Raw genomic sequence first — 57,671 nt, 5'->3', positions numbered from 1 at the left:
GACAATCCTTAAAGATGCCGGACTGGTACTTGACCGAAAAGTCGGCAGAGAAACGCGGTTTAGGCTAAACGCCTCTCCACTCAGAGAAATTCAAGATTGGGTGGCTTTCTACAGCAAGTTCTGGAGTACGAATATGTTGCACTTGAAGCAACTATTAGAGGAGGAAGAAGAATGAGTTTAACATTAACCTTGGATTTTCAGTACAAGACATCGATTGAGAAGCTTTGGTTCGCCTTAACTGATTCAAGCAAGCTTGCCAAGTGGGTGGTCAATATCCACACCGGTCAGGCGATGGAAAATGATTTTAAGCCTGTTGTAGGACATCGTTTTCAGTTTCGTACTCAGCCGACCGAATGGTGGGATGGCATTGTTGACGGCGAAGTGCTTATCGTGGACGCACCAAACCGGTTGTCCTATACTTGGGCCAGTGGAGGAGAGAAGCACACGGTCACCTGGACGCTGCAGGATTTAGGGGACGCAAAGGTTAACCTTCATCTCGAACAAACCGGAATCTCAAATGCTCAAGCACTGGGTGGAGCTAAGTATGGCTGGGGTAAATGGTGCGGCGAGCTTGAAAAGGTGTTGGAACAATAACCGCATTCGGTGCTAAAACATCTCCTTCCCCAATGCTAAATTAATGGGTACGATAGTGAGATGTCCCAACACCATAAAGCAGATCACTTAATGGTATCTGTTGCCCATCAAGTAATCTGTTGTTACACGTATGTCGGATGTACTGTCAGCTGAACGAAAAATTGATGAGGGGTTTTCCTTGATGACAATTAGTAGAATGAATCCTAAGGTTGATGGATTTTTAAGAAAAGCTAAAAACTGGAAGGAAGAATTTGAGAAGTTGAGAAATATCGTTCTTGACTGTGAGCTGACCGAAGACTTTAAGTGGATGCATCCTTGTTACACGTTTGAGGAAAAAAACATAGTTTTAATACATGGATTTAAGGAATATTGTGCGCTTCTGTTTCACAAAGGTGCCTTGTTAAAGGATGCCCATGGGATTCTAATCCAACAAACGGAGAATGTACAGGCGGCGCGCCAGATTCGGTTCACCAATCTTCAAGAAATAGTTGAAATGGAAACCATCTTGAAAGCCTATATTTATGAAGCCATTGAAGTTGAAAAAGCCGGTTTGGAAGTGAACTTTAAGAAGACGACAGAATACATAATCCCTGAAGAATTTCAAAATAAACTCGATGAAATCCCTGCCTTGAAAACTGCTTTTGAAGCATTGACGCCGGGACGGCAAAGAGCATACATTCATTATTTTTCAGAACCCAAACAATCCAAAACTCGAGAGTCAAGGGTTGAAAAATGTATGCAGCCAATTTTCGATGGAAAGGGATTAAATGATTAGTATATTCGATGGGAAAATCAAGCTTTCAAATAATTTAAAATGGAAAATCCACGGTGTCTCCAGCCTCTATGTGGCCGACAACAGTGCTTTACCTTACATCGGGGCCGAAAATCAAATATTGACCACGATTGCACTCGCTTAGTTGAATAATAGAAAAAAGCAGACCAAGACTGTATTATTCAGTTTTGGGCTGTTTTTTGTTGATGCCCCCACCAAGAATACATTAAATACATGTAAACAATGTGCAGACCTTTATATTTCAAAGGGGTTTTCACACGCTCGTTTAGATAATATCAGCTTTACTGATACTACCCTATCTATGAAGACTTCGCATGATTGATAGCGGTCTCGATGTAGGCTCTCAAAGTCTTGATGAACGTGCGCATGGCGTATCCGACATATCTGTCGCTGCGGTAGATCAGATAAATGTCCTGAGAAGGCGTAGGATTCCTCAGGTGCACGACTTTGATGTCTGTATTGTGAAGATTATCCAGTAGCAATCGCGGCAGAACACAGGTGCCAACTCCGCTCTGTACCATCTGGAGGAGGGAGGATAACGTTGTCGTCACCATATGTGGCTGCAGAGTAAACCCGTTGTCCATGCAAAAGCGGTCGATCAGCTTACGGCATTGATGGTCGGGTGGGAACATGACCATCTTCAACGCATGCAGCCTGTTCAAGGGGATGAAGCTCTCCGTGGCAAGGGGATCATTCATACTTACCGCTAATGAGAATTCCTCGTGGAACAGGGGAATTGATGTGAGACGTTCATCGATAATAGGTCCAATGGTTACGCCAACGTCGATGCTTCGGTCCAGAACTTGTTCTGTTACTTTCATGGTTTCCAGAAGGGACAGCGAGATGGTGGGATAGGTCTGATGGAAGTTCAGTAGCAAGGCATTAAACATGAGATCCGCGTCACCGGGCAAGACGCCGATGGATAGCGATCCGCCTTGCATCTGCTTCAGATCAGCAATGGCGTCGCTCGCTTGCTGCAGACGCTCGAACACGGCAGCACCATGTTCATGAAGAATCGCTCCGGCTTCTGTAAGGACAATTGTTTTTCCCACACGATCGAACAACAGAACCCCTATTTCTTCTTCCAATCTCCTTATCTGTTGGCTGATGTTGGGTGCGCTGACTCCCATTTTTTCGGCCGCTCTCGTGAAGTGAAGCTCTTCACAAATCGCCATAAAATACTGTAGTTGTTTTAACTCCATAGCTCACACCTGCTTTCAATTGCATCGCTGAATGCATGTTCAATGATTATTGTTACTCCATCTTCTTTTACTGTCAATGAATAATCGTTAACTTATACTTAACGTTCCGGTAATGCCCACTGTATTGATGGAAAGTTCCATGAGACCTATACTACGAATATATCAAGCGCTTCTCATTACAAAAGGAGGAAATTAGTTATGACACAATCGATTATTAACACCGGTAAAGTACTGCATCAGGTTGTGATTGGTAAGCTTCAGGGAGTTACGGAGGGATATTTCGACAAGCAGCCGGAAGGCTTCAACAATACCATCCGTTGGAATGTCGGCCATATGATTTATTGGATGGATAAGTATTCTACCCTAAGCTTCGGCTCCCCGTCGGCCATACCGGACTCGTATGATACGCTGTTTAACTCTGGAACAAAGCCTTTGGACTGGACGTTTGCTCCTCCATCGAAGGAAGAGTTGTTCGAGATGTTAACGGCGCAGCTTTCCCGCCTATCTGAGCTGACACCTGAAATGCTGGGTGAGAAGCTTTCAACTCCGTATCCCTTGGGACCGTTCCAATTCAACACCGCCGGCGAGTTGTTCAACTTCGCTCTGATTCACGAAGCCATTCACCTTGGAACGATATCGAGCCAACTAAAGGTCCTGTCGCGCTAACCAATGAAAAGCAATACACCAAAGTTAGAAAAGTATAGACAAACGACTTATTGACAACTCAATATTTGGAGCGACCAATAAACCATAATGAGGAGAATTCTTTTATGGAGAAATCCGTTGGCTCAGTCCCATCCCGAACTTGCGAAGTGTTTGATGCTTTTAGGCGGGCTTTCGAAACAGGGCATACAGTCGATTTTCTTAAGAAGGTTACAGAAGGTTTTCATTTCTTCGTTCCGCTCCCGCTAGAGGGGTGGAATCACGAGCAGCATGGCAAAGAGCGGTTCGAGGAATTGATCAGGTTCGAGCGCTCAGTATTGCAGGTGCAGCTGACTCCGCTCATCTTGCTTGAGAATGAGGACAACGGGATGGTGGTTTTTCGCGCGGAAGGTTCGTTGAATGGGGGGCCTTATCACAATGAGCTTGCGGTCGTCTTCGAGTTCGAGGCAGAGCGGATCCGCTCCTTCCGCGAATATGTAGGTATGCCGTTAAAAAACTACGAAACCCCATAAATGATCGGTTAAAAAAGAGAGGCAACTTGTCTACCTCTCTTTTTTCGTCTATTCAAAAGATTATTTAGAAAACCAATTTTGAAGCAATTCTGCTTCCTTTGTAGTGTGAAGTCCAGCTTTACGTGTTTCGTGAGTAGGGCGAGTTCTATCCCACTTCCAGGTATCAATAACTGTTTCTGCCAATGGTCGCGTTGTAAAGCCGGCTGTGAAAATTTTTGAGTTGTTGACATCAAACATGCCATGCAAGGACTTAAGCCATAGCGGGAGTTCCTTCCATTCACCGACTTCGTTGCTGTTCAGAAAATCATTATCCACCCACACAAAATTCGCGTCAGAATGGGACACAGATTTGCATGTCTCCAGGAGTTCGCCCATCGTATACGTAGCACCGCTAACGTTGAAGATACCTGTTACGCTATCCTCAACCGCACGGATGTTCCAGTCGGCCAGATCGCGTACGTCAACCGTTTGTATTTGGCGATTCACTCCTTCTGGAACCAACACGTCGCCTCCTTTTGCGACTCTCGTTGGCCAATAGGTGAAGCGGTCGCTGTAATCGTAAGGTCCCACGATCAGCCCAGGTCGAATGTGGAGCACACGACCAGGCAGGAGTGTTTCGAGTTCCTGTTCGCATAACGCTTTTAATGCCCCATACTCCGAACCATAGTAAGGTCCAGCGCCTTCAGTTGTAACTTCCTCCAACCTTTCTGAAGAAATGGTACTGACAGGAGAGTTTTCATCAACTCTCTGAGTTAGATCGTTGTAAACAGAAACGCTAGAGATGAACGTATAATGTTTTACTGCATTTTTCAAAAATTCTGCTGATTGGCGCACAATATTCGGGAAGAAACCACAAGTGTCAATCACTGCATCCCAATGTCGACCTCTGAGTGCCTCCAAGTTGTCTTTCCGATCACCGATTAATCGTTCTACGTTCGGGAACATATCGATGGAGCTGTTTCCGCGATTGAACAACGTTACTTCATGTCCACGTGCCAATGCAGCTTCAGTCAAAAAACGGCCAACAAAGCGAGTTCCCCCAAGAATCAACAGTTCCATTCGAAAGCCTCCTTATGTACGAAATGAATCGTTTAATCATTTTTTTTCATTCTGGTTCATTAATCGTTCGGTACAAACATCCTCTTTTCCTTCCTAAACATCCAAGTTTTTTAAATGCAAGAGATATAAAACCTTTCCTCCGTCATAGACATGCCAACGCGTGCGAGATATAGTCACGACTTTCCTGCAGGGATAATGCAGACGACAGAGCCTATACTAGACGATCTATTGAACTAGCGGATAACTATAGTTGAGAAGGAGTGCATCTTCTAAAGCAGCTCCTCTTTGATTTTTTTTGGTGGTTTGATTAAACTATATTGTAAAAAGGGATTTCATTGAAAGGGCAGGAATACAATGAAGAAAAAAGCAACAGTGAAATTAGATGATCTAATTAATGAGATTGATATTCAAATGGACGAGACCTTTACATATATAAACACTCATACGGGAGAAGTTATTACATTAACAAGAGAAGAGATAAGAGCCGCAGAAGATGAAGAACCACTTGAAAAGTTTCCGGATTGGCAAAGAGAGAACATTGAAACAGCCATAAAAATTATTGAAGATGAAAACGATGTTTACTTGGATTTCACACTAAGAAACGAGTACCATGAGTATGAAATAATAGAAGAATTTATCGGAACATTAAGCGAAGATGAGGTTAGAGAAGAATTGTTTGGAGCTATTCAAGGAAGAGGGGCATTTAGAAGATTTAAGGACGGGATCATAGAACATGGCGTTGAAAAACAATGGTATGAATTCAAAGAAAAAAAGTTAAAGGAATTAGTTATCGATTGGTGTGAAGCGAAGGATCTTGTAATAGAGGAATGAAGTAAAACTGGTACTATCAAGAAACAAGAGCAGTTGTAGATGAACATTGCAAAAAGCTGACTGAGTGAACAGTCAGCCTTTTTTCTTGGCTGAAAACCTTATTGAATGTCTTTCTATATTTATCCGATAAAAAACCTTCAAAATTTTCAAAACCGGCAGCAGCTTTAGGGCTACTGGTCATTTATAGTATGAAAGATGTCAGTTTGTTAGCTGGTAACCACGGTGTCCCTGAACTAATCTCTGTCACGATAGTTGCTTTACTCCATATTTGGCGAAGAAACATGCTCTTATCAATTGCAAGCGGTACGATCGTCTACATGTTAATTGAAATGTTAAATCATATTGATACTAAGAACCATTTTTCCTCGCCATTCCCCGGTACTTGCCTCAGATATGTTCAAGCCGGCATGTTGTAGTAGGGCATTTGAATAATAGGTATTATGCCTAAAACCATTGGCATGGCTCCTTCATAGAATACAAAGTTAAAACCTTATGAAGGGAAGAGATATATGGACATTCCAATAACCGGATTTGTCATGCATTCCAATGATGAAAACGCAAAACACTCACATAAGTTGTTTATTACTTCTTGGAATGGTCGTCCTGTTCATGTTCATCCGTTTTCAGGAATTACCTCATTTGATGATGGACATAATCACCAATACGCAGGTATGACAGAACCAGCACCAAGCGGAGTCCAACATGTTCATAATTATTACGCAGAAACTTCATTTAATGGGGGTCATACTCATATTATTCAAGGAACCACAGGACCATCTATTCCCTTGCCAAACGGAGGGCATATTCATTATTTCCAAGGTTATACAACAATAAATGGAATGCATCCTCATTCGCACATGTATAGCGGCAACACAGGCAACGAACTGTAATTATAGCTTTATAAGTAGATTAAAAGTAACCTAGAATAGAGTTTCAAGCCTTCTCAAAGATTCGGGTTCTAAATTTCTGGAGACTAAAATAGCTCAATAACACCTTAGACGAGCTGCCGGCATGATCGGCAGCCTCGTTAAGCTATTTGGCGGATTTCAATTGTATAAGGCCGCAACAGCATGCAATTGAATACGTATAAAATATATGGAAATTTAGTGAGTTATGGAGGTATTATGTTCGAGTTACAAACTTATCTGGCAAAACCACCAAAGTTACTTGAAATTGAATTCGGATCTGATTTAGCAGAAGTTTATAAATATCAACGCGAGAAACTTTATATTGCTATGAATGATGCAGAGAACTAAGAAATCTTATTGAAAATAAGAAATTCGATCCTCGAACTGAAACGTATTTTAAGCTGTATGGTTAACCTAGGGGTATTTCACAGATCGGCAGATATGTCTGAACCTGAGAGAATACTCAGACGAATTGAACGATGTGAATCACTATTGGACTAAGTTATACCGTTAAAAGCGATTATGGACCGAGCTGAAGGCCGGGAAAAAGTACCAGCGGAAACTTAGGTGTTAGACCTGCGGAGCAGAAAGGGGAGGTACATGAAAATGAAAATAATCACCGCCACCCCCTCCAGGGATAACAAGTACCACGGCCAAGGCCCCAGATAATTAAGCAACGTATCACCGGACGGTTTTTCTGTGACGAATAGGTAGTTTCCTCCTGTTATCCAATTTACGGGGATGATTACTGCCAAAAGACCGTTCATAATCAGAAGTACTCTCCAAATCGAACGCCACGTTGGCCGATAGCCATGCACCCAGGTCATATACAAGGCAACCCATACAATGGCGCCATGACCGATAAAAAAGTAAAAATAAGTGAAATGGGGAAATCCGGACAGGATGGCCGCCGGTGTCAGCAATGCCTGTATGGCACCGCCGGCACCTGCAAAATATAAAAATTCATAAATCCGATAAAATGGAAAAAGCAGTATGACGATGGTCAAGATGTAGCTGATGCTGCATAGCTGGAGGGGAAGGGACTGCTCTAAGGAAAACTGCTCGAAATAAAAATACCATCCGTACAATAAGACTTCAAACACGATGAGGAGCGTGAAAAGTCCAAACCTGATTCTGTTCTTCCAGTCTTCGTGGCGAAGCGAGTTTTTAAACCGATACAGCAGCAGAACCAGTAAAGCTATTCCGACAAGCGGAAGAATATGTTGTGGAGTAAACATGGCAAAAGGATACTCCGTTTCCGAAAACCAGTCCATAAAAATCCACTTCCCTTTTATTGGAAATTTATATAGCTATTCTGCGAACTATTTTATCCATACTTGAAATGGTACAAACCTGAAAGACGTACAGAAACATTTGGTTTATTTTCATCAACAAAAACCATTAAGAATCACAACAGTAAATTTCAGCTTTTTCTTAGCGTATAGAAACTTATAGAGTTCTAATTTGTAGATCAGTTGGAGATAAAAGGTTCCACTTTTGGTAATCCTATACCAAAAGGTGGTGTTTTATATTGTGGATTATGAAAACAGAACATAAAAGAGATGAAGATGGTGGGACGGTAGCTCTAGAATTGGAAACCGATGATAAGCGTCTTGATGTTAATGTTAGATGGGATGGTTGTACAGAAATTCACGTATATTCAGTTACAGAAGAAAATCGTGAACTTAAAGATACTTTTCATACGTGTGATTTAAAAGGATTTATTGATACGTTGAAGACCCTTGATAACGTTTGTCAGGATTACTTTGGTGAGGGAAGTTATTGGGAACGAAAAAAAGATGAAGAGGAATAGCGTACGCGAAGCAATTACAATAGAATATTCCGATAATGACCCGCATAATGCTGGTTTTCGTTTTTTATTCGGATAAGTAAGGTGTTCTAGTAGCCTGTTCGGAGTAATTGTTTTGTTAGCAACGCTAGTTCAAAAAAGTGGAGGAGCTTCAGCGTTGCAGCTCCTTTTTTCATTGAGGTACGGAAAACGATAGTATAATCACTCAAGTGCCGGGTTAAAGTTCATCTATCATAACCACGACTTTGAGTTCGCGAAATATGAAGGAAAAACAGGCATGGAGATTTTATTTGAGGAGTCGGATCCAGATAGTGTGAATTTCGAGCTGGACGTTTATTGGGTGCAAGCTGGTGGGGCCGATCCGATCGAGTGGATTCGAAAGATGGAAGGAAGAATGAAGGTTGTTCATTTCAAGGACATGATTGTGACACCGGATCGGAAACAGCGTTTTTCGGAAGTCGGCGAAGGTAATATGAATTTCAAAGGGATTATTCAAGCATGCGAGGAGATCGGCGAGGAGTGGGCCGCGGTCGAGCAGGACGACTGTTATGACCGCAATCCTTTCGAAAGTTTGGAGATCAGCTTTACCAATCTTGCGAAATTAGGGTTAAAGCATAGATGAACTTACGCTTAAGATTGTAATGAGACATTACTTGACATCTTCAAAGTGGTATATTATAGTCGGACAAGCTAATAAGAAAAGGCATTTACATCAAGGTCTTGAGGAAAAAGGCAGTAACGGTACAATCAAAGCCTTGAACACAGGGAAATCCTAGGCTCAATTGAACTTAGGTTATAAGTGACAACTTTATCATGACCATTCTTACATAGAGAGGAGAAGTACTGTTGGATTCACTTTGGTTGGAGTATGCATGGGCATTATTGATTCTTATTGGATTGGAAGGTTTGCTATCGGCGGATAATGCCCTTGTTTTGGCGGTTATCGCGAAGCATTTACCGGAGGACCAGAAGAAGAAAGCCATTAATTATGGGATCATTATGGCTTTTGTTTTTCGCTTCGCCGCTCTGTTTGCGATATCGTTTATTGCGAACGTCTGGCAAATACAGGCGATCGGAGCAGCTTATCTTCTATACCTTGGGTTAAAGCACATAATCAAAGCGCGTTTCGGCAAGGAAAACGAGAACATCCGCGAGGACATAAAAAAAGATGCTGCAGGAAAAGGCTTCTGGCCAACCGTAGGAAAAATTGCTCTTGCGGATCTCGCCTTTGCGATTGATTCCATTCTTGCTGCAGTAGCTCTAGCACTTGGTCTCCCGGACTCACCGCTTCGTGATTTCGGGGGTATGGACGGAGGACAATTCATTGTTGTCGTGCTTGGTGGAGTCGCTGGGCTCGTCCTAATCAAATTCGCGGCTACTTGGTTTGTAAAGCTGCTTGGTCAGAGGCCGGCACTGGAGACCACGGCTTACGCGATCGTGGCATGGGTCGGCGTGAAGCTCGCTGTGATTACCCTGGCCCATCAAGATATTGGTGTGTTAGATCATCATTTCCCGCATAGCACAGGCTGGTCCCTTATCTTCTATGGTGTATTAGTTGCGATCGCCCTTCTCGGTTGGTTTGCGCCTGCGAAAAAAAGTTCACAGGCTGATCAGCCCTAGGTTCAACATCCAGACTGCCCTTCATTGCTGACAGGTGGCCATCCCCTAAAGGATGGCCATTTTGCATTTTGACTTTACCTGCAGGTTAGTTGATCAAGTCATAAATTGAATAGTTTTAGTTATGAGCATTTCTTTGTAATGAGAAATGCTTTTTATCTTTGTTTAAAAATAAAAGGGAATGTAGAAAACAATCATAATACATTGTGTAACAACTAAAATATATTGTAAAACGATAAATTATGTGTTAAAGTCAAATTAACAATAAATAGGTGAGGTGCTTTTTATGAAACAAGGAACAACACTCTTTTTAAAGATAGCTGTTATTCTTATTGGAATCCCAGTTCTTGCTTTGTGCATATTTCTGGTGCCTGAGATAGGGAATTTTGCAGCAGAATTGTATCCAGATATTCCTTATCTGAAATATCTCGTTTTCATTGATTTGTATGCAACAGCGATACCTTTTTACTTTGCTCTGTATCAAGCTTTTAAACTTTTAAGCTATATTGACAAGAACGAGGCTTTCTCTGAATTATCTGTTCGAGCTTTAAAGAATATAAAATACTGTGCAATCACATTCAGCAGCTTGTATGTAGTAGGCATGCCACTCTTCTATCTCGTGGCGGAGAAAGACGATGCCCCAGGTATCATAGTAATCGGACTGGTCATGATTTTTGCCTCCATGGTGATTGCCGTTTTTGCTGCTGTTCTCCAAAGACTTTTAAAAGAGGCTATTGATATAAAATCAGAAAATGACTTAATAGTCTGAGGTGAATAACATGGCAATTATAATCAATATTGATGTGATGTTGGCTAAAAGGAAAATGAGTGTTACAGAACTTTCGGAGAGGGTTGGAATAACGATGGCTAATCTTTCTATATTGAAAAATGGAAAGGCAAAAGCGATTAGATTATCAACTTTAGAGGCGATTTGTAAGGCTTTAGAATGTCAGCCTGGAGATATTTTAGAATACAGAAGTGACGAAGACACGCAAGCATAATAAAGTTTGGTTAATAAACATTGTGGAGGAAAGTAGGACTTAATAGGACAATTATTAGGGGAGGTATAACCATGGATATTAACAATCTGATTATTGAAAATATGGCTAATCCCCATGAGCTGGAGAGAATGTTTAGAAAAGAACCCGAAGCTTTTAAAAAGTCATTCTCATACGCCTGGGAACAGAACCCTGATTCGCAGGTTCTTGCCATTTGGTATGAAAGATTGCATTTTAAAGAGACGGCACATACAGAAAAAACTTCCTTGCTTCAGAAAGATTTCTTATCCATGGGGATTTTAGCAATTCTGGCCGGGATTAGCACAAGGATCATTTTTTATTTTGTCGAACAGCAAGATATAGCCCCTATTAACCTTGTATTTGGTATACTTCCCTTAATTTCCATCTATTTTGTGTACAATAATACCCCGAAAAAAATTGTTCTTTACACCCTAGTATCGTCATTCCTAATCTCCGGGTTTTATCTGAATATGCTGCCACTAGAGCAAAAAGACAGTATTATTCTGGCTAATATACACCTACCCATATTCTTGTGGGTATTATTAGGGCTTGCATTTACAGGAAATGAATATGGCAGAGGCAGCACAAAATTAGCCTATCTTAAATTCAATGGGGAATTTTGCATACTCTACGCCAGCATGGCGATTAGTGGAATGCTGCTAACAGCATTAACCATGCAGTTATTTAGATTTGTAGGCATGGATATATCTGAATTCTATTTTAAAAATGTCGTTTTATTTGGTGCTGCTGCGCTCACTCTTGTGGCTACATACCTCGTATCTAGGAACCTTAAACTTGCTAAAAATATAGCACCCTATATAGCCAAAATTTTTAGTCCTCTTGTACTGGTAACATTGTTGGTCTATCTTATAACGGTTATTTGGGTCGGGAAAAATCCATTCTTGGACCGCAATTTCCTCTTATCTTTCAACGGAATACTCCTTAGTGTATTGGCCGTCACCATATTCTCCATTACCGAAAGCGGCACAGACGAGAAAAAGAACATTTCTGATTATATAAATTTTGCCCTAATTGTTCTTGCTCTTCTCATTGACAGTGTGGCTTTATCAGCCATAGTGTTCAGGCTTTCTTCTTATGGGATTACGCCCAACAGACTTGCTGTTTTAGGCGTAAACATACTTATCTGGGCCAATCTAATTTGGATTATGCTCTCCTATATGCGTTTTCTACAAAACAAAACCGGACCGTTGGCCATCCAAGATGCCGTTACTAAGTATTTGCCGGTCTACGGACTTTGGGCAGCTTTCGTTACATTTACTTTTCCTTTAATTTTTTATTAGAAAAACTATAATTCCAGTCCACATAAAATATGTTCGTTCCACTAACGAAGAACGATAGTGAAGGAGCTTGCCTCGTGGCAACTCCTTTTTTTTCATTAAAGTAACGGACATTAATCCTAAACAAATGGGGCTGGACATTTCAAAATACTGGAGCTTTACTTAGCTTTATCCGTAAGTATCGTTCATCGTTACTTCACAATTTTGTCACACGAAAGATGGTACATAGCTACTTAGAGTCTTGATATGTACTTTAAATCGAACTACAATAGTAATTATTACTATTAACATACATAGATGGTGTGGAGGAGCAACAATAATGAAACTATGGGGAACAAGAATACTCGCGGTGGGGGTTGTATGTACGACGATGCTGGCCGGCTGTGCCAAGCCTGCGGAAATCGATTCGACTGCACAGACAGAGGCAGCAAAACCGAAAGCAATTACGCTGTCTTGGGCTAAGGATATTGGCAGCTTAAATCCGCATCTTTATGCTCCGAATGAACTATTCGCGCAGGCGATGGTGTATGAGCCGCTTGTGCAGTACGGAGTAAAGGGCGATATTCAGCCTGCGTTGGCAGAAAAATGGGATATTACACCAGATGGTAAAACGTATACGTTTCATTTGCGCAAAGGTGTGAAATATTCAGACGGTTCGGAACTTGATGCAGCGAATGTGAAGAGAAACTTCGATGCCCTGCTGGCGAATGGGAAGCGCCACAGTTGGTTAGGATCGATCAATGAAATCAAAAATACGGAAATCGTCGATCCACAAACCTTTAAGATCGAATTGAAAAATTCATACTATCCGTTTTTGCAGGAGCTTTCGCTTATTCGTCCGCTGCGTATGCTCGGTAATGCTGGCTTCCCTGATGACGGAAGAACGGCCCAGACGATCAAAAAGCCAATAGGAACGGGCCCTTGGGTACTGACTGACTATAGAATAGATGAACAAGCGGTATTTACGCGCAACGAACATTACTGGGGAGAGAAGCCGAAGCTGGATAAAGTGACGATCAAGATCATTCCCGATCCGCAAGCCCGTGCGATGGCGTTGGAGAAGAAGGAAATCGATATGATTTTCGGCAGTGGTCAGCTGACCCCGAATGCATTCAAATCGCTGAAGGATACGGGCAAGTACCAGACTCTTGTCTCCGAGCCGCTCTCCACGCGAGTGCTGGCGGTGAACTCCAACAAAGGTCCTACGCGGGAGTTAAATGTCCGTCAAGCCCTAGAATATGCGTTTGACAAAAAGACCGTTATCGAGCATGTGCTCAACGGTGTCGAGAAGCCGGCGGACACGCTGTTTTCACCTGCGTTACCTTACAGCAACGTGAATTTGAAGCCTTACGAGTATAATTTGGAAAAAGCGAAGTCGCTGCTGGATGCATCGGGCTGGAAGCTGGCAAACGGTAAACCATTCCGTGAAAAAGACGGGAAAGTACTGGAGCTTGATCTCGTCTATGATAGCAACGACCAAGTACAAAAGACGATCTTTGAGTATATGCAAGGGGAATGGCGTAAAATTGGGATCAAAGGAAATATGATAGGCGAAGAGAGGCAAGCGTTCACGAACCGGCAGAAAGAGGGCGCATTTAACTTGGCCTTCAACGAAACCTGGGGCATTCCCTATGATCCGCATACGGTTGTAGCCTCGATGCGCGAATTGAGTCATGCCGACTATCAAGCTCAAGCAGGCTTACCGATGAAAAAAGAGATTGACGATAAAATTTCTCAAGTTATCATTAGCACCGATGAGAAAACAAGGCAAGAACTGTACACGTACATTCTGACGACATTGCATGAGCAGGCGGTGTACTTGCCGATCTCCTATACGGTAAATGTGGCTGTCGCGAATAACAATGTGAGCGGTGTTTCGTTTTATCCGATGCAGTTTGAAATTCCGTTTAAAGCATTTGATATCAAGTAGGTGCTGTTCATGATTACCTTTTTAGCAAGAAGAATTGGCAGTATGCTGCTTGTGATTATGGGAATAACGGTTGTGGCCTTTCTGTTAATCCGCCTTATCCCTGTTGATCCGGCGGAAGCTTACTTGAATTTGTCTAAGGTTCCCATTACGCAAGCTGCGCTTGATGCGGCGCGCAAGGAACTTGGACTTGATCGCCCTTTGTTCGAGCAATATGCCCAGTGGATAAGTCATGCGGTGCGTCTTGATTTTGGCACATCTTTTATATCGAAAAAGCCCGTATGGACCGAATTGGAAGAACGGTTTAGGGTGACGGCTCAGCTTGGTCTTGTGTCTCTCGTGTTGATCTTTCTGATCAGCGTACCCGCAGGTATCTGGTCTGCGGTGCGCAATAACGGTTGGTTTGACCGGATTACCCGGATCAGCATATTTGCAGTTGCCTCTATGCCGAGTTTTTGGTTAGCTTTTATTTTGATGTATTGGTTGGCATTCAAATGGGATTTACTACCGCTTATGGGACGGGGTACTTTGGCGCATATGGTACTGCCGTCGTTGACGCTGGCGCTCATTTACAGCACGTATTATATACGGCTGATACGAACGAGTATGCTCGAACATATGGAGCAGCCGCACGTCTGGTATGCTCGGTCTCGCGGGGTGCGGGAACCGCTTATCATCGTCCGGCATGTAGGGAAGAGCACACTGCTGCCTATCGTAACGTCGCTCGGGATTACGCTTGGTCATTTGCTGGGCGGAACGGTCATCGTTGAAAATGTTTTTGCAATACCGGGCATCGGTCGCTACTTGATCGAGTCGATGATGAATCGGGATTATGCGGTCGTCCAATGTTTTGTTTTGGTGATCGGCGTCTTTTTTGTCGTCATTAATTTACTCGCCGACATGGTCTGCGCAATCGTCGATCCGCGCATTCGAGAGAAAGGAGAGTGACGACATGGGCGAACGTATAGGACTAAAGCTGCATCTGCCTAAGGCGCTAATGATTAGCGGGGGCTGCTTGCTAATACTGGTGATGATTGCCGTGCTAGCACCGCACCTTATGCCGCACGATCCGTATGAGGTCGATATTATACACAAATTACAGCCGCCTTCATGGGATTATCCGCTCGGCACAGATCATCTGGGTCGCTGTGTTTTGTCGCGAATCATTGCCGGTGCGCGCGTATCGCTCACTGCGGCTTTCGTCGTTATAGCCATTACACTTGTACTGAGCCTGATTATCGGAATCGCTGCGGGTTATATGGGAGGTTGGCTCGATCAGCTTTTAATGCGCATTTGCGATTTGTTTTTAGCTTTCCCAAGCTTGATCTTCGCATTGGCCATAGTTGGCTTGTTGGGCGGTGGCGTGGTTAATCTGGTCGTGGCGATGGTCGCCGTCCATTGGGTCGGCTACGCGAGGATGATTCGGATGATGGTCGTTAGCTTAAAGGAACGAAATTACGTGCTATCAGCGAAAATAACCGGGGCTTCCGGCATCCGTATTATGTTTCAACACATTTTGCCGTTCGTGCTGCCGCAAATCATTGTGCTTCAGTTTTTGCAGATGGGCTCGATTATTTTACAAATTTCGGAATTATCATTTCTTGGGTTAGGTGTGCAGGCTCCGATGGCTGAATGGGGCATGATGATCAACGACAGCAAGTCATTGATGGGCAGCCATCCGCTGCTGATGATCGCCCCGGGGATGATGATCTTCGTTACGGTTGTGGCGTTCAATTGGTTCGGCGATACGCTGCGTGATACGCTTGATCCGAAATTAAGTTAATAGAATGGAGCTTCGTATGGAACAATCTGTCGTTCTGGACATTCGTAATTTACAAGTCGATCTACCCATTCATGGCGGGCGGCCGAAGCGTGTTGTAAGCAATATCAGTTTGACGCTAAGGCAGAGACATGTGTTAGGCATTGTCGGTGAGAGCGGCAGCGGCAAAACGATGGTATGTTCGGCGGTTCTCCGCCTATCTAGTGCCAAACAGCAGGTTAAGGGCAGCATTCGTTTTTGCGGCAAGGAACTGCTTGAGTTGCCTGAGGCGAGAATGCGTAAACTGCGCGGTAAAGATATGGCCTTAATCATGCAAAATCCAATGGCTGCTTTTAATCCGATTGTGACTATCGGCAATCACTTTATCGAGACGATTCGTTCTCATATGCCGATGAGAAAAGCGGAAGCGCATAGGCTTGCTTTCACCCAAATTCAGCGATTTCGACTGCCGCATGGGGAGCGGCTGATGAGTATGTACCCCTTTGAGCTAAGTGGGGGGATGCTGCAGCGTGTCATGATCGCGATTGCCGCTTGTATGAATCCGAAGCTGCTCATCGCCGATGAACCGACGACCGCTCTTGACACGACGACGCAGCTGGCGATATTGGAAGAGCTGCAAATGCTGCGCGAACAAAGCGGCACGAGTATGCTGCTCGTGTCGCATGACCTTGGTGTCATAGCAAAGCTTGCGGATGAAGTGGCCGTGATGAGGCGGGGCATTCTGGTGGAAAAAGGACCTGCTGAGCTCCTATTTAACCGTCCGTGTCATCCGTATACGCAGGCGCTGTTGGCGGCGCGGGAGGGCAGTGGCGAACTTGCGGCTTCGGTGAATGATTGGAACGGGACGGCGCCCGCTAGCGCAGAAGAGGATGACACCGCGGACGGTTCCTTGGTCGAAGTGGCACCGGGGCATTGGGTGCGAATCACAAAATCGAGTAGCAGGTGAAATAATGAGTGTATTGGAATTAAATGATGTTTCGAAAACGTATCGTTCAAGACAGTTCGCTTGGAGTCGCCGCACCGTGATTGAAGCGGTGGAAGAACGTCTCCCTTCGCCTCGATGAAGGAACGTGTCTTGCACTCGTTGGTGAAAGCGGTTCAGGCAAAAGTACGTTGGGCAAAATTGTGCTTGGCTTGGAGCAGCCGGACCGCGGTGAAGTAACGTTCCTTGGCCGCAGCTTGCATCAGGTCTCGGCCAAAGAGCGTAAGCAGCTGCGTCGCGACATGCAGTTGGTGTTTCAGGATTCCCATAGCGCGGTTAATCCGCGCATGACCGCACTTCGAATTATTGCCGAGCCGCTGCGCGTACATGAGCGTATGACGGCATCCGAGCAATTACAGCGTGTGCGCGAACTGCTCGAAGTGGTCGGTTTGCGTGGCGACGATGCCGGGAAATACCCGCATCAGTTCAGTGGCGGGCAATTGCAGCGGATTTGCATTGCCCGTGCGATTGCTCTCAAACCGAAGCTGATTGTGCTGGACGAAGCGGTTAATAGTCTGGATGTACTCGTGCAATCGAGCATTTTGCGGCTGCTTGGACAGTTAAAGGAACGATACGGGCTGTCGTACTTGTTCATCTCGCATGACTTGGCAGCCGTTCGATTGCTCGCTGATCGTGTGGCCGTCATGGAACACGGCGAGATCGTCGAAACGCTGGACGACGCATCACGACTTGACGAACTGCGACACCCTGCCGGCAAGCGACTGCTGCAGGCGGTGCTGCCCATTCGTCCATATGGGCTAGTCCTTCGATAAGCCAAGATTTCTACTTCATACAATCATTTTTTTCCAAGGAAAGGAACGCCTATACCAGGCGACATTGGTTTATTGGATGAAAACGCATAGCCTGACATTAAATCATAAAACTTACTTGCAGTTGGCGCTGCCCCTCACCTTATCAACAATGACGACGCCTATCTTGGGAGCGGTGGATACGGCTGTAGTTGGACAGCTTTCGAACCCCGCTTATTTGGGCGGGATTGCAGTGGGTACGCTTATATTCAATACTTTATATTGGCTATTCGGGTTTCTGCGCGTCAGCACCTCCGGATTTGCAGCTCAGGCCTTGGGTCAAGGGGATAGGGACATGCAAAGTGAAGAGCTGATGCGGCCGCTTATGCTTGCTTTGCTACTTGGCATTTTGTTTATTGCGCTTCAATGGCCGATTTTACAAGTCAGTTTGAATGTAATTAATCCTGAAAATGATGTCAAAGCATTTATATCTCAATATTTTTACATACGTATCTGGGGTGCGCCCATTACTTTGATTAACTATGTTATTCTGGGTTGGCTGATGGGGATGGCGCAGATCAGATTTTCGATGTTTTTGCAGATCACGATGAATTTGATCAACATCTTACTTTGTATTTTATTTGTTTATGGTTTTCAATTAGGAGTCGGCGGCGTTGCAACAGCTACGGTTATTGCAGAAGGAGCCGCGCTCTTACTGGGGATAGGCTGCATTATTCGTCTGGCCCCCTTGAATTTGAACTGGAGCAGGTTCAGAAGGACGGTTTCTTTCTCCAAGATGAAAAAGAGTATGATGGTCAATAGTGACCTGCTTATTCGAACGGCTTGTCTATTGGCTGTTTTCAACATGTTCACGTCAGCAGGAGCCTCCTTCGGTACGGACTTATTGGCGGCCAATGCGATCCTTCTTCAAATTCATTTTATCATGGCTTATTTCTTTGATGGTTTAGCGAATGCAAGCAGTATTTTGGCAGGGAGAGCCGTAGGGGCGAAAGAACGGGAGACTTTCCGGAAGACGGTGATTTTATCATGGCAATGGTCCTTATTCGCGTCCATATTTGTCGCAATGCTATTTTATTTACTTAAGGAAGAAGCTATTTCTCTTTTCACTGGCTTAGACACTGTAGCCGAACTGGCAAATCGTTATAGCGTGTGGCTTATCTGGTTCCCGTTTATATCCAGTTTGGGTCTTGTTTTTTATGGCGTATTTACGGGCTCTTCTGTCACCCGTCCCATTCGAAATTCGATGATCGGAGCGTTTATTGCATTTCTGGCAGCTCGGTTTTTGTTAGTAGATAACTATCATAACGACGGACTCTGGATTGCTTTTCTTGTTTTCTCTTTAACCCGATCGCTGCTTCTGGTCGCATTTGTTCCGAAACTCGAAAACATACTGTTTTACAACCATGATTCCTTAAAACAAGAAGTAACGATACCAACTAAATGAGTAGATGTCAGAGGTCTCCGGAAAACGGAGGTCTCTTTGCTGTCCATTTCAAAAACCACAGTTTGAAGAATAAACTATTGTACCCCATTTGCGGTCAACGCACCTTAAACAGGAATCTCCGCTATCAAAATATGCTGCGGCTCTGCTTACACCCATCAGATATAACCTATCTCCATATCTCAATAAAACCTTTACAAAAACAAAGAGGAAACGTGGCATTGATAGCGAATGATATTTATCAGTAATTAATAAATCTAATAGATTTATTAATTAACTACACGAATGGAGCTATTTCCTGTACTTCGAAATCATTGAGAAAATTGAAAACAAGGAGATGACTAACAAGTGAAAAAGAAACTGTTAACCCGCTGCTTCACCTACCTGATGGCCACACAGCTTGCCGCCGGCTCTCTGCTGCCGCTTAGCAACCCTGCAGCTGCAGAAAGCGCAGCCGCCATCGAAGCGGCAGCTGGAATCCCCCGCATGCTCATTACTGAAATGGTCCCTGACTCCGGTGGAGACGATGCACTGGGAGAGGATCCCTACGAGTACCTAGAGGTTTATAACAACAGCGACCAGCCGATCGACTTCAAGGACTATTCTATTTTATACAGGTACCCGGGGGAGCCCGGCCATGATTTATTCTGGCGGCCTTACACCGATAAACAGATTATCATCCAGCCTAAGCAGGCCATGGTTTTCTGGGCGGTTACGGCGTCAGGGGAGCTCAAGACGGTGGCTGACTTTAATCAGCATTTTCAAACCTCGCTCGTTGAAAATAAAGACATTGTCCGGATTCCCGGCGGTCTTAACAACCTGAGGGAAAGAACCCTCGTGGTGGCTACTAATACAGGAACCGACATTGTACGCGCGAGCTTTAACCCAGGCGTGATCGATACGGCGGCTGATCTGAGTATCGAGTACGGCGTTCCGGACGCCGGCAGTCTCGATATGAAGAAGCTCAGCTCCAAGACGTTGCCGGCCTCCCCGGGAACCTTCAACCCGGAAAACGTATCGGCAGAGCCAGTCCTTACTGTGAATGACCCTGTCCCGCCGTCGGTAAAAGATCTTACGGATCACTCCGGCATTGATCTGATCAAGCCGATTGAGCTGATGGCCGAAGCGGCAGATGATCGTCTACTTGCGTCCGTTAATCTATACTATAAATCCAACAAGACGACGAATTATAAAATGGTAACCTTGCCTCGAGGCGCCGACGGACGCTTCCGCTACTCACTAGAGATGATGGAATGGTTCGGGAGCCCGACGCTCGACTACTATTTCCAAGCATCCGATACCTTCAACGCAACGTCAACGGCTCCGAGAACGATCAGCCTGGCCGGGAATGAGAAAAGCCCTGCGCTGAACGTTCTTGATGGCAATGTTCTATCCGGTGAGCGGGTTCTGATCGGTTCGTCTACCACCGCAGGGTCCATGTCGCTATCGATCGACGGCCAGCCTGTCAGTCCAACGGAACGAGCCCTGGAGAAAACGGCTTATTTCGTATTTGAAGCGGACGACATAAATGTAGGGCAGAACGTGACCACCATGGGCAGCGAGACGCTGCACTTGATTCCGTTCCAAACCAATGATTACAAAACCATGGTAGTGCCGGTACGGCCCGATTTGTTCAAGTACGGTCAGGCGAATCCGATTGCACTGCGAGCGGGTTCATCAATCCGACCTTATTATGAGAACCAGCCGGAGCCCGGCCTGGATGATTTCAATATCCGCAATGTCCGGCTTGTTTTGGCGGACGGTACGGTCATCCGCGACCCGAAATATGGGAACCCGGCAACCATACTGGACATGGGAGATAACGGACGCTTCCTTCCGGTAGTGTACTTCAACTTCACGATTCCCGAGCGCTATTGGGACGGGATCTCTTACCGATGGAATACCGCAGCAGCCGTTGACGGATCTCATCGGGTCGAGGTGACTCTGCCTGACGGCGGCAAGGACACAGCGAGCGTGATTGTAGACAATCAAGGTCCGGTTGTAACTGCGAATATTACGGAAGGCAGTACTTACAAAGGGGCTTTTGAGATACAAGCTTCCGCATCGGATGTGGCTTCCTCCGTCAAATCCTTCGAGGTGAATCTGGATGGCAAGCTCATTGAGGTTCCGTATTCCACCTCCTCTGCGGCTCTCACACCGGGGGAGCATAATCTTGTGCTTAAGGCTGTAGACGCCGGAGGCAAATCGACGGAGAAAACGATCAAGTTCACAACGCCTGCAGAGCTTCCGGGTAAGCCGCTCCTTGCGGCGCCGTCGGACGGTGAACAGGATACGGAAACGAACGTGAGCCTGCAGGTATCGGTTTCCGATCCGACCGGCGACCCGCTGAACGTGAAGTTCTTTAAAGGGCAAAAGATCACCGCCGCGGACGCGGGAGTGACCGCTTACAAGCATGCGGCTGATGTAGAGCCTCCTCTGACCTTGACGAGTGCTGGAGAAACTCAGCTGACCGCTGAAGAACAAACAGCCGCGGGAGCCTCCGATGACCGTTACGTCACTACGGACTCTACTGAACAGTTTCCTTATCAGCGCTTTGAAGTGGAAGCGGGGGCGGAAACCGGCGCCGGCGATCTTCTCGAGCTAAGTTGGGAAGGGCATTCGCTCAAGGGGCGTAAAGTAGGTTTGTACGCATGGAATTATACTGCGGCAAAGTGGGATTCCCTAGCGTCCACAGTGGCCGTTTCCGAGGAAGACTTTACCCTCTCTGCGGCGGTGGACGGCGGCAATTATGCAAGAAATGGCAAAGTCCAAGTCCTGATTCAGGATGAGATTCCGCGCCGTGAGCAGTACGATTTTACCATTGCCTCTATACCGGACACACAGATCTACGCGGAAATTCAGCCGGAATATTTTGAGTCCCAAGTCAATTTCCTGCGCGATGCCAAAGAATCGATGAATATTCAATATGTGATGCAAGTGGGGGACATTGTAAACTCTGCAGGCATCAAAGGACAGTGGGAACGTGCGGATAAGTTTATGAAGGTGGTAGAAGACGCCCAAATTCCTTGGGGTTTAGTCGCGGGCAACCATGACGTGTTCGACGGAGGAGCGACGTCAGTGCCGGATTACTCGGAATTCTCTAAGTATTTCGGAGAGAACCGCTTTAAGGATAAGCCTTACTACGGAGAGTCGTACAAAGATAACAAAGGTCACTATGACCTGATATCGGCAGGCGGCAACGATTTTATTTTCGTCTATATGGGCTGGGGCATGAATGATGAGGATATGGATTGGATGAGCAGCGTTCTGAAGCAGTATCCGGATCGTAAAGCGGTTATTGTGGTTCATAATTATTTGCAAAATAACGCAACAAGATCCGCAACTGGCAACGAGATTTACCAGAAAGTAGTAGTTCCGAATCCTAACGTATGGATGGTCATGAGCGGTCATTTCACCGGAAGTGCGCTGCGTACCGACCAGCTTGACGATAACAAGGACGGACAGCCGGATCGCAAAGTGTACCAGATTCTTAACGATTATCAGGGCATTCCGAACGGCGGAAATGGATATTTGAAGCTTCTGCATTTTGATACGGAGACGGATACCGTCTATGTTAATACGTATTCGCCGTATTTGGACGATTACAATTATTACGATCCGAGCAAGGATGAGTTTAAGCTTTCGGTGGATCTGAAGCCGATGGTGAAAAGAGTGGCGACCGACGCGATGACGGTAAAAGTGTACGCTAACGATGCGATTGGATCGGCGCAGGCGGCCAGCGGTTCCACAGCCATGGTCAACTGGAACAGCCTGAAAGGCAGTACGAATTATGAATGGTACGCACTGGCGGAGGACAGCTTCGGCGGACGGACGTACTCGGATATTTGGTCCTTCCGCACCCGCCTAACCGTTGAAGCGCCGCAAGGCGTGAAGGTGGCAAACGTGACCGCGGCTTCGGCGCAACTGAGCTGGTCCCCAACAACGGCATCTGACGGAAGCAGCGTGACCTACCAGGTGTACGGCAGTCAAGGGGCCATCACCTCGGTGACCAGCACGGTGTACAATTTAACGGGACTGGAGCCGGATACGGCCTATACGTTCCAGGTCAAGGCCGTACACTCGTCGGGAGCGGTATCTGATCTCAGCGAGCCGGTAAGTTTTAAAACATTGATCGACCTGCCTGCTCTGCAGAACGGCCTGCAGCGCTTGATTACCTCCGGCAAGGTCACCCATCCGCTGGCCAAACAGCTGCAGAATGTGCTGAGCCAGGCGGAGAGCCATGTGCAGAAGGGACAGCAGGATGAGGCAGCCAAGAAGATCGAGGACTTTATTAAGCACCTCAATAATAAAGCGCTTCAGGAATTGGCGTCAGCGGACGCCCGGCAGTGGCTGAATGATAAAGCTGAGGCCCTGCTTCGCATCTGGGGCGGATAACCTGCTTGTAAGGAACAAATTAACGAAAATCCCCTGGAAGATTTGTTCATCTCTTCCAGGGGATTTTGTTGCGAAAATATCGTCCCTAACCCTATATTTCCAGTTTACTGAAGTACAACCGAACGGTGACTGCGAGTCACAGCGACAAGCTGTCAAGCGGGATCTTGAACACGCTCTGCAGGACAAGCCCGACGGCCAGTGCAGTCTCGTCCTCTACATCGGTGAGATGTAGGAACTCTACGTTCCGGCACGTTTCCGGCACTTGGGCCATCACTCGCGCTTTGAGTTCATCAACGAACGAGTCCCCCCATACCGGCAGCATGAACCCGGTGAGCAGAACCCGGTCCGGGTTGAGCAGGGTGACGATATTGGCAACGGCGTAAACGATCGCTGACCTCACCATTTCGTAAAGCTGAACAGTTTCGGGGTCTCCGGCGCGGACAGCTTCGCTAAACTGCTCCACACTCCTGCCAAGCGTTCGCAGCAAGCCCCTTGAGGATGCCAAAGTGGTTAGGCATCCTCTGCCGCCGCAGTAGCACTCATAATCGTAGGGCGGCATAAACGCCTTATAGTGGCCTACCTCGCCTGCTACGAAGGAGGAGCCGGTGACCAGCAGCTTCTCTACGACGATGGCGCCCCCGATGCCGTTGCCTAATTTAAGCGTCACATTGTTTTTGGAGGGGATCAGACTTCCGCCCATATTCTCGTTGAGCGCAAGCAGATTGGTGTCATTCTCCAGAAAGACGGGCAGCCCGTACTCATCCTCCAGCAGCTTCGCCAGCGGTATCCGCTTCCAGCCGAGCCCCGGCGAGCGAAGCAGAATGCCTTCGGAGGAGTCAACGAGTCCATGGACGCTGAAGCCGATTCCCTTCAGGCAGGTAGGGTCAGGGGTCTGGCCTATGAGTTTGTCAATCACACTGCGGATCACCCGGAGCAAGTCCTCTTCGGTCTCGTAACGGTCTGCCTTCATTTTAGCTTCCGCCAAGCGGACGTGCTGAAAATTATATACCGCTCCCCGTGCCGATGTGCCTGACAATTCAATGCCGATCGCACTGAATCGGGAACCGTTAAGCAGCAGGGGAACGCGCTTACGACCGCTGCCGCTCTCAAGGGATTGCGGTTCGCCTTCGATGATCACTTGATCCTCGAGAAGGCGGTTGACGATGTTGGTGACGGTTTGCTGACTAAGTCCGGTTTTTCCAGCTAGCTCTACACGGGAGATCGGACATTCCGAATAGATCAGATGCAGCACCTTCTGCTGATTTATGGATTTAAGCAGCGTGTGGCTTGCATGTTTCAATGTGGACATAAGTCGACCTCTTCCTTGAACTGAACACGTTTATTCTCTTAGTAAAAATTAGTTTACCACGCAGGTCATTACTGGGTAAAGGCAGGGATTTTTGTCGAAAGATTTCTATTGTATCAAAAAGAAAAAACAGGTAGGATAATAATAAATAAAATTGATTTATTAATTGGGTGTAAATTGTAAACGTGTTCATACCACGTGAATCAGCGATTTTTAACAGATCCCTTACAAAACGATAATCATCGCCAAACAATTACCCTGTATTCTAATATTTAATAAATCAATTTTTTTTATTAATTAAAGGGGGGTTTCAGTATGAGAAACAAATTTGAAAAGCTTACGGCTTTTAGCCTGGCTGTTGCCATGTCGGGTTCGCTGCTTGCAGGGTGTACAGGAAAAACGGAACAACCTTCCGCAAGTCAGCCTCAGAATCAGACTAAAGAGGAAGTCTACGAAAACGGGCTGCCGAAGACAGAGAAAGTGACGCTGAAGGTCGGTTTCTTCATGGGAGGCTATGGAAGGGAATGGTTCGATTATGCCGTAAAGTCCTTCCAGGCCAAATACCCGAACGTTTCCTTCGACGTTACCGCATCGGCGGACATGAAGAATATGATTCAAACGAAAATTTCAGCAAGCAACGACAACGACATGTTCGACATTTTCAACACGACGCCGCCGTCCGGAGCACAAGGTATCATTTCCCTGGCTGAAGCCGGTAAGCTCGAGCCTTTCGATGATTTGTTCGACAGAAAGCTTCCGGACGTACCGGGCAAAGCAGTGAAGGAACTCATGATGCCGGGCCTCGCCGAATCGTTCACTAAGGTGAAGGGAAAGGTATACGAGTTTGCCACCTCGAGCTCTTACGGCGGATTGTTTTTCAATAAGACGCTGTTCGAACAGAAGGGTTGGAACCAGAATCCGAAGACATGGGCGGAGTTTAACGACCTGCTTGCCAAAATTAAGGCGGACGGCGTGGCGCCGATTACTTTCCCGGGAGTTTACCCTAATTACTATGACTGGGCCTTTGGACCTGCGAAGCTGTTTGAGCTGGCCGATATCAAAGGAAACGCAGATAAGGTGATCGAAAACTATAAAACGTACAACACACCTCAATTTACGAGTGAGGAAAACTTGGAACACTGGAACCGCCTGTATGAGCTTGGCAAGAAAGGATACTTCCCGGAAGGATTGCCAGCGTTAAACCATACCCAGTCCCAGATGCAGGTGATTCAAGGCCAGGCCGCGATGGTTTCCACAGGAAGCCATGTGGAGAACGAAATGAAGAAGACCACGCCGGAAGACTTCAAATGGGGCTTTATGGCGGTGCCGTTCAGAGATAAGGTGGAGCAAAAGCTTTGGATTCGAAGCGGAATTACTAACTTCCAATACATGTGGGCCGGCAAGCCGGATCTGAACAAGAAGTGGTCTAAGGAGTTCATTCTATGGTTGATGACGCTGGATAACCAGCAGTTCGCCGCAGAAAAAGCGGGCGCCCTCCCGATGAGAAAAGATTTGATTGACGATGCGACTAAAGTCGTGAAGCTTTCCACCTCTGCGCAGGCGATTCTAAAGTATATTAAGGATAACGATGCCCGGTCGTACAAGCCGCATAGAACTATTAGCATTTCCGATCCGAACCTGGCCAAAGCCAATAAGATGATGGAAGAAGCCACGGTAAAGATCGTATTAGGCAAGCAGGATCCGAAGCCGATTCTCGAAGAAGCAGACGCTTTGCTCAAGAAAGCCGTAGAAGCTCAGAAGAAATAAGTTTATAGGCGGGGAGGGGGTCCTCTCCGCTTTTCCATTTCCCTTGATAGGAGTTGACTTCCCTTGTCCGAACCTACTGTAGTGAAAGATAAACCCTCTTATTCCGGCCGCATGGGACTGGATAAAGCGCGGACTCAGAAGTGGATTTTTCTCATTATGGCTGTCGTGCCGCCGTTCGGGGGCTATCTGCTATTCACGCTGTTTCCGAATGTTTTATCCGTTTACTATGCGTTATTGGATTGGGACGGGCTCACGGATTCCAAGTTTGTAGGGCTCAGCAACTTTGTTACCGCGATTCAGGACGAGTATGTTTGGCGGGCGCTTAAGCACAACCTTATTTTTATGGCGACGGTACCGGCGCTGGTCGTGCTCATTTCCTTACTGCTTGCTTATCTGGTCACATACAAGAGTTATGTGGAAAATGAGTTCCTGAAAATCCTGTTTTTTTTTCCGAACGTTTTATCGATTGTCGTCGTTGCTCTATTATGGGCGTTCATATATGACGGCACATACGGCCTGCTTAACAGCGGCCTGAAGCTGCTCGGGATCGACATGAACCATTTTTATTGGCTGGGCAACGATAGTACGGCACTGTGGGCGCTGATTCCTCCATGGGTTTGGGGAGGCGTCGGTCTTTATGTCATCATTTTCGTAAATGCTATGTCGGGCATTCCCAAGTCGCTGTATGAATCGGCTATTCTCGAAGGCGCAGGACATATGACGCGGCTATTCAAGATTACGCTGCCGCTCATTCTGCCCGTCGTCCGGGTCAGCGCGCTGTTCCTCGTGATCAGCACGCTCAAGACTTTCGAGCTTATTCTGATTATGACTAATGGCGGCCCGTCGGGTTCTACGGATGTAATCGGTCTCTATATGTTCAACCTTGCTTTCGGTACGGAGTACATCAACTACGGTTACGCATCCGCTGTCGGTATGATTCTGTTCGTCATCTTGATCACGGCCAAACTGCTGTTGGATAAGTTTCTGCCGAACCGGGGTGTAGAGTATTAGGAACATACTTTTTAAAGAAGGGAGAAGATGAGATTGAAGGAAAAAAAGTCGTTTATGGACGTCGTGTGGCGTCTAGTACTATATGTGTGGGCTTTGTCAATCCTGTTTCCGCTAGTGTGGGTGTTCTATGAGTCTCTGAAGTCCAATCCGGAATTTTTCAAGGACATCTGGAGCCTTCCCAAAAAGCTGCAGTGGTCCAATTACACAACAGCCTGGACGGAATATGGCTTCGGTCGTTCGCTGCTAAATACGCTTTATTATGTAGGCGGAAGCCTTGTAGTCAGCTTGTTCTTTACTACACTTAACGCTTATGCCTTGACCCGGATGGAGTTTAAGGGACGGCAGCTGATCTGGGGCCTTATTATGCTTTCCTTGTTCCTGCCAGGGATTAACGCCCTGGTGCCTCAGTACGTGATTATGAGGGAGCTGCATTTGACGAACAGCTTAACGGGGTTAATCTTATTGTCCTCCCTGGGGGAGAGCGTGTTCTATCTAATGTTGCTCGGGGGCTTTATGAAGTCGCTGCCCAAGGACATGGAGGAAAGTGCTCATATCGACGGTGCTTCGATCTTCCAGGTGTTCTGGCGGGTGATCGTTCCCTTGTCCACTCCGGGGATTGTTACGGTTGCGATTTTTAAATTCCTTGGCTACTATAACAACTTCATGGGGCCGTTCATCTATTTGAGCGATCCCGAGAAATACACGATTGCGGTGCAGATGTACCAAGCCAATAAAATGATGGAGTTTACAGCGGATTGGGTTACGTTGTTTGCAGGGGTGACGATTGCGATGGTACCTTCCGTCATTGTGTTCATGCTGTTCCAACGGATGATAATGCAGGGCGCCACTTTAGGTGCGGTTAAGGGTTAAATGTAGAGTATGAAGGAGAATAATGCATGAAGATTGCTATAATCGGCTGCGGTACAATGGGCCGTACTCATGGGGCCGAATGGATTAGTATGCCCGGTATTGAGCTTGTCGGTGTGTGTGATCTGCAGGAAGAAGCCGCCCGGGCGCTTGCCGGGAACTTGGAGACAAAGGCTTATTTCGATTTCGATCAAATGGTGTTGGAGGCGGGTCCGGAGGTTATAGACGTCTGCCTGCCTACTCATATGCATAAGGAATTTGTTCTCAGGGCCGCCAGTCACGGGAAGCATATCATTTGCGAGAAGCCCATCGCCTTGTCGCCCGAGGAAGCGGATGAAATGGCCGCTGTCAGCGAGCAGCACGGAGTACGGCTGTTTATCGGGCATGTGGTACGCTTCTTCCCAAGCTATACCGATATTCGCCGCAAGGCTGCGGAAGGAGTAGTCGGGAAGCCCGGAGTGCTGCATACAAGACGGATGGGCGGCAATCCGGGTATTGCCAAGACTTGGTACGCCAATAGTGACATCAGCGGCGGTGTGATCCTCGACCTGATGATTCACGATATTGATTTTGCCCAAAGCATCTTCGGGAAGGCTGTATCCGTGTATGCAATGAACCGCAGGCACGAGGGTCTCGACTATGCTCTGACTACCCTGCGTTTCGAAAATGGCGGGATTGCGCATCTCGAGGGCTATTGGGGATTTCCAGGACCTTTCACGACTAGCGTGGACCTGGCGGGAAGCGGAGGAGTCATCCGCTTTAATAGTGAGGATGCCGTTTCGCTCAAAATGTTCAAGGCAAATAACGATTTACCGGAGACCCCGGCTATTCGGCTTCCCAAAAGCCCTTCTATGCATAATCCGTATTACCTGGAGCTGGCTCATTTCGTGGAATGCCTGCGGACCGGCGCAGAGCCGGACATAACGTTCGCTGACGCCCGAAGTGCGCTGCAGACGGGCCTTGCCGCGATTGAATCCGCCGCCGCAGGTCGTCCGGTACGTATACAGTGATGAAGAGGGACAGGAAGGGGAGGGACGTAGTGCCTGAGTTAACGAACGTTGTAAAGATAGGTATGATCAGCTTCGCTCATGGCCATGCTGCCGGCTTCTATCGCCAGCTCCAGAGGCTGCCGGGAGTGAAGGTTACGGGCATAGCGGATGACAACCATGCCCGGGTGGAGCCGTATTTGCAGGAGGATGCCGAAATCCGTTATTTCGCGGATTACCGTGAGCTGCTGAGCAGCGACTGTGATGCGGTGGTCATCTGCTCGGAGAACGTTTATCATGCCGAGCACACGATTTCCGCAGCGGAGGCTGGAAAGCATGTGCTGTGTGAGAAGCCGCTCGGCTTGAACGTGGAGGAAATGGAACAGATGGTAGCTGCCTGCGAGAAGAACGGAGTCCGGCTGATGACGGCGTTTCCCTGCCGCTTCCTCCCTGCAGTTGTGCAGGCCAAGGCAGCGATTGACAGGGGCGACATCGGCGAGGTCGTTGCAGTGAAAGGCTCGAACCGAGGCACCATGCCGGGAGGCTGGTTCATTGATCCTGCGCTGTCGGGTGGAGGCGCCCTACTGGACCATTCCGTTCATGTCATGGATCTGCTCAACTGGATGTTGGATAGTCCTGTAACGGAGGTGTACGCCGAAGCTGCGACCCTGTTTCATGAGATTCCAGTGGATGACGCCGGAATACTGCACGTGAAGTTTGCAAACGGAGTTATTGCTTCGATCGATACCAGCTGGTCGCGCACGAAGTCCTTCCCTTACTGGGGCGATGTTACGATGGAGATTGTAGGAACGAACGGTCTGCTTTCCGTCGATGCCTTTGGCCAGAAGAGCGAGGTATACAGCGATGAGAAAGTGAAAGCCCAATGGAGCCACTGGGGAGACGATATGAACCGCAGTCTGGTGCAGGCTTTCATCGATGCAATAAGAAGCAACAGGGAAGTGCCGATTACCGGCAAGGACGGCCTTCGGTCGGCTGCTGTCGCTGCAGCGGCTTACGAGTCGGTTCGCCGGGGTGAGCCGGTTACATTGGATGAAAGCGGACGAGTGAAGGCTTAGCAGGAAATAAGCTGTCGCAGGAATCATTTTATCATAATGCCAAAAGGAGTGGTGAAAGAAGCGAATGACTAGAGTAACCAGCCAGCAACTGCTCAAATCAATCAATCAGCAAAAGGTGCTGCATCTAATTTTTAACGAAGAACCGATATCACGGGTGGAATTGGCCGAATTAACGGGATTGACCCAGCAAACTGTGACCAACATCGTCAACCGGTTGCTACAGGAGGATCTCGTGGTCGAGGGTACGCCCATCGGAAGCAGCGGAGGCCGCAAGCCGGTTCCGCTGACGGTCAATGTTATGAATATGTTCGCAATCGGCATTGAGCTCGCTGGCAAATATGTCAGGGGGGCTTTGCACAATTTCCGCTACGATCTTGTAGGCGAAGCCAGGCGACCTGTCGAGCGCTACTTGAACGAAGATCACATTCTTGCGACTGTGTGCGAGGTGATCGAGGAGCTTTTGGAGCTAACGCCGGAACGAAGCAGGATCAAGGGGATCGGCTTGAGCATACAAGGGCTGGTGGATTCCAAACAGGGGATCGCCCTGCGGCTGCCCGGATTAGGATGGGGCCGGTTTCCTTTGCAGGAGCGATTGGAGAATAAGTACGATATGTCCTTCTACCTGGAGAACGACGTTAATTTATTGGCGATCAACGAAAATATGCATGGCAGCCTTAAGGGCTCGTCGAACAATTTAACGCTGAAATTCGATTACGGCATAGGCGGCGCCATTGTAGCCGATAATCAGTTGGTAACCGGGTCCACGTTCGGAGCAGGGGAGTTCGGGCATTACAAGGCATTCACTGGCGCGAACGCTTACCGCTGCCACTGCGGGGGAACCGGCTGCTTGACTACGCTTGCCTCTACAAGCGGACTGGCAGTGAATGTCGGTTTGACGCTGGATGAGTTCACTGAAGGCGTTCGCGCCGGAGAGCCACTGATGGCGGCGCTGTACGAAACCGTTGTGACCGCACTCTGTTTGGCCGTAAGCAATGTGATCACGTTTCTTAACCCCGACCATGTGTTGATGACGGGGAAGCTGCTGGAAGTTTTGGGCGATCGGCTGATCCCGGCCATGGACGAGCGGATTCTAGCGAACGTGCCGGAAACATGCCGTGGCGTGCGACTAAGTTACATGCGGCAGAAACCGGACGAATCAGCTCTGGCCGCAGGCTTGGTGATGAAGCGCGTATTTGAAGTGCCTGTCAACAGCCTGTCGCTGTAATCGGAAAGAGAGCGCGGAGGAGATCAAGGGAATGTCTGAATATAAATTGTTGGCTTTGGATATGGACGGTACGCTGCTTACCGACGATAAGCAGGTGACGGAAGAAACGAAGAAGTGGATCTGGAAAGCTGTGGACCATGGGGTAACCGTGATGTTCGCTACAGGCCGGGGGATGCAGACCGTAAGCTCTTTTTGGCAGGAGCTGGAGCTCGATTCGCCTATGGTTCTGTTGAACGGAGCGGAGATTTGGGAAGGGCCGAACCAGTTAATGGCTCGCACCCATTTGCCCCGCGAAACAGTTCGCCGGCTGCATGAGCTGGCTCTCCGGGAAGATGCGCATTACTGGGGATATTCCGTGGAGAGCCTGTCTGGCCAGGGCAATTGGAGCGAAGAGCTGTTCGAAATGGATTGGATGAAATTCGGCATGAAGCATGACGATTTGGGGGTAGTGGCGCGTATCCGCGAGGAGCTGCTCAGCTGGGGCGAGCTGGAGATTACCTCTTCCGCTCCGGTCAATGTGGAGATCTCCGTCAAGGGGATCACGAAGGAAAGCGGCGTACGGGAGGTTTGCCGGCTGCTCGGCATCGAAATGGCACAGGTCTTGGCGGTCGGCGACAGCGAGAATGATATTTCGATGCTACGATCGGCTGGGCTTGGTGTGGCGATGGGCAACGCCGAGGAGCAGGTCAAGGCGATCGCTGATGCCGTCACGATGTCCAACAACGAGGACGGCGTCGCCAAGGCGGTGCAAAAATTTATTTTTGGTCTGGACATAGCCGAGTTCCGTTCAATTGTATAAGGGTCGGCCCCGCGAGCTGGGGGTTGGTGCCGTTCACAACCGGTTTCCCGGTTATGCGGAGCAGGCTTACTGACAAGTCAATACGGGATACTTCCCGATTACTAAAAAAGCCTATGACGAAGACCATAGCCGGAAAGGAAATAAGAATGCTTATAAACAAACCGATGATTATTGCACACCGTGGGGCCAAAGGAATGGCCCCAGAGAATACACGCGTTGCTTTCCAGCTTGGGTTAAGCCAGGGATGCGAAGGGATTGAGCTTGACGTTCATTTGACCGCCGACGATGAAATTGTCGTTTGTCATGATATGACGTTGGACCGGACTACAGACGGGAAAGGCCTGATAGCGGAGAAAAGCTTATCGGAAATCAAAACCTATGATGCTGGTTTCTGGTTTGGCGATGAGTTCAAAGGGGAGACTGTGCCGACTTTGGACGAAGTCTTTGATCTAGTACCTGATTCCATCATGATTAACGTGGAAATCAAATACTCCTATGATGGCAGAATGGAGCATAAGATAGTTGAAATTCTGCGTAGACGTAACCGTTTGAATAATGTCATCGTTTCATCTTTCGACCATAAGTGTGTCAGAAGGATCAAACAAATGGAATCGGAAGCCAAGATCGGTCTTTTGTATCAATCGAAATTACTTGATCCTACCGCATACGCACGCAGTTTTGATGTGGAAGTGTACTCGCTTCATCCTTACTTTGAAATGCTGGATGCCGAGGATGTGCTGAACGCGACAGAGAGCGGGCTTTATGTCTACCCTTATACGGCTAATGAAGTAAATGATCTGCTGCATCTAACTGGGCTTGGGGTTTCGGGTATTATTACGAACTTCCCTGGAAGATTAAAAGATTTGTTGCAAACGCAGGATTCCAAGTGAAAAATTTTCCCGACTCCTTTCTTAAGTAAACAATAAACCGCTGCACCATTCATAGGGTGCAGCGGTTTATTGTTTTATGGTTTCATAAATTACGATTCGTTTAACTTACCCGTAGATTCACGAAATATCGGCTTCGTTTGAACGTGAGTAATTTGAGGAGGCTTGAGAGGGTTCTCGACCCTGGACAACAATATTTCAGCGGCCAGGATTCCAATTTCTTCTCGGAATATATGGACGGTTGTTAAATGAGGTTCTACAATCTGCGACTCAGGAGAGTTATCAAAACCGCTGATAACAATATCTTCTGGTATTTGTACATTTTTATTTTTTAATATCCTCATCACGTTAATGGCAATAAAATCATTCGCACAAACAAATGCGGACGGAAGGTTTTTCATATTCTCCAACCGATTCTCCAACCATTTAGGATCCGCAACATATCGATCTTCTTCAACTATGCAAAACAAAGGGTCAAGCTGCAAATGAGAGTCTAGTAATGCCCGATTAAATCCAACCCATCTTTCATTAAAACTTTTACAATGATTGTAATCGCCAATAAAACCAATGCTTGTATAACCATTATCAATTAATTTCTTTGTCAGATAATAAGTGCTTTGTTCGTTTTCCATTAAAATAATATCTGCTTGAAGTTCGGAATAAAAGATATCCACTGTGGAATCTATAAAAATGGCGGGGATTCCCAAAGAACTGATTAATTGGGTGTACTTCTTGTCAAATAGCTCAATACAAACGATACCATCCACTTTTTTAGTATCGAAATTATTAGGCAGTACTAACGAATCAATATCCGATTCCCGAACAATGTGAATGGATAAATTAAAGCCATCGGAACTGATTTTTTTCTCAAGCCCGCTTAGCGATGAAGCGCCAAAATGACTATTGCTCGGCATATTTGATGTTAAAAGTGCAATGTTACCCGTATTTTTGGTGGTTAACGTATCCGTATCTATAAGAGCAAACTGTTTATAATTTAACTCAATCGCACGTTTTAATACCTTATTTCTTGTTTCTGCAGGAATACTTTCACTCCCGTTAAGAGCTTTAGAAACGGTATTCCTGGATAACCCCAAGGAGTCCGCGATATATTGTATGGTGATTTTTTCTTTACTCATGTGCTTACTCCTTTGCGAACAACATCAGTCCTCAGATTAATGAATGATTAATTTAAACTAAATGTATAATATTATAAATAAAATGTCAATTCACAAGGTTACAAATGAACAAATATAGATCGAATAATTAGTGCATTTGCAAAGTGGTAATAATGCTACATTTACGTTAATTTATATAAACAAATGCACATTTGTATTTGTGCAAATGAATTGAAGTTCATTCGAAAGTTACATTACTAACTCTGTTTTATCTTTGGCAATAAGAAAAGATGCATGAAAATAGGCGGGTTTATCGATTGTTAGTGTGGAAATGCACTTTATTTAGTTTGCATATGAACAAAAATACATTAAAATTTTGTTGACTAAATTCAATGTTGAGTGTAAATTGAAATTGTGGCCGAAAGGATAAAGTGAAAAATGTAAGCCCTTCCTTACAAGGGTTCGCATGTGGGAAGTCACGGTTGCATGCAAAATATTGTGCAAATGAATAATTCTATGGATATTGAGTTAGGGGGTACTGTCTTGCAAGAATTAGCGGAAGTTGAAATGAGAGCAGTTAAACAGAAAAGTCATGCATTTATAAGTAAAATCGATTATATGAGGAAAAATCCTTTCCTGTACTTACTGATGGCACCAGCCTTCATCCTGACGATCATATTTAAGTACGTGCCCATGTACGGGGCGGTCATTGCTTTTAAAGACTTTAGTCCGAGCAAAGGGATTTTCGGCAGTGAATGGGTTGGATTAAAGCATTTTACGAAGTTTTTAACCTCACCAAATTTTGAAGTTATTTTCATGAACACGCTGAAACTTAGTGCTTACGGACTCATACTTGGTTTCCCGGTTCCCATTTTATTAGCGCTTATGCTGAACCAATTGCGCAAAGCTGGTGTTAAAAAAAGGATTCAATTGGTCTTATATGCGCCAAACTTTATATCCGTTGTCGTAGTTGTCGGGATGCTATTCGTCTTCTTATCGCCGGTAGGGCCGATTAATAAGATTCTAACCCTGATTACAGGTCATCCTATTAGTTTTATGTCAGACCCGGATTATTTTCGTACACTTTATATCTTATCTGGCATTTGGCAGGGAGCGGGCTGGTCATCGATTATTTATGTAGCTGCATTAGCCGGCGTTGATCCCGAACTCCATAATGCTGCAACCATTGATGGAGCTAACCTGCTGCAAAGAATTAAACACATCGACTTGCCTACGATTAAACCGGTTATGGCAATCGTATTCATCTTAGCTGCCGGCGGCATTATGGCAATTGGATTTGAGAAAGCCTATTTGATGCAAACGGCAATGAATGTTCCGACTTCAGAGATCATTCCAACCTATGTGTATAAAATTGGTTTGCAAGCAGGAAATTACGCCTATTCTTCTGCCGTTGGTCTATTTAACTCCGTTATTAATGTCGGTTTACTTATCCTCGTTAATATTGTCGTGAAGAAATTAAATGAAGGTGAAGGCCTCTATTAAAAGAAAAGGAGATGCCGTATGAATTTTAAGCCTACTAGATTGGACCGTTTTATTCTGACCATCAATTACATTCTATTGTTCTTTGCTGTATTGATCGTTGTAGTTCCCTTAATTTATGTAGTCGTGGCATCGTTTATGGAGCCGACTGCACTGTTAAATAAAGGGATCTCTTTCCATCTTGCGGATTATAGTGTTCAAGGGTATAAAGTCATCTTATCGAATCATGCGATGATCCGGGGATTTGTAAATGCTCTTTTTTACTCTGTCGCATTTTCTTTTGTTACCGTCGTTGTCTCCATTTTTGCCGGCTACCCTTTATCGGTTGCTGGTTTCGTAGGTAAAAAGTTTTTTGCGATCTTATTTGTCGTCACCATGTTTTTCGGTGGGGGATTAATTCCAACCTATCTGGTGATAAAAAACTTGGGAATGTTAGATACGGTATGGGCGATCATCCTACCAACGGCTGTAAATGTTTGGAATATTGTTTTGGCAAGGACCTTCTTTAGTGGTATTCCGAACGAATTGAACGAGGCAGCCAAGGTCGATGGTGCATCTGAGGTGCGTATCTTCTTCAAGATTGTTCTCCCTCTATCTAAACCAATTATTTTCGTATTAGCTCTATATGCATTCGTAGGTCAATGGAATTCTTATTTCGACGCGTTAATTTATTTGAAGAGTGCAAATTTACTGCCTCTACAGTTGGTTTTAAGATCTATCTTAATTCAGAATCAAGTAAATCCTGGCATGATTGCGGACCAATTGGCTATGGCAGAACTGAAACGGCTATCTGAGATCATTAAGTATTCGTCCATTGTCATTTCCAGTCTACCGTTACTTGTTATGTATCCTTTTTTCCAAAAATATTTTGAAAAGGGTGTTTTGGTCGGTTCATTAAAATAATGGATCGACAAGCATATAGGTTTTCCAAAAAAGAGGAGGGTTATTTTTATGAAACATTCCCAAAAGGCATTATTCATTTCAATGGCGGCATTATTAGCAGTAACGGGGTGCAGCAAAGAATCAGGCGAGACGACTGCATCAAGTGCAGCCACAGGTACAACAGCGAAACCCGCTTTGAAGTTTATGACACAAAGCTCACCGCTAGCTCCCGAAGATCCTAATAAAAAGGCGATATTCCAGCGTCTAGAAGAAAAGACGGGAATACACATTGATTGGGAGAATTATCCGTGGGATTCGTTTGCGGAGAAGAGAAATTTAGCGATTGCCAGCGGTGACCTTCCTGATGCGATTTTCGATGCAGCCTTAGGTGACTACGATTTGCTTAAATTGGCAAAGGACGGAACCATTATTCCGCTCGATGACATTATTGAAAAACAAATGCCAAATTTCAAGAAGGTATTGGAGAAAGCACCGCAATATAAATCGATGATTACAGCCCCTGATGGCCATATTTATTCATTCCCATGGATTGAGGAGCTGGGCGCGGGTAAGGAAAGTATCCATTCTGTCGATGATTTTCCTTGGATTAACATGGAATGGCTAAATAAGTTAGGCTTGAAAATGCCTAAAACGACCGAAGAATTAAAACAAGTTCTGATTGCTTTTAAAACAAAAGACCCGAACGGTAATGGAAAAGCGGATGAAATACCTATGTCCTTTATTAATAAAACCGGCGGAGAAGACTTGGCTTTCTTATTCGGCTCCTTTGGTCTGGGTGAAAACTGGGACCATACGGTTGTCAGTGATGATGGAAAGGTTATTTTCACATCTGCTGACAATAGCTTCAAGGAAGGCGTCAAGTTTCTAAATGAATTATACAAAGAAGGTTTAATGGATGTTGAAGCGCCTACGCAGGATTGGAATACCTATCTAGCTAAAGGAAAAGAAAATCGTTATGGTCTATATTTTACATGGGATAAGGGAAATATCACTGGCATGAACGATAAATATGAGCTTATGCCTGCGCTTGAAGGGCCGAATGGCTGGAAAAACGTAACGAGAACGAACGGAATGGGCTTCGATAGAGGAAGAATGGTTATCACCAAAACAAATAAAAATATCGAAACAACGGCAAAATGGATTGATTCCCTATACGATCCGACCCAATCCGTACAAAACAACTGGGGCACTTATGGGGATAAAACGCAGCAAAATATCTTTGAATTCGATGAATCTAATAAAATGTTGAAACATTTACCGTTGAACGGCATGTCTCCTTGGGAATTGAGACAAAAAACCTTTGTTGGCGGACCATTGGCGATTTTAGATTCTTACTATGGCAATGTTACGACGAAGCCAGATGATGCCGCATGGAGATTGGACTTAATGAAAAAAGTAATGGTCCCGGACATGAAGGCTAAAAATATTTATCCAAAAGTGTTCTTTTCTCTTGAAGAATTGGATCGACTTTCTGCGATTGAAACAGATATGTTTGCCTATGTGCTGAGAAAACGGACCGAGTGGATTCAGAATGGGAAAGTTGAAGCTGAATGGGCTGGTTATTTAAAAGAATTGGACCGTCTAGGTCTACAAGATTGGTTGAAGATTAAACAAACAGGTTACGACAGAAACGTGAAAAAATAAGTTTTGCTGTAAGACCGCCGGAGCGGATTGAGTAGTAAGGTGACGCTCTGGATTTTTTAAAATAGAGGGAGTGGAAGAGATGTCAACTATTCTGTATAGAGAAAAGTACCGGCCACAGTTCCATTTTTCGCCGCCGGCTAAGTGGATGAACGATCCAAATGGAATGGTATATTTCGATGGGGAATATCACTTGTTTTATCAGCACTATCCAGAAGGTACAACCTGGGGGCCAATGCATTGGGGACATGCAATCAGTACGGATTTAACCCATTGGGAGCATTGCCCGATTGCGTTAAAACCTGATCAAAATGGTTTCATATTCTCCGGTAGCGCAGTGGTGGATTGGGAGGATACCAGCGGATTTTTTCTCCGGTAAGCCTGGACTGGTTTCTATTTTCACCCACGCGGACCATTATCCGGATTCCGAACGTCCGAGACAGAGGCAAAGCCTTGCATATAGTTTGGATAAAGGCAGAACGTGGGTGATGTACGGGGGAAATCCTGTGTTGTGCAACGAGCAAATAACGGATTTCCGGGATCCTAAAGTATTCTGGCATGCTTCAAAACAGAAGTGGATAATGGTGATTGCAGTGGATGACCGTGTTCATTTCTATACGTCTTCCAATCTAAAGGAATGGTCTTTTGCAAGTGAGTTCGGTGCCGCAGAGGGCTCGCACGACGGAGTATGGGAATGCCCTGATTTAATAGAGCTTCAGGTAGAGGGTCTTGCTGATGAAACCAAATGGGTACTCATTGTCAGTATAGGAGATCATCCCCAGATGGCAGAAGGCTCAAGGACACAATATTTTGTCGGGAGCTTTGACGGAAGTACGTTTATGAACGATTCATCTCCTGAAACCGTATTGTGGGTGGATCATGGAAGAGATAACTATGCTGGTGTAACATGGTCAGATGTTGTTAGATCGGATAAAGAAAAGCTGTTTATCGGCTGGATGAGCAATTGGAAGTATGCAAATCTCACCCCGACAACCAGTTGGAGAAGCGCAATGACACTGCCACGGGTGCTTTCCCTGAAGAAGGGGCCATCTGGAATCCGTTTGGTTCAAAAGCCTGTGACGGATTTGCAGAAGCTTCGCTTAGAAGCGCAGGTTTGGCAAGAGGTTACCGTTAGCCCCGGTCAAAACATACTTTCGGACGTGCACAGCGATATCTATGAGCTCGAATGTGAGATCGATTTGGGCGACGCATCGGAAGTTGGTTTTAAGCTTCGGAATTCGGAGCGGGAAGAAACCGTAGTCGGCTATAACACCGCTATGCAGACATTGTTTGTTGACCGCTGCAACTCCGGTGAAAGTGGATTTCATGATGCATTTGCTTGTAAGCATGATGTACAATTGGAGCTTCAAAACGGACGGCTAAAGCTGCACCTTTTTGTCGATAACTCCTCCATTGAAGTATTTGCAAATGACGGGGAGATCGTGATTACCGATCAAATTTTTCCGGATCCGTCCAGTAAAGGTTTGGAACTTTATGTGCTTGATGGAAAGGCCAAGGTCATTTCTCTAGCGCTTCATCCATTGAAATCGATCTATTCAGTTGTGACGGTATAACAAAGTGACGATGATTGTGAGGGAAACGAATTGTTATTAGGTGCTATCGAAGGCGGCGGGACAAAGTTCGTATGCGGGATTGGTACGGCAGATGGCGAAATCCTTGATCGCATCTCTATCCCAACAACGACACCAGAAGATACGCTCGGCAATGCGATGGATTTCTTTGCATCTAAAGAGATACAAGCGATTGGAATCGGAACCTTCGGCCCGATCGATGTGAACCCGCAGAGCCCGGCTTATGGTTCCGTTACAAGAACTCCAAAGCCGCACTGGAGCGGTTACCGGATCGTGGAGCATTTGAAGCGGTGCTTTGACATCCCTATTGGTTTTGATACCGATGTGAATGCAGCTGCTTTGGGGGAAGCAACATGGGGGGCTGCAGCAGGATTGAACAGCTGCTTGTACATGACGGTCGGAACCGGGATCGGTGCGGGTGCAATCGTTGAAGGCAAGCTCGTTCATGGTTTGACCCATCCGGAAATGGGGCACATTCTTGTACGGCGGCATCCGGATGACAGCTATGAAGGACACTGCCCCTTTCACAAAGATTGTTTGGAAGGACTGGCGGCGGGACCGGCGCTGGAGGATCGCTGGGGCAAGAAGGCGTTTGAACTTGGAGATACTCATTTCGCTTGGGAAATAGAAAGCTACTATATCGCTCAGGCACTAGTCAATTACGCGCTCATTCTTTCTCCGGAGAAAATCATTGTCGGCGGCGGTGTTATGAACCAGTCCCACTTATTCCCGCTTATACGCGAACAAGTTCGTAAACTGTTAAACGGTTATGTACAGCATCCGGCTTTATCAGAGGATAACGATAGTTACATTGTACAACCCGCTCTAAGCGGCAACGCAGGCCTTTGCGGTGCGCTGGCCTTGGCTAAGCAAGCCTTGGATGCTTAGAAGTGCCACACCAAGAAAATACCGGAAAGTACCTCCAGCTATTCATCGTAGTGGAGGTATTTTTATCTTTAGATGTATACAAAACAAAGCATAGGAGTTGAGCGGGGATCGCTGGCCGGATCAGGAAGCTGAAACTTGGTGGTACGGCCGCTAGTAAAAAAATTGTTTTATAAATCGTAGTGAGAGAGATATAATGTAATTACCTTACTAATGTAAACGTATACGTAAACGTTTAAATGATGGAACCAACATTTGACTTATTTTATGTCCGATCGAATTAGGGGTGAATCCTGTTGAACATGAAAGTTGAAGAAATTATTCGCGAAGTACCAGAGTTAAACTATGAATTCTTAAGTTTTGAAAGTCTTAATGGTGGGCTGTGCAACCAAACCTACAAGGTAAAAACGAAACAGAGTACATACGTTCTTCGCATCAATAGCAGGCAAAATGAGTATTTGAACCTGACACGCCGCTCCGAAGTAGAAGTGATGAAGAAGGCAAACCGCGAAGGATTTGCTCCTAAAGTGATTCCGAGTAATTATCCGGAACAATTTGTAGTCACGGAATTTTTAGAAGGGCGAATGCTTGAGAAAGATGATCTCAAAGACGATCGTATCAAAGAAATGATTATGGATCGCCTCAAACGAATACATCGTATGGAAGGTCAAGGCAGAACATGTACTCCGTATGATTTAATTCATGGATATTTGAAAGGCGCAGATCAGTTTCAAGTCAAGCATCCTGATGGATTAAACCGAATTTTGCATCGAGTAGAGAAAATCGCGCATAAGCGGAGTAATGACAAAGAAAATAACAACAAATTCTGTCACAATGATTCCTTTTTATGCAATATGATCTATACAGGCCAACAGTTGCAAATTATTGATTGGGAGTTGTCGGGAGTCGGAGATTTGTTTTTCGAATTGACGCTCATTCCGTTTACAAACCAGTTCAGTGAAACAGATGAGCGTGAGTGGTTAAAGTTATATTTCGGATATTTCGAGGAGGAAGCATTTCACATTTTTCAGGACATGAAATTCGTGTCGATGGTTCGAGAGGTTGCGTGGGGAATGTTTTACAGTGGACTTACCAAAGAGGATAGTCACCATAATTTTGATTATTACAAGTTTGCTGAATATTGCATTCAGCGAATTGAACAAGGGATTTACCAATTATAATAATCATAAAATTAGTAAGCAATCTAGGCGTGTTAATTAAGTAAATAAAAAAATATTAGGGGCTAGTTTACTATGAAAAGCATAAAAGTATTATCCTATGTATTTGTTGCACTTGCTTTAGTTGCGCTTACAGCATGCTTTTCAAGTAGAATACCGGAACCTTCAAAAACATCTGAAGCAATGATTGCACCTTTAGTAACAGAAAATGCAGAACCGACAAAAAAAAAGAAAGAAGTAGTGGTAGGATTTACTTTGCAAAATTTAAGCAATCCATTCTTTGTTGCGATGTCCAAAGGTGCGACTGCAGGTGCAATGCTGCATGGTGCTGATGTAATTACAGTAAGTGCAGAAGGTGACTTGGCTAAGCAAACAGCTCAAATTAAGGATTTTATTGCAAGAAAAGTAAATGTGATTCTTCTAAATGCTGTAGATTCTAAAGGTATAGCTGGTGCTGTTAGTCAAGCTAGAGAGGAGGGAATCCCCGTCATTGCAGTTGACGTAGGTGCAGATGGAGGTGTGAATACGGTTGTAACCTCAGATAACTTTCTTGCTGGAAAATTAGCAGGTGAATATATTGTTAAGCGTTTGAATGGAAAAGGAAATGTTGTTGTTATTGATGGGCCTCCTGTATCTGCTGTAACGGATCGTATCGCTGGATTTGAAGAAGCGATTAAAGATACTCCAGGAATTAGAGTAGTTGCTAAGAAAAAATGGGTATGGCAACCGTGACATATCGGTTTCAATGATGGAAACCATTTTTCAAGCATATAAAAAAGGGGGAATTGATGCTGTATTTGCAACGAATGACCCTTCTGGAGTTGGTGCTAAAATTGCTGCGGAACAAGCAGGTCGCGACAAAGAAATGTTTATCGTTGGTGTAGATGGTGCACCAGATGCCGTTAATGCGCTCAAAGAAAAGAAAAGCTTTGTTGCAACCTCTGCACAGTATCCATTTGAAATGATTAAATTGGCAATGGATGAAGGCTTTAAAGTTCTTAAAGGTGAAAAGATAGAATCGTTAATTAAAATTCCTGTTGACCTGATTACTCAAGATAATGTTGAAACCTACAAAGGTTGGTAATATTCTCATAAAATTCGAAAGCGTAGTGGTGAAATGTATGTATAAAATTATCATTGCGGATGATGAAGACAACGTAAGAGAAGGAATACGAGATAGTCTAAACTGGAATGAGTTGGGATTTGAGGTGGTTGGCGACTTTGAAAATGGTCGTGAGGTGCTGAAGGCCCTCGAACAGCTTCAACCCGATGTGGTTTTAACGGATATTAACATGCCTTTGGTGGATGGTTTAGAAGTGTCACGTTATCTCTTTGAACATTATCCTCACACTAAAATAATTATTCTTACAGGTTACGATGAATTTGAATATGCTCAGCAAGCATTGAAGTTGAAGGTGCATGATTATATCTTAAAGCCGAATACAGCTGATGAATTATGTCAAATCCTCTCCAAAGTAAAGGCGGATCTTGATGATGAGAATCGTAAGGTGGAGGATTTAAGCAAGCTTAAGCAGCAGCTTAGAGAGAGTTTGCCTCTCGTAAGAGAGCGGTTCTTGAATCAGTTGGTTACAGGAGAACTACGTGAAAGCAAGCTTGAGGATAAGCTTGCCTATTTGGATATTGATTTACCGGGAAGCCATTATGTAGTCGCAGTGATTGATGTAGATGATCATGGGGAACTGCAAAGATTTTATCCCGAAAGCGAGAGTGAACTGCTTTATTTTGCAGTGTGTAACATTAGTGGAGAAATTATTACAAGAAAAAAGAACGGACTCGTGTTCCAAAACAATAATGAAAAAACAATCGTAATCCTTTATGACGAGAATGTGGAAATACTTCGTGAAGAAGCAGCTCTAATTTTCGAAGAGATCAACCTATCGGTACGAGAGTATCTGAAGTTTACAGTGTCCATTGGCGTAGGAGATATTTGCTCTACACTAAAAAAAATTCATCATTCTCATAAGAGGGCATTATCTGCTCTTGATTATCGCTTTTTTCTTGGAAAGAATCGGATCATACATATCGGCGACATTGAAGGGGAATGGAGTGAGAGCATTCCTTTCGATAAGCATTGGGAAAGAAAACTCGCTAATACCTTAAAGTCGGGAACTCAGCAGGAGATCGATGGGATCATTGAGAAAATCATTGAGAATCTTAAGGAATCCTATCTGCCAATGGATCGTTGTTATATTCACATACAGCAAATCATCGTCTCAATTTTGGATCTTTTAGATGAACTTGAGATTCGGGAAACACTTCAAAGCACGACTTCAAGCCCATTGACCGAAATCTACGGGTTAAAAACACTGGATGAAGTGGAAGATTGGTTGAAAAATTACTGTTCTCGTACCACGGGCCTTATCCTTGAAACAAGAAACAGTTTTTGCAAGATGCAGGCTTTGAAAGCGGAAGAATTTATTAAAGGTAATTATGCGGATGCGAAAATGTCCATGGATATGGTTTGCAAATATCTGGTGCTAAGCACAAGTTACTTTAGCCTTATTTTTAAAAACCATACTGGAGAAACTTTCATAAGTTATCTAACTCGGATTCGTGTGGAAAAGGCAAAGGAACTGCTTAAATGTACAGATTTGAGGACCTACGAAGTCGCGAGTCGTATAGGCTATATGGACCCCCATTATTTCAATTTAATTTTCAAAAAAGCGACGGGTATGACCCCGACTGTGTATCGCAGAATGGTGTAAAAGGGGCGTAAATATGGTAAGGAATCGAATCAAGCATTTTTTCCGTTTCAAAAGTATCCAGTCAACCATTGCTGTTGCTTTCTCATGCTTAATTGTGGTCACGATTATGGTAATTGCATGGATGTCTTATCATCTTTCCACAGATGCAGTGAAAAAAAATTCACGCGACTATACCTATCAGCTGATGGGACAAGTGAGCTCCAATATGGATAGTTACATCAATTATATGGACAATATTTCGCGAATGGTTCTTTCCAATTATGATATCAAAGAGTATCTCTTGAAGCAGGTATATCTAGGTGCAATCGGTAAGGAAGACTTGAAACAGAAAATATCCTTCCAACTGAATTCCGTGTTGAATACAAGAAAGGATATTTCGTCGATCCTTATCTTTGGTACAAATGGGGAAATTATCCCTTACAATGAAAATATTAAATTAAATCCAAAAGTAGATCCAACGGAACAAAGCTGGTATAAGAAGGCAATTGAAGCGCAAGGGAAAGTCGTTATCTCTTCTTCACACGTACAAAATATGATTCTTAACGAGTATAATTCCGTGATATCCTTAAGCCGTGAACTGAGTAGTGATGTCGGAGATGAAAAGCTCGGCGTTCTGCTTGTAGACTTGAATTATAGCGTCATCAACGATATTTGCAACAAGATTAAACTTGGAAATAGGGGATATGTTTTCATTGTGGACGCACAGGGAAACATCGTGTATCACCCAGAGCAGCAAATGATTAATAACAATCAGAAAATAGAACTGATTTCTCAAGTTATGCGTACTCCTGGCAGCAGCTTTGTGACTTCAGAAGGTAGAAATAGCCGGATGTACACGATTAAAACATCGCAAAGCACCGGATGGAAAATTGTCGGGGTCAATTATGTGGACGAATTAGTCTCCAATAAGCATGAGTTGCGAACATATACTTTTTTTGGAGGTATAGGGTTTCTTATCATCGCAGTGTTGCTCTCTATTATCCTATCCTTACGTATTTCAAAGCCCATTAAACATCTTGAAAGTTCGATGAAAGAGGTAGAAAAGGGGAATTTCGACATTCAGGTTGATATTCAAAGCTCCAATGAAATCGGGCATTTAAGTAATCGATTTAATCGAATGACGATAGAGATCAAAGAACTAATGCTGCAAAATATAAAGGAACAGGAGTTAAAAAGAAAGAGCGAGCTGCAGGTGTTACAAGCTCAGATTAATCCTCATTTTCTTTATAATACGTTAGATTCAATTATATGGATGGCAGAAACTGGAAAGTCGAAAGAGGTTATCCTTATGACAGCTTCCTTGGCTAAGTTATTCCGTTTAAGCATTAGCAAGGGACAAGAATTCATTTCCATTTTTAACGAAATCGAGCATATCAAAAACTATTTGACGATCCAGAAAATGCGGTACAAATCTAAATTGGATTTTGAAATCAATGTGGATAAGAGTATCCTTTCTAATAAGTTGATTAAGATTATTTTACAACCTCTAGTAGAAAATGCTATTTATCACGGAGTAAGAAATAACGCGGGGAAAGGGTATATTCAAATAACGGGGATACGTAAGGGGAACCGTATTCTTCTTCAGGTCATCGATAATGGAATTGGAATGTCTCCAGAGGAAATCCATAAAATGTACCAAAAAGATCGTACATCTGAGAAAGGGAGTGGTATCGGCGTGCAAAATGTGAATCAAAGAATCAAACTCCATTTTGGCGATCCTTTTGGGCTGCATTTCGAGAGTGAATTAGGGAGAGGAACTACCGTTAATATTTGGCTGCCAGTCATAGAATAGAAGTAAGTTCCGTCGCGACCGGGCGCTAGCGCACAAAAATTGTGCGCAAGGTCTGCAGATCGGTCGCGACCGGGCGCTAGCGCACAAAAATTGTGCGCAAGGTCTGTAGATCGATCGCGACCGGGCCTTAGCGCACAAAAATTGTGCGCAAGGTCTGCAGATCCGTCGCGACCGGGCGCTAGCGCACAAAAATTGTGCGCAAGGTCTGCAGATCCGTCGCGACCGGGCGCTAGCACACAAAAATTGTGCGCAAGGTCTGCAGATCGGTCGCGACCGGGCCCTAGCGCACAAAAATTGTGCGCAAGGTCTGCAGATTCGTCGCCACCGGGCGCTAGCGCACAAAGTAGTGCTTCTTTCAAAAATACTATTGTAATTTTGCTTAACTTGAAGTAAATTATCCATTATCAGGTCGTGAAGTACACGCCGCTTGCTCCGGAAATTCATTTCCGGAGCAAGCGGCTATTTTATTTCCTAAAGGTGGAGAAGTAGATGGAAAAAATAAACAGTGAAATGAATCTGCAGCTTCGTACTGCATACGAAAAGTGGATGGCATTTCAAATCAAGTCGTGCACAGGGGAACGGCGTAAGCGGCTGCAAAAGGGCCTGAGTTTTTCACTAAAGAAATTCATTATCCATGTGTTTTGGCCCGCTGTCGGGAGTTTTGACGATTGGCTTGCAGAGTACGAAGTGAAAGATTATAAAGACGGCTTCAGATACCTGGATTTGGCCAAACCATCGCTCGTCATCAAAATTTGCATCGAAGTAGACGATAAGGGAACACATGGTTATAACGCGGATTCGTATAAATTTTCAGATGACCGGTTCCGCCAGAATGACCTTGTAATTGATGATTGGAAGGTGCTTCGCTTTTCACTGCATAGCATACTGGAGCAGCCTCGCCGCTGCCAACAACAGATGATGCATGCGTTAGCGAAGTGGGGGATTGAATCAAATATAATTGAACCGCCTTTGTCTCCAACGGAACTTGCTATTTTTAAATTTATCGAAAATAAGACAGAGGCCTATTCCCCGATTACGATAGCTCAAGCAGTTGGAATCCACAGAAATACTGCACTAAAATATCTAAAGTCTCTAGTTGAAAAAGGCAAAGTGATGCCTGAAGTCAGAACTGGTGGTCCAATAAGGCGGTACCGCAGCAATAGGCTTTAATAACGCAATTCCCCGGAAAAATTTCAACAGTCGGATCAGTTTCCGGTAGAAAGTCATTCGACCCAACTGAAACAGCCTATTAGAAAAATTTCAACAGTTGCGAGAAGATTTTCTATTATTTTTAGTTTTGATCGAAGGTATGATGAAGACACAGAAAAGCAAACATAAATTATAGAAATTCGGAGAAAATTGAAAATGAAAAACATATTACCAAAAAAAGTAAGTATGATTATTCTGAGTTCCGTAGATACCAAAGGCATTGCAGCTGCAGTGGGTCAAGCCAAAGCAGCAGGCACGGTAAGTCGACGTTTATGAAGATTATGGCAGGGATATACCGTCCGGAAAACGGTGTAATTAGTGTATCGAAGGGAGGTGTAGAAACATAGGAATGCTCCTGTAGGATATTTAAAACAATCGATCCATTATTTTGTGAAAGGGGTTACAAAAATGGCCATTAGCGCCCGAAAGGTAAAAAGTAATGTTGCGTTAGGTTTAGCTAGTTTAATGTTATTTTCTAATGTTGTTTCTTTTAGTGGAATATCAACAGCCGCGAATGCTTTACAACATCCTGTCACAATTGAAAATCCTGATTTTGAAGCTGGCGACCTATCAGGATGGATGACAACGGGGAATGCATTTAGCGATCTGCCCTCATCTACCCAGCATTTTTGGGGAGACCATACTTTTAAACAGAACGGGACTTATCATGCATGGGGATGGAATCCGGAGGCAATAGATCCAAGCGATAGCAGCAAAAACATCTCAGATTCAAGAACAGGTACGTTGAAATCGAGTACGTTCAGGCTTTCCGGGAATGGTGAAGTTAACTTCTTAGTTGGCGGAGGCAATGATATCGACAATCTGTATGTCTCTCTCGTTCGCGCTTCTGATCAAACAATCTTGTTTAAAAGCGCGGGGTTCGCATTGCCGGATCAATTTGAGAGATATGTACGAGTGAATTGGCAAGCTCAAGATTACATAGGAGAAGATCTCTATATTGAAGTTGTGGACAATAGCACAAGTCAGCACATTAATGTGGACGATTTTCAAGTGTACAATGTAACGAATAGTATTGAGAATCCAGGCTTCGAAACGGGAGACTTGAGTGGTTGGAACGCTAAGGGCGATGCTTTTTCAGTCTCAAACGCGGTAGCTTATGGTGAGGATCAAACCTCTTATTATCAAAAAGGAAAGTACTTTGTAACCGGCTTGACCGGTGATGCCGGAAGTGCAGAAGCGAAGTCAGGTTCTCTGCAGTCTACCTCATTCAAGCTAGAAGGTACAGGCGAAGTAAACTTTCTTATCAGCGGATCGAATGATATGGATCATACTTATGTTGCTCTAGTCAGAGAGTCCGATGATACAGAATTATACAGAGCAACCGGTTCTTCTCTAGGTGACGGTCCCGAATCCATGAAAAGAGTGATATGGGATGCTTCCGCTCATCTAGGCGAAGTGGTCTACTTGAAAGCTGTTGATCTGGGTCAAGGACACATCCATGTTGATGATTTCCACGTATATAATACAATTCATAACGTTGTGAACCCTGACTTCGAAACAGGCGACTTAACAGGATGGACCGTTGTATCCGGAGAAGCGCCCGGTCAAGTTTCGCCAACCGTAAATTATTGGTATGGAATTCCGATTAATAAGACAGGTCAGTTCCATTTTTGGGGCGATGACATGAAGCAAGGATCTATCAAATCCAGTGTGTTTGTCCTTGGTGGAACTGGCGAGATTAATTTCATGATGGGTGGCGGAGATCTCGATACGCAGTATGTTGCTTTAATGCGTGCTTCTGACAATACGGAACTGATGAGAGCAAATCATACACAATTTGCAAATTCTGAGGCGTATGCAAGAGTGACTTGGGATGCTTCGGTTTACCTAGGTGAGCAAGTCTATTTAATGCTTGTGGACCAGATAGCAGCAGGCGGATGGCAGCACGTGAATATTGACGATATCCATGTTTATAATCTGCCTCATGACATTGTGAATCCTGACTTCGAAACGGGGGACTTGACGGGTTGGACTGTTACGAGCGCAGAGGCACCTGGTCGGGTTACTTCTGAAGTAAATTACTGGCATCCTGACCCGATTAATAAAGTCGGTGAGTACCACTTCTGGGGTGATGATTGGAAGGAAGGCAGTATCCAATCAAGCACGTTTGTGCTTGGCGGGAATGGTGAAATTAATTTCATGCTAGGCGGAGGTAATTTCCCCCAAACGGAGTATGTTGCGCTTATTCGTGCTTCTGACGGGAAAGAACTGATCAAATCCACGCATACAGCTCATGCAGGCTCTGAGGGGTTTGATCGAGTTGTGTGGGATGCTTCTGCATTTATAGGTGAGGAAGTGTATCTAAAAGCAGTGGATAGTGTGCCTGGCGGCGGGTGGCAGCATGTTAATCTTGACGATATTCATGTATTCAACAACGATCCGGCCGAAATCTTGAATCCAAGCTTCGAAACAGGGACTTTAGAGGGCTGGCAAGCTGCAGGTGATGCTTTTACAGGAACTGTTTCCGCTGAGACAATGTCGGGTGAAGACCCAATCAACCCAATAGGCAATTACTATATTCAAGGCTTAGCTGGCGACGGTTCGGGTAATGCGGATGCAAGAATAGGCTCTCTCCAATCGTCAGTCTTTAAACTTGGCGGCAACGGTGAAATTAACTTTATGTTAAGCGGTAATCATGATCCGAATAACCTTTACGTTGCATTAGTAAACGCGGAAGACGATTCAATCTTATTCAGTGAGACTCCGGCAAATGGTGCGGTAAGCACGGAATCTCTTCAACGGATCGTTTGGGATGCCAAAGCCTACTTAGGGCAAAAGGTGTTTTTGAAAGTTATGGATAATAGCCTATCAGGACATTTGAATGTCGACGATTTCCATGTTCGCAATACAGGTTCTCCTTCTTATATGATGAATAATGAAGATTTTGAAATAGGAGATTTATCTGGATGGACAGTAGGTGGAAACGCATTTTCAGTTTCTGATCAGGACACTGATTCTTCGGGAAATGCCTACGGGCAACAGCGCAATTATCATGTTATTGGAAATAACGAAGCGACAGGCACTTTAACATCCAGTACATTCAGGCTGGCCGGGACAGGGACTGTTAATTTTAAAATTAGCGGAGATATTGACGTTGACCATCTTTATGTATCATTAGTTCGAGCTTCCGACCATAAAGAATTGTTTAGAGCAACAGGTAACAACTCTCAAAGTTATCAAACCGTTAGTTGGGACGCTTCGAAATTTATAAACGAAGAGCTTTATCTCACTATAGTCGACAATGTAGCGACAGGTCATATTAATTTCGATGATTTCAACTACTATGTGTCTCATGAAATTATGAATGGCGATTTCGAAAGCGGGGACCTGCGTGGTTGGAAGGTCGTTGAGGGTAACGCTTTCGATAATACGATTACTACGCAGGATAAATTCTGGGGAACAAAGCCATTTAAGCACAATGGACTTTATCATCTCTGGGGGTTTCATGGCGGTGGAGATGGCAGAAAGGGAATTATGGAATCCAGCCATTTCATCGCTTTGGGCGATAAGAATATCCCTACATCGGGAAGATTAACTTTCCTGTTGGGCGGTGGTTCGGATATTGACAACTTATATGTTGCGCTAGTAAGGGATCGAACAGGCGAGATTCTTTACACGACTACAGGTAATAGTGATGAACAATATTCAGAGCATGTTTTTGACGCTACCCCGTATGCCGGTGAAGAACTGTATTTCCGGATTGTGGATCAAACAACTGCAGGATGGGGACATCTCAACCTGGATCGCTTTGTGACAGTGAATGCTGTTTCACAATTGGAAAACCCTGATTTTGAAACTGGCGATTTGTCTGGGTGGACGCTGGAAGGTGAAGCATTCGCAGATTCTGTCTCAAATTTACCCGGGAATGGAAACTATGGAACGTATTATGTGAACGGGAATAAAGTGAGTAACCCTGCCTTGACAGGTACATTGTCATCCAAAGTATTCCAATTTACAGGGACTGGTATTCTGAGCTTTTTGGTCGCTGGAGGCAAAGATGCTGCTCAACTGCATGTAGCTCTAGTCAGAGCTTCTGATCATATGGAACTGTTTAGAGCCACAGGATCGGACTCAGACATATTTCAGGATGTTACATGGGATGCTTCAGCTTACCTGGGGGAAGAAGTATATTTTAAAGTTGTAGACAATAAAACTTCAGGGATTTTCGGATATATGAGTGTAGATGATTTTCAACTGAGTATTCCGCGTGAAAAATACTTAGAACAATACAGACCACAGTTCCATTTTACACCTGAGAAAAATTGGATGAATGATCCGAACGGTATGGTCTATTTTGATGGAGAGTACCATCTGTTTTTCCAGCATACGCCATTCTCCACATCTCCTGCCTTCGATAAGATGCATTGGGGGCATGCAGTAAGTAAAGATCTTACACATTGGGAAGAGCTTCCAGTAGCTTTGGCGCCTGATGAGCACGGTGCTATTTTCTCTGGTGGTGCTGTATACGATGCGAATAACACATCTGGATTCTTTAATGAAGAAGGATCAGGTCTGGTAGCGTTCTATACTCAAAATGGGGCGAAACAGGTGCAGAGTATTGCTTACAGTAAGGATAAAGGCAGAACATGGATCAAATATGATGGAAATCCAGTCCTGTTGCCAGATGCTGCAGCGGATTTAAGGGAGCCGAAGGGCAATGCGCCGGATTTCAGGGATCCTAAAGTATTCTGGCATAATGACACTCAAAAATGGATCATGCAATTAGCAGTTGGTAATAAGGTCGAGTTGTATTCATCGACAAATTTAAAAGAATGGAATTATGAAAGCTCATTCGGTTATAGCGGTCTTGGCTCACATTTCGGTATCTATGAATGTCCTGAATTGATCGAGCTTTCGATTGATGGAGATCCGAACAACAAGAAATGGGTTATGATTATTAGTGGCGGCGACGGTAACGGAAACATCAAAACAGATCCTCAACCTCCAGGTAAAGGGTCGGGCATGCAGTATTTTATCGGCACGTTCGATGGTAAAACCTTTACACCGGATGAACTGCCAACTCCTGAACAATCCAATTGGATTGACTTTGGTTCAGATTTTTATGCGGCAGTAACATGGGACAATATTAGAGACGAGCAAGGAAGACCAATATGGATCGCATGGATGAATAACTGGAGATATGCGAGCAATACGCCTACAAGTACTTGGCGGGGTGGAATGAGCATTCCACGCACCATTGAGCTTAAGACGACTGCTGATGGAATTCGTCTAGTTCAAGAGCCGGTTAAGCAGCTGGAACAGTTAAGAAAGCCGGTTCTGCAGTGGAACAATTTCCAAGTTCAACCGGGTCACAATGTCCTGCAAGCTGTATATGGAAGCACAATGGAAATTGTCGCGGAATTTGATTTGCAGGATGCAGCGGAATTTGGCTTCAAGGTTCGTAAGTCCGATACGCAGGAGACAGTGATCGGGTATGACACTTTGAGTCGAAAAGTGTTTGTAGACCGCACACATTCAGGAGGACCAGAAGTAAGTGATATTGTCCCTGTCCGACAAGAAGCTCCTCTCATTCCGGAAAATAACAAAATTAAACTTCATATCTTCGTGGATGAGGATACCCTTGAAGTGTTTGCAAATGATGGAAGAGGAGTTTTCACAGATCAAATATTCCCTGATTCGAACAGTAAGGGACTTGAGCTTTATGCAAAAAATGGGGAAGTGAACGTCAACTCCTTAAGTATTTATCAGCTTGACAGCATTTGGGCGGATAGGTCGATCAAGAAGCTTCAAATGGATAATAGAAGCTACACGCTTGGAACGAATAGAACCCATTCCACCGTTGTATCGGCTCTTGTTTTAAATCCAATAATTCAAACCGTAAGTCAAGAGGTATATGGCGGTGCCATTGAAGATGCAAGCAATTCTGTAACGGGAATCGTCTATGGAGGTTTGCAGGGTATGCCATTAACGGTGTACGGATTTGGCGAACTGACAAGCAAACAAATGGTTACGGACCAAGCTGTCTTCAAAAGCTCTGATCCTTCTGTAGCTATCGTGAATGATGCCGGCATCGTATATGGGAAGCGACCGGGTCAAACCTTGATTACAGCTGCGTATAAAGGTCATGTGACAACAGCTTCTGTCACGGTTTTACAATCAAATGAAACTCATTCAGACCCAGATCCTGCGCCGGAGCCCCCGCTAACTACAGGAGCGGGTACAACGCCTAACAATCAGGGCCGAATTGTTATTCCGACTAGCTTAATTAATAAAATTGCTTTGGGTAAAGTTTCGAAAGAGACGCTGAATAAAGCGTTGGATGCAGCCAAAACTGACGCTAAAGGCATCAAAAAGATTACAATCGAATTGGACAAAGCGGATGATGTTAAAGGGTATAGCATCGAGATACCATCTACGTTCTTATCGAGTGATCATGCTAATCGACAATTTGAAATTCGTAGTCCAATAGGCACCATGACTTTATCGAGTCAGATGTTTACCGAAGGCGCGTTCAATGAGAATGACAACATTGTATTAAGTATGACCCTTGTTGATCGTGATGCAGCTGGTAACGGCAAACAATCAGAAATCGGAGCAAGACCAATTCTTGAATTAATTGCCACTTTGAATGGTAAAGTTATTCCATGGCGTAATGCGGATGCTCCGGTACAGGTAGCTATCAAATACACGCCTACAGCAGAAGAAATGAACGATACAGATCATTTAGTTGTCTGGTATCTGGATCCATCCGGCAGCATCGTGCCTGTTCCGAATGCCAAATTTAATAAAGCAACAGGTGAAATGGTCTTTAAAACGATCCATTTCAGCTATTATGCAATTGCTTACGTGAATAAGTCCTTCGATGATCTTAATGATTATGCTTGGGCTAAAAAGCAGGTCGAACTCCTTGCATCCAAAGGCATTATTCAAGGCACAACAGAGACAGCATTTGCTCCGCAAGAGGATATTACAAGGGCAGACTTTATTCTGCTGCTTGTACGCGCACTTGAATTAACGGCCCAAGCGGATTCCAACTTTGATGATGTTAAATCGGATGATTATTATTATGAAGCGGTCAGCATCGCCAAAAAGCTGGGCATTACCAATGGCATAGATGGAAGTCACTTTAACCCGAATGCTTCCATTACAAGGCAGGATATGATAGTTATGCTGAGTAGAGCGATGGCTGCAGCGAAACGCGATGCAGCCAAAGGTACAATATCGGATTTGACTGTATTCCAGGATAGTAAAGATATTTCGTCATATGCCATTGACAGTGTTTCTTCTCTTGTGAAATCCCATATTATTGAAGGAAACAATGGGAAGATTCATCCATTCGATCATACGACGAGGGCTGAGACGGCTGTAGTGCTTTACCGATTATTGATACAGGAATAAGCGCAACCAAGACGAATTGGTGTGAAGAGTATAAGTTTTCAGAGGTAGTAGAAGTAACGAAATATAGCCCTAGCCTGATTCATAACAGGCCAGGGCTTTTTTGTTTAGTAGAGAAATTTCAACAGTTACGAGAGAATTTTCTATTATTTTTTGTTTTTATCACAGGTATGATTAAGACACATCAAACAACCATTCACTCATTTAGGGAGGTGAGACTACTTTTAGGTAAGTAATTAGTGTCAATCGTGCGTGACTTCATTTGGGGGATTTGGTTGTATCCAAAAAAAAGGAGGGAGAAAAGAACATGCTAAAGAGTTTTACACTTTAATTATCACATATCTTCCTATTGTTCGCCAAACTTATTTTTTGAAAAATTATAATAATTCGGAGGAATTTGAATATGAAAAACATGAAAATGATCTTATTGCTTTTTGTTGTATTTGCACTTTCGGCTTGTGGTAAAGCAGCGGAAACCAAACCCGCAGCAGCAACTGGGGCGCCAGCAGAAACAGCTAGTACAGCTAAAGCAGCAGATCCGGCAAAAGGGAAAAAAGTAGTTATCGGTTTGACTGTACAAAACTTAAGCAATCCTTTCTTCGTAGCGATGTCCAAAGGTGCAGCTGAAGCTGCTAAGAAACACGGTGGTGAAGTTATCGCCGTTAGCGCAGAAGATAATTTGGCTACACAAACCGCTCAAATCGAAGATTTTATTACCAAAAAGGTAAGTATGATTATTCTAAGTTCCGTAGATACCAAAGGTATTGCAGCAGCAGTGGGTCAAGCTAAAGCAGCCGGTATCCCCATCATTTCTGTCGATACCATTTCTGAAGGTGGCGTTAATGCGAGTGTAACTTCCGATAACGTTCAAGCAGGAAGAATAGCAGGTGAATATTTAGTTAAACGGTTGAATGGAAAAGGAAATATTGCCGTACTAGATGGTCCGCCGGTATCTGCTGTAACAGACCGCATTGCAGGATTTAATGAAGCTCTCAAAGCAGCTCCGGGAATTAAGATAGTTGCTAATCAAAATGGTAACGGCAATCGTGAAACATCACTTGGAAAAATGGAAACCATCCTACAAGCAAACGGTAAAGGAAAAATTGATGCCGTATTTGCTATTAATGATCCATCAGGTATTGGCGCCAAAATTGCTGCAGAGCAAGCAGGTCGCGACAAGGAAATGTTTATCGTCGGTGTGGATGGATCTCCGGATGCAGTGACTACACTGAAAGAAAACAAAAGCTATGTTGGAAGCTCAGCACAAAATCCTTTTAATATGATTACTATTGCGGTTGAAACGGCATTTAAAGTTCTTGCTGGTGAAAAAGTGGAACCATTAATTAAACTTCCAACTGACTTCATCACTACGGAAAACGTAAAAGACTATAAAGGCTGGTAATATGGAGTCATGATTACGATGTGGTTCCTGCTTGCGGGTACCGCATCGTAATTATTCAGCCTTCAATCATTGATATAAACAAATAAATTGGTTGGAGTGAGAACATGGAAGCTGTGCAATCGGAAGTTGAAAAAGACATTTCCTCTGAATCGTCGTCACAAGTGTTAAGCATGCGAGCGATCTCCAAGTCTTTCTCTGGGGTTACCGTATTAAAAAACATAAACATCGATCTGCATAAAGGTGAAGTACATGCTTTAATGGGAGAGAACGGTGCCGGTAAGTCGACGCTTATGAAGATTATGGCAGGGATATACCGTCCAGATAACGGCGAGATTATGTATCGAGGCAAATCGATTACCTGGCGTAATGCGATGGAAGCGCGTGAGAAAGGCATTAGTGTCATTCATCAAGAGCTTAATCTTTCACCGAATATAACCATCGGTGAGAACGTATTGATGGGAACCAAATTCCCGAAAAATAGGTTCGGTATGGTGGACTGGAAGAAAGTTCACGAGCGAGCCCATTTCTTATTACAATCAATCGGATCTGAATTGGATCCAAGATCATATGTCTCAACTTTAAGTGTTGCCCAACAACAAATGGTGGAAATCGCGAGAGCCCTATCTATAGAAGCAGAAGTTCTAGTGATGGATGAACCAACAGCTTCGTTAACACACAAAGAAATAGATAAGCTGTTTATTATTATTAATGAACTCAAACAAAAAGGTGTTGCGATCGTTTACATTTCACATCGTATGGATGAAATTTTTAAAATTTCTGATCGTTGTACCATTTTGCGTGATGGAGAGTGGATTACAACGATTCC

The 57,671-nt window shown here is 44.7% G+C and carries 47 protein-coding genes and 3 pseudogenes (2 of these 50 only partly in view); 45 read left to right on the top strand and 5 right to left on the bottom strand.

Annotated features, from left to right (window positions below; genetic code table 11):
• From QFZ78_RS12150 to QFZ78_RS12135, 4 genes are all read left to right on the top strand, one after another.
• Window positions 1–175, top strand: partial view of an ArsR/SmtB family transcription factor gene (locus QFZ78_RS12150; protein WP_307547763.1) — the 3' portion only. It extends 155 nt beyond the left edge of the window; the window shows 175 of its 330 coding nt (coding positions 156–330); its start codon lies off the left edge, out of view; its stop codon occupies window positions 173–175.
• Window positions 172–594 (top strand): SRPBCC family protein, encoded by a 423-nt coding sequence (locus QFZ78_RS12145; protein WP_307547762.1) that lies wholly within the window; start codon window positions 172–174, stop codon window positions 592–594. The genes QFZ78_RS12150 and QFZ78_RS12145 overlap by 4 nt, the downstream gene beginning before the upstream one ends.
• Before the next feature lie 181 nt (window positions 595–775).
• On the top strand, window positions 776–1,369 hold the full coding sequence (locus QFZ78_RS12140; RefSeq protein WP_307547761.1) for a YdeI/OmpD-associated family protein: 594 nt from the start codon (window positions 776–778) through the stop codon (window positions 1,367–1,369).
• Window positions 1,362–1,511 (top strand): GMC oxidoreductase, encoded by a 150-nt coding sequence (locus tag QFZ78_RS12135; protein WP_307547759.1) that lies wholly within the window; start codon window positions 1,362–1,364, stop codon window positions 1,509–1,511. The genes QFZ78_RS12140 and QFZ78_RS12135 overlap by 8 nt, the downstream gene beginning before the upstream one ends.
• Before the next feature lie 175 nt (window positions 1,512–1,686).
• Here the strand turns inward: QFZ78_RS12135 and QFZ78_RS12130 are convergent, their stop codons facing one another.
• Window positions 1,687–2,589 carry a LysR family transcriptional regulator gene (locus tag QFZ78_RS12130; RefSeq protein WP_307547757.1) on the bottom strand — a complete coding sequence of 301 codons (903 nt, stop codon included), beginning with the start codon at window positions 2,587–2,589 and terminating at the stop codon, window positions 1,687–1,689.
• A gap of 198 nt (window positions 2,590–2,787) precedes the next feature.
• Between QFZ78_RS12130 and QFZ78_RS12125 the strand changes: the two genes are divergently transcribed.
• Both QFZ78_RS12125 and QFZ78_RS12120 read left to right on the top strand, forming a co-directional pair.
• Window positions 2,788–3,255: a DinB family protein gene (locus QFZ78_RS12125; RefSeq protein ID WP_307547754.1), complete on the top strand. Its 468-nt coding sequence runs from the start codon at window positions 2,788–2,790 to the stop codon at window positions 3,253–3,255.
• A gap of 104 nt (window positions 3,256–3,359) precedes the next feature.
• Entirely contained in the window at window positions 3,360–3,764 is a 405-nt protein-coding gene (locus tag QFZ78_RS12120) for a nuclear transport factor 2 family protein (protein ID WP_307547752.1), read from the top strand.
• Between the two features lie 60 nt (window positions 3,765–3,824).
• Here QFZ78_RS12120 and QFZ78_RS12115 read toward each other — a convergent pair whose 3' ends face one another.
• Window positions 3,825–4,823 (bottom strand): SDR family oxidoreductase, encoded by a 999-nt coding sequence (locus tag QFZ78_RS12115; protein ID WP_307547749.1) that lies wholly within the window; start codon window positions 4,821–4,823, stop codon window positions 3,825–3,827.
• A 354-nt stretch (window positions 4,824–5,177) separates the two neighbouring features.
• Here QFZ78_RS12115 and QFZ78_RS12110 point away from each other — a divergent pair, with 354 nt between their 5' ends.
• From QFZ78_RS12110 to QFZ78_RS12100, 3 genes and pseudogenes are all read left to right on the top strand, one after another.
• Window positions 5,178–5,654, top strand: coding sequence for a UPF0158 family protein (locus QFZ78_RS12110; RefSeq protein ID WP_307547747.1), 477 nt, complete (start codon window positions 5,178–5,180; stop codon window positions 5,652–5,654).
• 101 nt (window positions 5,655–5,755) lie between these two features.
• Window positions 5,756–5,989, top strand: a pseudogene (locus QFZ78_RS12105) (branched-chain amino acid transporter permease); the annotation flags it as partial.
• Between the two features lie 174 nt (window positions 5,990–6,163).
• Window positions 6,164–6,544, top strand: a complete 381-nt coding sequence (locus QFZ78_RS12100; RefSeq protein ID WP_307547746.1) for a YmaF family protein — start codon at window positions 6,164–6,166, stop codon at window positions 6,542–6,544.
• Between the two features lie 581 nt (window positions 6,545–7,125).
• Here the strand turns inward: QFZ78_RS12100 and QFZ78_RS12095 are convergent.
• A complete protein-coding gene (locus tag QFZ78_RS12095; protein ID WP_307547743.1) occupies window positions 7,126–7,836 on the bottom strand; it encodes a YwaF family protein in 711 nt (236 codons plus the stop codon).
• Window positions 7,837–8,102: 266 nt separating this feature from the next.
• On the opposite strand from QFZ78_RS12095, the gene QFZ78_RS12090 reads away from it, so the two are divergent.
• The 13 genes and pseudogenes from QFZ78_RS12090 (at window position 8,103) to QFZ78_RS12030 (ending at window position 23,601) form a co-directional block, all read left to right on the top strand.
• Entirely contained in the window at window positions 8,103–8,375 is a 273-nt protein-coding gene (locus QFZ78_RS12090) for a hypothetical protein (protein ID WP_307555640.1), read from the top strand.
• 220 nt (window positions 8,376–8,595) lie between these two features.
• Window positions 8,596–8,994, top strand: a pseudogene (locus tag QFZ78_RS12085) (sugar phosphate isomerase/epimerase family protein); the annotation flags it as partial.
• A gap of 224 nt (window positions 8,995–9,218) precedes the next feature.
• Entirely contained in the window at window positions 9,219–9,992 is a 774-nt protein-coding gene (locus QFZ78_RS12080) for a TerC family protein (protein WP_307547741.1), read from the top strand.
• A gap of 283 nt (window positions 9,993–10,275) precedes the next feature.
• Complete coding sequence (locus QFZ78_RS12075; protein WP_307547739.1) at window positions 10,276–10,758, top strand: DUF2975 domain-containing protein; 483 nt, start codon at window positions 10,276–10,278, stop codon at window positions 10,756–10,758.
• Window positions 10,759–10,768: 10 nt separating this feature from the next.
• Window positions 10,769–10,990 (top strand): helix-turn-helix domain-containing protein, encoded by a 222-nt coding sequence (locus QFZ78_RS12070; protein ID WP_307547737.1) that lies wholly within the window; start codon window positions 10,769–10,771, stop codon window positions 10,988–10,990.
• A gap of 71 nt (window positions 10,991–11,061) precedes the next feature.
• Entirely contained in the window at window positions 11,062–12,309 is a 1,248-nt protein-coding gene (locus QFZ78_RS12065; protein ID WP_307547735.1) for a DUF4153 domain-containing protein, read from the top strand.
• 316 nt (window positions 12,310–12,625) lie between these two features.
• Complete coding sequence (gene nikA / locus QFZ78_RS12060; RefSeq protein WP_307547734.1) at window positions 12,626–14,236, top strand: nickel ABC transporter substrate-binding protein; 1,611 nt, start codon at window positions 12,626–12,628, stop codon at window positions 14,234–14,236.
• A 9-nt stretch (window positions 14,237–14,245) separates the two neighbouring features.
• Entirely contained in the window at window positions 14,246–15,181 is a 936-nt protein-coding gene (nikB, locus tag QFZ78_RS12055; RefSeq protein ID WP_307547732.1) for a nickel ABC transporter permease, read from the top strand.
• A 4-nt stretch (window positions 15,182–15,185) separates the two neighbouring features.
• Entirely contained in the window at window positions 15,186–16,016 is an 831-nt protein-coding gene (gene nikC, locus QFZ78_RS12050) for a nickel transporter permease (RefSeq protein WP_307547730.1), read from the top strand.
• Between the two features lie 16 nt (window positions 16,017–16,032).
• Window positions 16,033–16,959 carry an ABC transporter ATP-binding protein gene (locus tag QFZ78_RS12045; protein ID WP_307547729.1) on the top strand — a complete coding sequence of 309 codons (927 nt, stop codon included), beginning with the start codon at window positions 16,033–16,035 and terminating at the stop codon, window positions 16,957–16,959.
• An 80-nt stretch (window positions 16,960–17,039) separates the two neighbouring features.
• Window positions 17,040–17,447 (top strand): annotated as a pseudogene (locus QFZ78_RS38520) (ATP-binding cassette domain-containing protein); the annotation flags it as partial.
• A gap of 397 nt (window positions 17,448–17,844) precedes the next feature.
• On the top strand, window positions 17,845–19,209 hold the full coding sequence (locus QFZ78_RS12035) for an MATE family efflux transporter (protein ID WP_307547726.1): 1,365 nt from the start codon (window positions 17,845–17,847) through the stop codon (window positions 19,207–19,209).
• A 345-nt stretch (window positions 19,210–19,554) separates the two neighbouring features.
• Window positions 19,555–23,601 (top strand): FIMAH domain-containing protein, encoded by a 4,047-nt coding sequence (locus QFZ78_RS12030; RefSeq protein ID WP_307547724.1) that lies wholly within the window; start codon window positions 19,555–19,557, stop codon window positions 23,599–23,601.
• A gap of 136 nt (window positions 23,602–23,737) precedes the next feature.
• On the opposite strand, the gene QFZ78_RS12025 is transcribed toward QFZ78_RS12030, so the two are convergent.
• Window positions 23,738–24,910, bottom strand: coding sequence for an ROK family transcriptional regulator (locus QFZ78_RS12025; RefSeq protein ID WP_307547722.1), 1,173 nt, complete (start codon window positions 24,908–24,910; stop codon window positions 23,738–23,740).
• A 312-nt stretch (window positions 24,911–25,222) separates the two neighbouring features.
• Between QFZ78_RS12025 and QFZ78_RS12020 the strand changes: the two genes are divergently transcribed.
• The 8 genes from QFZ78_RS12020 (at window position 25,223) to QFZ78_RS11985 (ending at window position 33,528) form a co-directional block, all read left to right on the top strand.
• Window positions 25,223–26,674: an ABC transporter substrate-binding protein gene (locus tag QFZ78_RS12020; protein WP_307547721.1), complete on the top strand. Its 1,452-nt coding sequence runs from the start codon at window positions 25,223–25,225 to the stop codon at window positions 26,672–26,674.
• Window positions 26,675–26,737: 63 nt separating this feature from the next.
• Window positions 26,738–27,685, top strand: coding sequence for a carbohydrate ABC transporter permease (locus tag QFZ78_RS12015; RefSeq protein WP_307547718.1), 948 nt, complete (start codon window positions 26,738–26,740; stop codon window positions 27,683–27,685).
• A 27-nt stretch (window positions 27,686–27,712) separates the two neighbouring features.
• Window positions 27,713–28,555, top strand: a complete 843-nt coding sequence (locus tag QFZ78_RS12010; RefSeq protein WP_307547716.1) for a carbohydrate ABC transporter permease — start codon at window positions 27,713–27,715, stop codon at window positions 28,553–28,555.
• A 26-nt stretch (window positions 28,556–28,581) separates the two neighbouring features.
• On the top strand, window positions 28,582–29,562 hold the full coding sequence (locus tag QFZ78_RS12005) for a Gfo/Idh/MocA family protein (RefSeq protein ID WP_307547714.1): 981 nt from the start codon (window positions 28,582–28,584) through the stop codon (window positions 29,560–29,562).
• Between the two features lie 62 nt (window positions 29,563–29,624).
• Window positions 29,625–30,614, top strand: coding sequence for a Gfo/Idh/MocA family protein (locus QFZ78_RS12000; protein WP_307555638.1), 990 nt, complete (start codon window positions 29,625–29,627; stop codon window positions 30,612–30,614).
• A gap of 64 nt (window positions 30,615–30,678) precedes the next feature.
• A complete protein-coding gene (locus tag QFZ78_RS11995; RefSeq protein WP_307547712.1) occupies window positions 30,679–31,839 on the top strand; it encodes an ROK family transcriptional regulator in 1,161 nt (386 codons plus the stop codon).
• A gap of 31 nt (window positions 31,840–31,870) precedes the next feature.
• Complete coding sequence (locus tag QFZ78_RS11990; RefSeq protein ID WP_307547710.1) at window positions 31,871–32,638, top strand: Cof-type HAD-IIB family hydrolase; 768 nt, start codon at window positions 31,871–31,873, stop codon at window positions 32,636–32,638.
• Between the two features lie 146 nt (window positions 32,639–32,784).
• A complete protein-coding gene (locus QFZ78_RS11985) occupies window positions 32,785–33,528 on the top strand; it encodes a glycerophosphodiester phosphodiesterase (RefSeq protein WP_307547708.1) in 744 nt (247 codons plus the stop codon).
• Window positions 33,529–33,617: 89 nt separating this feature from the next.
• Here the strand turns inward: QFZ78_RS11985 and QFZ78_RS11980 are convergent, their stop codons facing one another.
• Complete coding sequence (locus QFZ78_RS11980) at window positions 33,618–34,661, bottom strand: LacI family DNA-binding transcriptional regulator (RefSeq protein ID WP_307547707.1); 1,044 nt, start codon at window positions 34,659–34,661, stop codon at window positions 33,618–33,620.
• A 546-nt stretch (window positions 34,662–35,207) separates the two neighbouring features.
• On the opposite strand from QFZ78_RS11980, the gene QFZ78_RS11975 reads away from it, so the two are divergent.
• From QFZ78_RS11975 to QFZ78_RS11905, 15 genes are all read left to right on the top strand, one after another.
• Window positions 35,208–36,143, top strand: a complete 936-nt coding sequence (locus QFZ78_RS11975) for an ABC transporter permease (protein ID WP_307555636.1) — start codon at window positions 35,208–35,210, stop codon at window positions 36,141–36,143.
• Window positions 36,144–36,161: 18 nt separating this feature from the next.
• A complete protein-coding gene (locus QFZ78_RS11970) occupies window positions 36,162–37,043 on the top strand; it encodes a carbohydrate ABC transporter permease (RefSeq protein WP_307547706.1) in 882 nt (293 codons plus the stop codon).
• 48 nt (window positions 37,044–37,091) lie between these two features.
• On the top strand, window positions 37,092–38,687 hold the full coding sequence (locus tag QFZ78_RS11965; protein WP_307547704.1) for an ABC transporter substrate-binding protein: 1,596 nt from the start codon (window positions 37,092–37,094) through the stop codon (window positions 38,685–38,687).
• A 79-nt stretch (window positions 38,688–38,766) separates the two neighbouring features.
• Entirely contained in the window at window positions 38,767–39,063 is a 297-nt protein-coding gene (locus tag QFZ78_RS11960) for a hypothetical protein (protein WP_307547702.1), read from the top strand.
• A complete protein-coding gene (locus QFZ78_RS11955) occupies window positions 38,996–40,258 on the top strand; it encodes a glycoside hydrolase family 32 protein (protein WP_307547700.1) in 1,263 nt (420 codons plus the stop codon). Before QFZ78_RS11960 ends, QFZ78_RS11955 begins: the two co-directional genes overlap by 68 nt.
• A gap of 30 nt (window positions 40,259–40,288) precedes the next feature.
• Window positions 40,289–41,164, top strand: a complete 876-nt coding sequence (locus QFZ78_RS11950; RefSeq protein WP_307547698.1) for an ROK family protein — start codon at window positions 40,289–40,291, stop codon at window positions 41,162–41,164.
• A gap of 299 nt (window positions 41,165–41,463) precedes the next feature.
• Complete coding sequence (locus QFZ78_RS11945) at window positions 41,464–42,342, top strand: phosphotransferase (RefSeq protein WP_307555634.1); 879 nt, start codon at window positions 41,464–41,466, stop codon at window positions 42,340–42,342.
• Window positions 42,343–42,414: 72 nt separating this feature from the next.
• Window positions 42,415–43,071: a substrate-binding domain-containing protein gene (locus QFZ78_RS11940; RefSeq protein WP_307547697.1), complete on the top strand. Its 657-nt coding sequence runs from the start codon at window positions 42,415–42,417 to the stop codon at window positions 43,069–43,071.
• A complete protein-coding gene (locus QFZ78_RS11935; RefSeq protein ID WP_307547695.1) occupies window positions 43,040–43,423 on the top strand; it encodes a substrate-binding domain-containing protein in 384 nt (127 codons plus the stop codon). Before QFZ78_RS11940 ends, QFZ78_RS11935 begins: the two co-directional genes overlap by 32 nt.
• 37 nt (window positions 43,424–43,460) lie before the next feature.
• On the top strand, window positions 43,461–45,065 hold the full coding sequence (locus tag QFZ78_RS11930; protein ID WP_307547692.1) for a response regulator transcription factor: 1,605 nt from the start codon (window positions 43,461–43,463) through the stop codon (window positions 45,063–45,065).
• A 13-nt stretch (window positions 45,066–45,078) separates the two neighbouring features.
• Window positions 45,079–46,857, top strand: a complete 1,779-nt coding sequence (locus QFZ78_RS11925; RefSeq protein ID WP_307547690.1) for a sensor histidine kinase — start codon at window positions 45,079–45,081, stop codon at window positions 46,855–46,857.
• Between the two features lie 489 nt (window positions 46,858–47,346).
• The gene (locus QFZ78_RS11920; RefSeq protein ID WP_307547688.1) at window positions 47,347–48,027 is read left to right on the top strand and encodes a response regulator; all 681 of its coding nucleotides are present in this window, start codon (window positions 47,347–47,349) and stop codon (window positions 48,025–48,027) included.
• Between the two features lie 447 nt (window positions 48,028–48,474).
• The gene (locus tag QFZ78_RS11915) at window positions 48,475–55,446 is read left to right on the top strand and encodes a GH32 C-terminal domain-containing protein (protein ID WP_307547686.1); all 6,972 of its coding nucleotides are present in this window, start codon (window positions 48,475–48,477) and stop codon (window positions 55,444–55,446) included.
• 400 nt (window positions 55,447–55,846) lie between these two features.
• Window positions 55,847–56,845, top strand: coding sequence for a substrate-binding domain-containing protein (locus QFZ78_RS11910; RefSeq protein WP_307547685.1), 999 nt, complete (start codon window positions 55,847–55,849; stop codon window positions 56,843–56,845).
• A gap of 104 nt (window positions 56,846–56,949) precedes the next feature.
• Window positions 56,950–57,671, top strand: partial view of a sugar ABC transporter ATP-binding protein gene (locus tag QFZ78_RS11905; protein WP_307547683.1) — the 5' portion only. It continues 835 nt past the right edge of the window; the window shows 722 of its 1,557 coding nt (coding positions 1–722); its start codon is at window positions 56,950–56,952; its stop codon lies off the right edge, out of view.

The sequence above is a fragment of the Paenibacillus sp. V4I5 genome (assembly GCF_030817255.1).
In the GTDB taxonomy this organism is placed as follows: domain Bacteria; phylum Bacillota; class Bacilli; order Paenibacillales; family NBRC-103111; genus Paenibacillus_E.
Note: the sequence above shows the minus strand (reverse complement) of the source record. Positions and strands in the feature narration are given on the sequence as shown.

Excerpts from the sequence above, each read along its gene's own strand:
- QFZ78_RS12000 (WP_307555638.1), top strand. The coding sequence starts at position 29,625 with ATGATCAGCTTCGCTCATGGCCATGCTGCCGGCTTCTATCGCCAGCTC.
- QFZ78_RS11960 (WP_307547702.1), top strand. The coding sequence starts at position 38,767 with ATGTCAACTATTCTGTATAGAGAAAAGTACCGGCCACAGTTCCATTTT.
- QFZ78_RS12100 (WP_307547746.1), top strand. The coding sequence starts at position 6,164 with ATGGACATTCCAATAACCGGATTTGTCATGCATTCCAATGATGAAAAC.
- QFZ78_RS12140 (WP_307547761.1), top strand. The coding sequence starts at position 776 with ATGACAATTAGTAGAATGAATCCTAAGGTTGATGGATTTTTAAGAAAA.
- QFZ78_RS11980 (WP_307547707.1), bottom strand. The coding sequence starts at position 34,661 with ATGAGTAAAGAAAAAATCACCATACAATATATCGCGGACTCCTTGGGG.
- QFZ78_RS11955 (WP_307547700.1), top strand. The coding sequence starts at position 38,996 with ATGGTTTCATATTCTCCGGTAGCGCAGTGGTGGATTGGGAGGATACCA.
- QFZ78_RS12065 (WP_307547735.1), top strand. The coding sequence starts at position 11,062 with ATGGATATTAACAATCTGATTATTGAAAATATGGCTAATCCCCATGAG.
- QFZ78_RS11965 (WP_307547704.1), top strand. The coding sequence starts at position 37,092 with ATGAAACATTCCCAAAAGGCATTATTCATTTCAATGGCGGCATTATTA.
- QFZ78_RS12010 (WP_307547716.1), top strand. The coding sequence starts at position 27,713 with ATGAGATTGAAGGAAAAAAAGTCGTTTATGGACGTCGTGTGGCGTCTA.
- QFZ78_RS12075 (WP_307547739.1), top strand. The coding sequence starts at position 10,276 with ATGAAACAAGGAACAACACTCTTTTTAAAGATAGCTGTTATTCTTATT.
- QFZ78_RS11990 (WP_307547710.1), top strand. The coding sequence starts at position 31,871 with ATGTCTGAATATAAATTGTTGGCTTTGGATATGGACGGTACGCTGCTT.
- QFZ78_RS12005 (WP_307547714.1), top strand. The coding sequence starts at position 28,582 with ATGAAGATTGCTATAATCGGCTGCGGTACAATGGGCCGTACTCATGGG.
- QFZ78_RS12130 (WP_307547757.1), bottom strand. The coding sequence starts at position 2,589 with ATGGAGTTAAAACAACTACAGTATTTTATGGCGATTTGTGAAGAGCTT.
- QFZ78_RS11985 (WP_307547708.1), top strand. The coding sequence starts at position 32,785 with ATGCTTATAAACAAACCGATGATTATTGCACACCGTGGGGCCAAAGGA.
- QFZ78_RS12115 (WP_307547749.1), bottom strand. The coding sequence starts at position 4,823 with ATGGAACTGTTGATTCTTGGGGGAACTCGCTTTGTTGGCCGTTTTTTG.
- QFZ78_RS11925 (WP_307547690.1), top strand. The coding sequence starts at position 45,079 with ATGGTAAGGAATCGAATCAAGCATTTTTTCCGTTTCAAAAGTATCCAG.
- QFZ78_RS12125 (WP_307547754.1), top strand. The coding sequence starts at position 2,788 with ATGACACAATCGATTATTAACACCGGTAAAGTACTGCATCAGGTTGTG.
- QFZ78_RS11910 (WP_307547685.1), top strand. The coding sequence starts at position 55,847 with ATGAAAAACATGAAAATGATCTTATTGCTTTTTGTTGTATTTGCACTT.
- QFZ78_RS11930 (WP_307547692.1), top strand. The coding sequence starts at position 43,461 with ATGTATAAAATTATCATTGCGGATGATGAAGACAACGTAAGAGAAGGA.
- QFZ78_RS12045 (WP_307547729.1), top strand. The coding sequence starts at position 16,033 with ATGGAACAATCTGTCGTTCTGGACATTCGTAATTTACAAGTCGATCTA.
- QFZ78_RS12095 (WP_307547743.1), bottom strand. The coding sequence starts at position 7,836 with ATGGACTGGTTTTCGGAAACGGAGTATCCTTTTGCCATGTTTACTCCA.
- QFZ78_RS12090 (WP_307555640.1), top strand. The coding sequence starts at position 8,103 with ATGAAAACAGAACATAAAAGAGATGAAGATGGTGGGACGGTAGCTCTA.
- nikA (WP_307547734.1), top strand. The coding sequence starts at position 12,626 with ATGAAACTATGGGGAACAAGAATACTCGCGGTGGGGGTTGTATGTACG.
- QFZ78_RS12145 (WP_307547762.1), top strand. The coding sequence starts at position 172 with ATGAGTTTAACATTAACCTTGGATTTTCAGTACAAGACATCGATTGAG.
- QFZ78_RS11970 (WP_307547706.1), top strand. The coding sequence starts at position 36,162 with ATGAATTTTAAGCCTACTAGATTGGACCGTTTTATTCTGACCATCAAT.
- QFZ78_RS12070 (WP_307547737.1), top strand. The coding sequence starts at position 10,769 with ATGGCAATTATAATCAATATTGATGTGATGTTGGCTAAAAGGAAAATG.
- QFZ78_RS12020 (WP_307547721.1), top strand. The coding sequence starts at position 25,223 with ATGAGAAACAAATTTGAAAAGCTTACGGCTTTTAGCCTGGCTGTTGCC.
- QFZ78_RS12135 (WP_307547759.1), top strand. The coding sequence starts at position 1,362 with ATGATTAGTATATTCGATGGGAAAATCAAGCTTTCAAATAATTTAAAA.
- QFZ78_RS11975 (WP_307555636.1), top strand. The coding sequence starts at position 35,208 with ATGAGAGCAGTTAAACAGAAAAGTCATGCATTTATAAGTAAAATCGAT.
- QFZ78_RS12035 (WP_307547726.1), top strand. The coding sequence starts at position 17,845 with ATGAAAACGCATAGCCTGACATTAAATCATAAAACTTACTTGCAGTTG.
- QFZ78_RS11940 (WP_307547697.1), top strand. The coding sequence starts at position 42,415 with ATGAAAAGCATAAAAGTATTATCCTATGTATTTGTTGCACTTGCTTTA.
- QFZ78_RS11915 (WP_307547686.1), top strand. The coding sequence starts at position 48,475 with ATGGCCATTAGCGCCCGAAAGGTAAAAAGTAATGTTGCGTTAGGTTTA.
- nikB (WP_307547732.1), top strand. The coding sequence starts at position 14,246 with ATGATTACCTTTTTAGCAAGAAGAATTGGCAGTATGCTGCTTGTGATT.
- QFZ78_RS12025 (WP_307547722.1), bottom strand. The coding sequence starts at position 24,910 with ATGTCCACATTGAAACATGCAAGCCACACGCTGCTTAAATCCATAAAT.
- QFZ78_RS11920 (WP_307547688.1), top strand. The coding sequence starts at position 47,347 with ATGGAAAAAATAAACAGTGAAATGAATCTGCAGCTTCGTACTGCATAC.
- QFZ78_RS11995 (WP_307547712.1), top strand. The coding sequence starts at position 30,679 with ATGACTAGAGTAACCAGCCAGCAACTGCTCAAATCAATCAATCAGCAA.
- QFZ78_RS12110 (WP_307547747.1), top strand. The coding sequence starts at position 5,178 with ATGAAGAAAAAAGCAACAGTGAAATTAGATGATCTAATTAATGAGATT.
- QFZ78_RS11945 (WP_307555634.1), top strand. The coding sequence starts at position 41,464 with ATGAAAGTTGAAGAAATTATTCGCGAAGTACCAGAGTTAAACTATGAA.
- QFZ78_RS12120 (WP_307547752.1), top strand. The coding sequence starts at position 3,360 with ATGGAGAAATCCGTTGGCTCAGTCCCATCCCGAACTTGCGAAGTGTTT.
- nikC (WP_307547730.1), top strand. The coding sequence starts at position 15,186 with ATGGGCGAACGTATAGGACTAAAGCTGCATCTGCCTAAGGCGCTAATG.